The organism is Pseudomonas sp. NPDC087029 (genome assembly GCF_044745345.1).
Classification (GTDB): Bacteria; Pseudomonadota; Gammaproteobacteria; order Pseudomonadales; family Pseudomonadaceae; genus Aquipseudomonas; species Aquipseudomonas faucium.
Genome location: NZ_JBIVAB010000005.1, coordinates 1 through 53,560 on the forward strand (window position 1 = coordinate 1; position 53,560 = coordinate 53,560).

Genomic DNA, 53,560 nt, shown 5'->3' on the forward strand with positions numbered 1-53,560 from the left:
TGGTAGTGTGGGGTTTCCCCATGTGAGAGTAGGTCATCGTCAAGATTCATTTCGCAAAACCCCTATCTGCGCGAGCAGGTAGGGGTTTTGTCTTTCTACTTCGAAAACTCGGGCCTTCGTCGCCTCCCACATTTCGAGCGGGGCCACTAGAATAGTCCGACGTACCTATTCAGAATCCCCAGATGCCCGAAACCGAAGCCCTAGAGCAGTTGCCGCTGGATGAGCTGGTCGCCTGTCACGAGTGCGACCTGCTGATGCGCAAGCCGGTGCTGCAGCATGACGAAAAAGCCCAATGCCCGCGCTGTGGCTACGAGCTGTATGCCCACCGGCACAATGTGGTCAACCGCAGCCTTGCCCTGGTGCTGACCGCGCTGTTGCTATTCGTGCCCGCCAACTTCCTGCCGATCATGCAGTTGCATCTGCTTGGCCAGACTTCGGACGATACGGTCTGGACCGGTGTAGTGGGCTTGTACAACTCCGAGATGCGCGGCGTTGCCATCGTGGTCTTCCTGTGCAGCATGGCCATACCCTTGCTCAAGCTGCTGTGCCAGCTGGCGGTGCTGTTGAGCATCCGCCTGGACATCGGCCGCAGCTATGGCCTGCTCTGCTACCGCATCTATCACCATCTACGTGACTGGGGCATGCTCGAGGTCTACTTCATGGGCGTGCTGGTTGCCATCGTCAAACTCGTGGACCTGGCCGAGCTGAGCATAGGCCTGGGTCTGTTCTGTTTCATCAGCCTGCTGCTGATCCAGGTCTGGCTCGAAGTGGTGATGTCGCCACACCAGATCTGGAGTGCATTGTCGGGGGAGGATCTGCATGCGGGCGATTGATGCAGGCATTGTGGTTTGCAACGAATGCCATGAACTGAACCGCCAGGACAGCGAGCAAGGCACGCAGACCTGCACGCGCTGCGGCGCCATCGTGCACGCACGCCGGCCCAACAGCATCGTGCGGACCTGGGCGCTGCTCATCGCGGCATCGATTCTGTACATTCCCGCCAACGTGCTGCCGATCATGACCGTCAGCGCGCTGGGGCAGGGCAGCCCGGACACCATCATGTCCGGCGTCATCGCCCTGCTCAAGCACGGCATGCTGCCGATTGCCGCGGTGGTGTTCATCGCCAGTATCCTGGTGCCGACCTTCAAGCTGATCGGCATCGGCCTGCTGCTGTACTCCGTGCAGCGCCGCCAACCCTTGTCGGCGCGGCAACGAATCCTGATGTACCGCTTCATCGAGTTCATAGGGCGCTGGTCCATGCTGGACATCTTCGTCATTGCCATTCTGGTGGCAGTGGTGAATTTCGGCCGCATCGCCAGTGTCGAAGCCAACCTGGGCGCTGTCGCCTTCGCAACTGTGGTGATTCTCACGATGCTTGCCGCTTTAACTTTCGATCCCCGACTGATTTGGGATAACACGGAGTCGGATGACGACCATGAGTGACTTGCCAACCGCCAAAACCCGCCCCGCCTCCAATTGGTCGGCAATCTGGATTCTGCCGCTGATCGCGCTGATGATCGGCGGTTGGCTGGCCTGGCAGGCGTACCGCGATGCCGGCGTGGAAATCGAGGTGCGTTTCGAAAGCGGTGAGGGGATCGTCGCCAACAAGACCGAAGTCATCTACAAGGGCATGCCGGTCGGCAAGGTGAAGAGCCTGGTGCTCGACGCCAAGGGCGAGAAGCAGGGCGTCATCGCCACCATCGAGATGAACAAGGCCGCAGAGCCTCACCTGAACAAGGGCACGCGCTTCTGGCTGGTCAAGCCCAGTGTCAGCCTGGCGGGTATCTCCGGGCTCGAGACGCTGGTGTCAGGCAACTACATTGCCGTCAGTCCAGGTGAAGGTGAGCGAACCAAGCGCTTCACCGCGTTGAAAGTGGCGCCGCCGCTGTCGGACAACGAGCCAGGCCTGCACCTGACGCTCAAGGCTGACCGCCTGGGCTCGCTCAACCGCGACAGCCCGGTGTTCTACAAGCAGATCCAGGTCGGCCGGGTGAAGAGCTACCGCCTCTCCGACGACCAGAGCACGGTCGAGGTCAAGGTATTCATCGAGCCGGCCTACGCCAGCCTGGTGCGCAAGCACACGCGCTTCTGGAATGCCAGCGGCATCAGCATCGACGCCGACCTGTCCGGGGTGAAGGTGCGCAGCGAATCGTTGTCCAGCATCGTCGCCGGCGGTATCGCCTTCGCTACCCCCGAGTACCGCAAGGACAGCCCGCCCACCGACCCGAGCCTGCCGTTCCGCCTGTATGAAGACTTCGACGCTGCCCAGGCGGGCATTCGCGTCAAGGTCAAGCTGAACGACTACGAAGGCCTGCAGGCCGGGCGCACGCCGGTGATGTACAAAGGCATTCAGGTCGGTTCGCTGAAAGCGCTGAAAATGGAAGACAACCTGGCCAGCGCCATGGCCGAGCTGACCCTGGACCCGCTGACCGAAGACTATCTGGTCGACGGCACGCAGTTCTGGGTGGTCAAGCCGTCCATCTCGCTGGCGGGCATCACCGGCCTGGAGGCCCTGGTCAAGGGTAACTACATCGCCATCCGCCCGGGTGAGAAGGGCGCCACGCCGCAGCGCGAGTTCGAGGCCAGGCCCAAGGCGCCGCCACTCGACCTCAAGGCACCCGGCCTGCACATGGTGCTGTTCGCCGACACCCTGGGCTCGCTGGAGGTCGGCAGCCCGGTGATGTATCGCCAGGTGAAGGTCGGCAGCGTGCAGAGCTACCAGTTCGCCCGCAACAGCAATCGCATCCTGATCGGTGTGCACATCGAGAAGGAATACGAAAACCTGGTCAACGGATCGTCGCGCTTCTGGAACGTCAGTGGCATCACCCTCACGGGCGGCCTATCGGGCATCAAGATCAAGAGTGAATCGCTGCAGACCCTGATGGCTGGTGGTATCGCCTTCGATACGCCGACCCCGAATGTTGCGCTCAAGCGCCGTATCCCGCGTTTCCGCCTGCTGGAGAGCCAGGAGGCGGTGAACCGCAGCGGCACGCTGGTCACCATCCGCGTCGATCGCGCCGACGGCCTCAAGCCGGGCACGCCAATCCGCTTCCGCGGCCTGGACGTGGGCAGCGTGGAAAGCGTCGACCTGACCCAGGACCTGCAGGCGGTGGTGCTGCGAGCGCGCATCACTGAGGCGGCTGACCGCATCGCCCGGGTGGGCACCCAGTTCTGGGTGGTCAAGCCGGCGCTTGGCTTGGTGCGTACCGAAAACCTCGACACCTTGATTGGTGGCCAATACCTGGAAGTGCAGCCATCAGCCAAGGACCGGGGTGCGCAGCGCGACTTCATCGCGTTGGCCCAGGCGCCGGAGGTGGTTGGCCAGGAGGTAGGCCTGCCGCTGACCTTGAGCGCGCCTCGACGAGGTTCGATCAAGCCTGGCGTGCCGGTGACCTATCGCGAGGTGGCCGTGGGCAAGGTTACCGGCTTCGAGCTGGGCCAGAGTGCCGACCGGGTGCTGATCCATATCCTGATCGAGCCGCGCTATGCCGCGTTGGTGCGCAGTGGTAGCCGATTCTGGAACAGCAGCGGGTTCGGCTTCGACTGGGGCTTGTTCAAGGGCGCGACGGTGCGTACCGAGTCGCTGGAAACGCTGATAGATGGCGGTATTGCCTTTGCCACGCCCGATGGCGAGCAGATGGGCAACCCGGCTCGACCGCAGCAGACCTTTGCCTTGTTCGAGAAACCTGAGGATCAATGGCTGCAGTGGGCCCCGAAGATTCAGATCGCCAAGTAATGGAGTGGGGCCGCTATGCGGCCCCAATCGCCGGCAAGCCGGTTCCCACAGTGTAGGAGCTGGCTTGCCGGCGATGAGGGCGGTACAGGCAAGCTCATCAAATCGCAGGCAATAAAAAACCGACCCTAGGGTCGGTTTTTCGACAAGAACGTCGCTTAGGCAGCTGCAGCTTCTTTCAGCGCCTTGATGTGGCCATTCAGACGGCCTTTGTGGCGAGCAGCTTTGTTCTTGTGGATGATACCTTTGTCGGCCATGCGGTCGATTACTGGTACAGCCAGAACGTAAGCGGCTTGCGCTTTTTCGGCGTCTTTTGCGTCGATGGCTTTAACTACATTCTTGATGTAGGTGCGGACCATGGAACGCAGGCTGGCGTTGTGGCTGCGACGCTTCTCAGCCTGTTTTGCACGTTTCTTGGCGGAAGGTGTGTTGGCCACCGTCGAGCTCCTCGAAAGACTTTAGGTAAATAGCAAACAAAATAGGCCGCGAATCATGCCGATCAGTCGAGCGGATGTCAAGGCCACCTGCAGGGTTCCGCCGAGCGGTGCACCAACAGGAGGGAAAGAATTCCTTTCTGCTGCACGACCTGTAAACTCGGGAATTTTTGGCTCCCCTGCGAAGGCGCGGGAGTATCGCACATTCGGACGCCACATGCAGCGTCCTCTGTCATTGGCGTGAATCTTTTCGATGAATCTGCTCAAATCCCTGGCTGCAGTCAGCTCCATCACCATGATTTCCAGGGTGTTGGGCTTCGTGCGCGATACGATTCTGGCCCGCGTGTTCGGTGCCGGCGTTGCCACCGACGCCTTTTTCATCGCCTTCAAGTTGCCCAACCTGTTGCGGCGGATATTCGCCGAAGGGGCCTTCTCCCAGGCTTTCGTGCCCATTCTTGCCGAATACAAGACCCAGCAGGGCGAAGAGGCCACGCGCACGTTCATTGCCTATGTCAGCGGCCTGCTGACGCTGGTACTGGCGCTGGTCACCGCCGTCGGCATCCTGGCTGCGCCCTGGGTGGTATGGGCCACGGCGCCCGGTTTCGTCGACAGCGCCGAAAAATACGAGCTGACCACCGCCCTGCTGCGGGTGACGTTTCCTTATATATTGCTGATCTCGCTGTCGTCCCTGGCCGGGGCAATCCTCAATACCTGGAACCGCTTCTCGGTGCCGGCCTTCACCCCGACCCTGCTGAACGTGGCGATGATTGCCTTCGCCGTGCTGCTCACGCCGTACTTCGACCCGCCGATCATGGCCCTGGCCTGGGGTGTGCTGGCCGGTGGCCTGGCGCAGCTGCTGTACCAGCTGCCGGCGCTGAAGAAGATCGGCATGCTCGTGCTGCCGCGCCTGAACCTGCGCGACACCGGCGTATGGCGGGTGCTCAAGCAGATGCTGCCGGCGATTCTCGGGGTCTCGGTCAGCCAGATCTCGCTGATCATCAACACCATCTTTGCCTCCTTCCTGGTGGCAGGCTCGGTGTCGTGGATGTACTACGCCGACCGCCTGATGGAGCTGCCCTCGGGCGTGCTCGGCGTGGCCCTGGGCACCATCTTGCTGCCGACCCTGGCCAAGACCTACGCCAACAAGGACCGTGAGGAGTACTCGCGGATCATGGACTGGGGCCTGCGCCTGTGCTTCCTGCTGGTTTTGCCCTGCACCCTGGCCCTGGCGATCCTCGCCGAGCCGCTGACCGTGGCCTTGTTCCAGTACGGCAAGTTCAGCGCCTTCGATGCGGCCATGACCCAGCGTGCATTGATCGCCTACTCGGTGGGCCTGCTGGCAATCATTCTGGTCAAGGTACTGGCACCGGGCTTCTATGCGCAGCAGAATATCCGCACGCCGGTGAAGATCGCGATCTTCACCCTGGTCTGCACCCAGCTGTTCAACCTGGCGCTGATCGGCCCGCTCAAGCACGCCGGCCTGGCCCTGGCGATCAGCCTCGGTGCCTGCCTCAATGCCGGCCTGCTGTTCTGGAAGCTGCGCAGCCAGCGGTTGTTCGAGCCGCAGCCGGGCTGGATGCTGTACCTGCTCAAGCTGGTACTGGCGGTGACGCTGATGTCGGCGGTGCTGTTGCTGGGCATGCACTACCTGCCGGCCTGGGACCAAGGCAACATGCTGGCGCGCTTCATGCGCCTGGGCGGGTTGATCGCGGCAGGCGTGGTGACCTATTTCGGCTGCCTCTACCTGTGCGGCTTCAGGCCCCGGCATTTCGCCCGCAAGGCCCTGCACTGAGGCACAAGGCGGGTCAGGCGTCGGTTTTTCGCATTCCACGCCACACCCGGGCGCTGCTGCCTGTCACCAGCGCCCGGGTGTGGTTATAATCGGCCACTTTATGAGCAAGAAGCGCGTTATGCAGCTGGTTCGAGGTCTTCACAACCTGCGCCCCGAGCACCGGGGCTGTGTCGCCACCATTGGCAACTTCGACGGGGTTCACCGTGGCCACCAGGCAATCCTGGCGCGCCTGCGCGAGCGCGGCCAGGCGTTGGGCCTGCCGACCTGCGTGGTGATCTTCGAGCCACAGCCGCGCGAGTACTTTGCGCCCGACACCGCACCGGCCCGCCTGGCGCGCCTGCGCGACAAGGTCGAGCTGCTGGCCGCAGAAGGCATCGACCGGGTGCTGTGCCTGGCCTTCAACCAGCGCCTGAGCAAGCTCAGCGCCGATGAATTCGTCAAGGCGATCCTGGTCGACGGCCTGGGCGTGCGCCACCTCGAGGTGGGCGATGACTTTCGCTTCGGCTGCGACCGGGCCGGCGACTTCGCCTTCCTGGTCGGCGCCGGCCAGCAGTACGGGTTCACCGTCGAGGCTGCCAACACGGTGATCCAGGATGGCCTGCGGGTCAGCAGCACCGAGGTGCGCAAGGCGCTGTGCGAAGGCAACTTCGAGCTCGCCGAGCACCTGCTGGGCCGCCCTTATCGCATCACCGGGCGCGTGTTGCACGGCCAGAAGCTGGCCCGCCAGCTCGGCACACCCACCGCCAACATCCAGCTCAAGCGGCGCCGCGTGCCGCTGTCCGGGGTGTACCTGGCCAGCATCGAGATCGACGGCAAGGCCTGGCCGGGTGTCGGCAACATCGGGGTGCGCCCTACCGTGGCCGGTGACGGCCGCCCGCACCTCGAGATACATCTACTGGATTATGCCGGCGATCTGTATGGCCGGCGCCTGACGGTGGAATTCCACCACAAGCTGCGTGAAGAGCAGCGATTCGCCTCCCTGGAGGCGCTGAAGTCGGCGATCGATGCGGATATCGCCGCCGCACGTGCACATTGGCACGCTCAACCGCTAACGAAGAGCCTGAAATGACCGACTACAAAGCCACGCTTAACCTTCCGGACACCGCCTTCCCCATGAAGGCCGGCCTGCCTCAGCGCGAACCGCAGATTCTGCAGCGCTGGGACAGCATTGGCCTGTACCGGAAGCTGCGCGAGATTGGCAAGGATCGTCCCAAGTTCGTCCTGCACGACGGCCCGCCCTATGCCAACGGCAAGATTCACATCGGTCATGCGCTGAACAAGATTCTCAAGGACATGATCGTCCGCTCCAAGACCCTGTCGGGCTTCGACGCGCCCTACGTACCGGGCTGGGACTGCCACGGCCTGCCGATCGAGCACAAGGTCGAGGTCACCCACGGCAAGCACCTGACCGCCGACCGCACCCGCGAGCTGTGCCGCGAGTATGCCGCCGAGCAGATCGAAGGGCAGAAGACCGAGTTCATCCGCCTGGGTGTGCTGGGCGACTGGGACAACCCCTACAAGACCATGAACTTCGCCAACGAGGCCGGTGAAATCCGCGCCCTGGCCGAGATGGTCAAGCAAGGTTTCGTGTTCAAGGGCCTCAAGCCTGTGAATTGGTGCTTCGATTGCGGTTCGGCCCTGGCCGAGGCTGAAGTCGAATACGCCGACAAGAAGTCCCAGACCATCGACGTGGCCTTCCCGGTCGCCGACGCCGACAAGCTGGCTGCCGCCTTCGGCCTGCCAGCGCTGGCCAAGCCCGCCGCCATCGTGATCTGGACCACCACCCCGTGGACCATCCCCGCCAACCAGGCGCTGAACATCCACCCGGAGTTCAAGTACGCCCTGGTCGACACCGGCGAGCGCCTGCTGGTGCTGGCCGAAGAGCTGGTCGAGTCGTGCCTCAAGCGCTACAACCTGGAAGGTACGGTGCTCGCCACCGCCCAGGGTTCGGCCCTGGAGCTGGTCAACTTCCGCCACCCGTTCTACGACCGCCTGTCGCCGATCTACCTGGCCGACTACGTCGAGCTGGGCGCTGGCACTGGCGTGGTCCACTCCGCGCCGGCCTATGGTGAGGACGACTTCGTCACCTGCAAGCGCTACGGCATGGTCAACGACGACATCCTCACCCCGGTGCAGAGCAACGGCGTGTACGTGGAGTCGCTGGCGTTCTTCGGCGGCCAGTTCATCTGGAAGGCCAACCCGGCCATCGTCGAGAAGCTGAGCGAAGTCGGTGCGCTGATGCACACCGAAACCATCAGCCACAGCTACATGCACTGCTGGCGCCACAAGACCCCGCTGATCTACCGCGCCACCGCGCAGTGGTTCGTCGGCATGGACAAGCAGCCGAGCACCGGCGAGCCGCTGCGCGAGCGTGCGCTCAAGGCCATCGAAGACACCAAGTTCGTCCCGGCCTGGGGCCAGGCGCGCCTGCACTCGATGATCGCCAACCGCCCAGACTGGTGCATCTCGCGTCAGCGCAACTGGGGCGTGCCGATCCCGTTCTTCCTGCACAAGCAGAGCGGCGAGCTGCACCCGCGCACCGTCGAGCTGATGGAGGCGGTGGCCAAGCGTGTCGAGCAAGAGGGCATCGAGGCCTGGTTCAAGCTGGACGCCGCCGAACTGCTGGGTGAAGAAGCCGGCCAGTACGACAAGATCAGCGACACCCTGGACGTGTGGTTCGACTCCGGCACCACCCACTGGCACGTGCTGCGCGGCTCGCACGACATCGGCCACGCCACCGGCCCGGTCGCCGACCTCTACCTGGAAGGCTCCGACCAGCACCGTGGCTGGTTCCACTCCTCCTTGCTGACCGGTTGCGCCATCGACAACCACGCGCCGTACCGCGAGCTGCTGACCCACGGCTTCACCGTGGACGAAAGCGGCCGCAAGATGTCCAAGTCGCTGGGCAACACCATCGAGCCGGAGAAGGTCAACAACACCCTGGGTGCCGACATCCTGCGCCTGTGGGTTTCGGCCACCGACTATTCCGGCGAGATGGCTGTTTCCGAGCAGATCCTGCAGCGCAGCGCCGACGCCTACCGGCGTATCCGCAACACCGCGCGCTTCCTGCTCTCCAACCTGTCCGGCTTCGACCCGGCCCGCGACCTGCTGGCCCCAGAGGACATGTTGGCGCTGGACCGCTGGGCGGTTGATCGCACCCTGCTGCTGCAGCGCGAGCTGGAAGAGCACTATGGCGAATACCGCTTCTGGAACGTCTACTCGAAGATCCACAACTTCTGCGTGCAGGAGCTGGGTGGCTTCTACCTCGACATCATCAAGGACCGCCAGTACACCACCGGCGCCAACAGTGTCGCCCGCCGTTCCTGCCAGACCGCGCTGTACCACATCAGCGAAGCGCTGGTGCGCTGGATCGCGCCGATCCTGGCCTTCACCGCCGACGAAATCTGGCAGTACCTGCCAGGCGAGCGCAACGAGTCGGTGATGCTCAACGGCTGGTACCAGGGCCTGAGCGAGCTGCCCGCAGGCACCGAGCTGGACCGTGCGTACTGGGACCGTGTGATGGCCGTCAAGGCGGCGGTCAACAAGGAGCTGGAAAACCAGCGTACCGCCAAGGTCATTGGCGGCAACCTGCAGGCCGAAGTCACCCTGTTCGCCGAAGAAGGCCTGAGCGCCGACCTGGGCAAGCTGGGCGATGAGCTGCGCTTCGTGCTGATCACCTCCGCCGCCAGCGTGGTGCCGTTCGCCCAGGCCCCGGCCGATGCCGTGGCCACCGAAGTCGAAGGCCTGAAGCTCAAAGTGGTCAAGTCCGGCCACGCCAAGTGCGGCCGTTGCTGGCACTTCCGCGCCGACGTCGGCAGCCACCCGGAGCATCCGGAAATCTGCAGCCGTTGCGTCGACAACCTGAGCGGCTCGGGCGAGGTGCGCCACTATGCCTAACCCTGCAGCGGGGCGCTTCGGGCGCCTTGCCTGGCTCTGGCTCAGCCTGCTGGTCCTGGTCCTCGACCAGGCCAGCAAGCTGTACTTCAACAACGCCCTGAGCATGTACCAGCAGATCGTGGTCATCCCCGACTACTTCAGCTGGACCTTGGCCTACAACACTGGCGCGGCATTCAGCTTCCTGGCCGACGGCGCCGGCTGGCAGCGCTGGCTGTTCGCCCTGATCGCCGTGGTGGTCAGTGGCGTGCTGGTGGTCTGGCTCAAGCGCCTGGGGCGCGGCGAGACCTGGCTGGCGGTGGCCCTGGCATTGGTGCTGGGCGGTGCACTGGGCAACCTGTACGACCGCATCGTGCTTGGCCACGTGGTCGACTTCATCCTGGTGCACTGGAAGAACACCCATTACTTCCCGGCCTTCAACCTGGCCGACAGCGCCATCACCGTTGGTGCGGTGATGCTGGCGCTGGATATGTTCAAGAGCAAGAAGTCCGAGGATCCGGTCCATGACTGACACCCGTATCGGCCAGAACACCGAAGTCACCCTGCACTTCGCGCTGCACCTGGAAAACGGCGACACCGTCGACAGCACGTTCGACAAGGCCCCGGCCACCTTCAAGGTCGGTGACGGCAACCTGCTGCCTGGCTTCGAGAGCGCGCTGTTCGGCTTCAAGGCCGGCGACAAGCGCACCGTGGTGGTGGCGCCGGAGAATGCCTTCGGCCAGCCCAACCCGCAGAACGTGCAGGTCATGCCACGGTCCAACTTCGAGGGCATGGAGTTGTCCGAAGGGTTGCTGATCATCTTCAACGACGCCGCCAACACCGAGCTGCCGGGTGTGGTCAAAGCGTTCGATGACGACCAGGTGACCATCGACTTCAATCACCCACTGGCTGGCAAGACCCTGACCTTCGAGGTGGAGATCCTCGAGGTGAAGGCCCTGTAAGCCTGGAGCCGAGCATGCAAATCAAACTCGCCAACCCACGCGGCTTCTGCGCGGGGGTCGACCGGGCGATCGAGATCGTCAACCGCGCGCTGGAAGTCTTCGGCCCGCCGATCTATGTGCGCCATGAAGTGGTGCACAACAAGTTCGTGGTGGAAGACCTGCGCAACCGCGGCGCCATCTTCGTCGAAGAGCTGGACCAGGTGCCGGACGATGTCATCGTCATCTTCAGTGCCCATGGCGTTTCCCAGGCCGTGCGCCAGGAAGCCGCCGGCCGTGGCCTGAAAGTGTTCGACGCGACCTGCCCGCTGGTCACCAAGGTGCATATCGAAGTGGCCAAGTACAGCCGCGATGGCCGCGAAACCATCCTGATCGGCCACGAAGGGCACCCGGAAGTCGAAGGCACCATGGGCCAGTACGACGCCAGCAACGGCGGCGCCATCTACCTCGTCGAAGACGAAGAGGATGTCGCCAGGCTGCAGGTGAACGACCCGGACCACCTGGCCTTCGTCACCCAGACCACGTTGTCGATGGACGACACCAGCCGCGTCATCGATGCCCTGCGTGCGCGCTTCCCGAACATCGGTGGCCCGCGCAAGGACGACATCTGTTACGCCACCCAGAACCGCCAGGATGCGGTCAAGCAACTGGCTGACGAGTGCGATGTGGTGCTGGTGGTGGGCAGCCCGAACAGCTCCAACTCCAACCGCCTGCGCGAGCTGGCCGAGCGCATGGGCACCCCGGCCTACCTGATCGATGGTGCCGAGGACATGCAGCGCAGCTGGTTCGACGAGGCCGCGCGGATCGGCATCACCGCCGGTGCTTCGGCGCCCGAAGTGCTGGTGCGTGGGGTGATCGACCAGCTCAAGGCCTGGGGCGCCACTGGCGCCGAAGAGCTCGATGGGCGCCCGGAGAACATCACGTTCTCCATGCCCAAAGAGCTGCGGGTTCGCTCGCTGATCTGATCAGCGGCCTGCGCACAGGGAGTTCTCGAGCTCATCGGTGCGCAGGCTGACCCGGCCGCTGGTAGCCAGCACCACCCGATATTGGCTCGGCGCGAAAGGCTTTTCGCAAAGCTCCAGTCTGCCGCCCAGCAGCCCGTTGTTTCTTCCTAGCGGCACACCCAGCGCACTGAACCTCACCTGCTCATCGATATTCACGGCGATGTTCATCGGCCGTGGCAGGCGATGCTCGCGCAGTAATTGCTGGTTATGTTCCAGCAGCACTCGCCAACCTTTGCCCCAATCGTTTTCCAAAGATTGCACCATCACTGGCTGGCTTTGCAGCAGTGCGTGGCTGCGTGCGCTACGCAGTGCCTGTGCCAAATCCCGCGCGGCGGCTGCTCTGTGCAGGTCATCGCTAAATCGGGTGTAGGCCGGCATGCCCAGTTGTGTCAGCAATGTGGCCAGCCCCAGCGCCAACATCATTTGAAGCAGTGTTACGCCCTGTTGCTTCACCGTGCAGTCCTCCCCAGCAAGTGCTTCGCTGAAGCTTCATGCTGGTAGGGAAGTCGGTCCAGTCGGCAGCGTTGAAGGTAAATGCAGGAAAAATCGCAGGAGGTGCAAGGATGCACAACGATCAACACGGCATGACATTGTTGGAAGTGCTGTTGGCCATGCTGGTGGTGGCAGTGGCAGTACTCGCTGCAGCAGCTTTGCAGGTGAAGGCTTTGCAGGCCACCGGTGCTGCAACGCTCGAGGCGCAGGTGGCGCTTGCGGCGCACAGCGAGCATGAGCGGCGCCAGCCATGAGGCGCCTGCAGAGCGGTTTCGGTTTATTTGAAGCCCTATTGGCGCTGGCCATCGGGCTGATGGTGCTGGCGGCGGGCAGCCAGTTGTTCGCCTCTGTCTATCACGCCTGGCGCCTGCAAGACGCAGCGCTGCGCCTGCAGGATGATGCCCGCCTGGCCTTGCTGCGCATGGCTCAGGATCTGCGCATGGCCGGCATGTTCGGGTGTCTGCGTCTGGCGCCCGATGATTTCGATGACCCGGCCGCACGGCAGGCTTACGCCCGGCCGCTGCACATTGGCCCGTCCAGCCTGGACCTGGTGGTTGCCGAGTTACCCGGTTTTGCCGGTGCACCGGACTGGACCTTGCTGACCGACTGCAGCAGTGAGGCGCAGGTCTACAGCGGGCGCCGTCAGCATACGAACTCGCTGATGGCGATCCCTATCAGCCGCCATCGCTATGCGCTCGACGGCACCACGCTGAGGCTCACCCGACGCAACAATCCTCAGCCCTTGGTCGACCATGTGCGAGAGATGCGGGTGACCCTTGTGCGCACGCCACTTGGCGAGCGGGTCGATCTGCTACTGACGTTGTATGAGCCAACTCTGAAGCTTGAACAGCAGCATGCTTTGAGCGTGGCGCTGCGTAATACGTTGGTCTTCCCATGAGCCGCCAGCGAGGTGTGGCCCTGCTGCTGGCCCTGGTGTTGAGCCTGCTGCTCGGTTTGCTGGCGGTTTCATCCTTGCGCGCCGCGTTGCAGGAAACCCGAATGAGCAGTTCTCTGCGTGACAGCCTGCAGGCGCTAGAAGCGGCTGAAGCGGTGCTGTTGGTGGGTGTGGATCACGTCCGACGTGCGCCGCCCGCGATATGCCAGGCATGCCCGCCGCCGTCGCATCCGCACGAACTGCGAGGCACGTGGCTAAGCACGTCGAGCGGCTATTACCAACTACAGAACCTGGGAGTCACGGATAAGGCCGCGCATACGCCGGCAGGTGAACACGTCACCCTGTACCGGGTAACGGCAGTCAGCCGGCAACTGCCAGCCAGGCAGGTGCTGGAAGCCGTCTATGCCGTGCCAACCGCGCAAGCCCAGGCCCCCCGGCGCATCCTCTGGCGCCAGCGACTGAGGGAAGACTGACATGCAGCAAGGCCTGAGCCTGATCGAGTTGTTGATTGTCATGGCCGTCATCGGCATTCTGGCAGCCATTGCCTACCCCAGTTACAGCGAACAGCTGCGGCGAGCCGGACGCAACGAAGCGGTCGGCCTGCTGCATGACGCCGCCCTGCGCCTTGAGCAGCATCGCGTGCGCACCGGCCAGTACGCCGAGGGCGACCCGGCATTGCCGGTCGCCAACCGCCATTACCGCCTGCAGGCCATTCGCGGCAGCGACACCTTCACGCTGCTCGCCCAACGCTTGCCGCATGGCCTGATGGCCGATGACCGCTGTGGCGACTACCAGCTCGACCAGGCGCTGGTGCGCAGCAATCCGGGCGGCGTCGAGGCTGCTGAACGCTGCTGGGGAAGCTGAAGGCTCAATGATGCCCGTGCATCGCGGTTTTACTTCAGGTGTTGGATCGACAGATGAGCAAGCAAGTAGTGGTGGTCGGTGGCGGGGTGATCGGCCTGCTGACGGCGTTCAACCTGGCGGCGAAAGTCGGGCAGGTGGTGGTGTGCGACCAGGGCGAGGTCGGCCGCGAGTCGTCCTGGGCCGGTGGCGGTATCGTCTCGCCGCTATACCCTTGGCGCTACAGCCCGGCGGTGACCGCCCTGGCGCACTGGTCGCAGGACTTTTATCCACAGCTGGGCGAGCGCCTGTTCGCCAGCACCGGCCTCGACCCCGAGGTGCACACCACCGGCCTCTACTGGCTCGACTTGGACGACGAAGCCGAGGCCCTGGCCTGGGCCGAGCGCGAGGGGCGGCCGCTGAGCGCCGTGGATATCTCGGCAGCCTACGATGCCGTGCCGGTGCTGGGCCCGGGCTTCAAGCGGGCGATTTTCATGGCGGGTGTGGCCAACGTGCGCAACCCGCGGTTGGTCAAGTCGCTCAAGGCCGCGCTGCAGGCGTTGCCCAACGTGACCTTGCGCGAGCACTGCCAGATCACCGGTTTTGTTCAGGAGAGTGGGCGTGTCACCGGCGTGCAGACAGAAGAGGGTGTGCTGCTGGCCGATGACGTGGTGCTCAGTGCTGGCGCCTGGAGTGGCGACCTGCTGCGCACGCTTGGCCTTGAGTTGCCGGTGGAGCCGGTGAAGGGCCAGATGATTCTGTTCAAGTGCGCCGAGGACTTCCTGCCGAGCATGGTGCTGGCCAAGGGGCGTTATGCGATCCCGCGGCGGGATGGGCATGTTCTGGTCGGCAGTACCCTGGAGCACGCCGGCTACGACAAGACCCCGACCGAGGAGGCGTTGGCCAGCCTGAAGGCGTCGGCGATCGAATTGCTGCCGGAGCTCGAGGGCGCCGAAGTGGTGGGGCACTGGGCCGGGTTGCGGCCTGGGTCGCCTGAAGGTGTGCCTTATATCGGGCGGGTGCCGGGGCATGAGGGGCTGTGGTTGAACTGCGGGCATTACCGTAATGGGTTGGTGCTGGCGCCGGCTTCGTGCCAGTTGTTCGCTGATTTGCTGACGGGGGCTGAGCCGATTATCGATCCGGCGCCTTATGCACCTGAAGGGCGCTTGGGCTGAAACAGCCGGGCCCGCTGTGCGGGCCATTCGCCGGCAAGCCGGCTCCCACAGGGATAGCACCGCTCTCAAAGCCTGCGTTGCACCTGTGGGAGCCGGCTTGCCGGCGATGGGGCCAACGTGGCCTCAGGCCGTAATCGGCACCTGCAGATGCCGGCTCGGATAATGCTGCTCATACACCTTGCACACCCGCAGCACCTGCTCATCGGCAAAGCGCCCGGCCACCACCTGCAAGCCCACCGGCAACCCCTCGCGGGTAAACCCGCACGGCACCGACGCCGCCGGCTGCTGGGTCAGGTTGAACGGGTAGCTGAACGGCGTCCACTCCATCCACTGCGCCATCCCCGACCCCGGCGGCACGTTGTGCCCCGCCTCGAACGCCACCAACGGCATCATCGGTGAAACCAGCACGTCATACCGCTGGTGAAACGCATTCATCTTGGCAATCAGCTCGGCCCGTGCCTCCAGCGCCAATGTGTATTCGCTCAGGCTGATGCATGCGCCCTGTTCGGCAATCCAGAGCAGCCCAGGGTCGAGCTGCGCTCGCTGTTGTTCGCTGAAACTGCTGGCCAACCGCGCCGCGCCAGCGAACCACAGGGTATTGAACACTTCCAGCGGGTCGTTGAAGCCCGGGTCCACTTCCTCCACCTGCGCGCCCAGGCGCGCCAGGCGTTGTACCGCTTGCGCCACCAAAGCCTGGATCTGCGGGTCGACCTGGATGTAGCCAAAGTCGGCGCTGTAGGCGATGCGCACGCCGCTGAGGTCCTGTTCCTGGCCCAGCCAGGGCGCCTGCCGGGCGGCGCCGGCCAGCCCGTCGCGGGCATCGGGGCGGGCCACGCAGTCGAGCATCAGCACTGCATCGTCGACCGTGCGCGTCATCGGCCCCAGGTGCGAGAGCACGGTCATGGCGCTGGCTGGCCACTGCGGCACGTAGCCAAAGGTGGGCTTGATGCCGAAGGTGCCGGTGAACGCGCAGGGGATGCGGATCGACCCCCCGGCATCACTGCCCTGGTGCAGCACGCCGAGGTTCAGCGCGGCGGCAGCGGCCGCGCCACCGGACGAGCCGCCGGCGGTCAGGCGGGTGTCCCAGGGGTTGCGGGTAATGCCGTACAGCGGGTTGTCGGTCACGCCCTTCCAGCCGAACTCGGGGGTGGTGGTCTTGCCCACCAGCACCGCGCCCGCGCCCCGCATGAACGCGCTGAACGGGGCATCCACGTCCCACGGGCCGGCCGCCGAGGTGGTGCGCGAGCCCTTGCGCGTGGGCATGCCGCAGGTCAGCGTCAGGTCCTTGATCGAGGCCGGTACGCCGTCCAGCCGGCCGCAGGGCTCGCCGCGCTGCCAGCGCTGCTCGCTGGCGCGGGCAGCGGTGCGGGCGCCTTCGGCGTCGACATGGCAGTAGGCGTTGACCGCCGGGTTGTGCTGGTCGATGCGCGTCAGCACGTCGTCGACCACCTCGACCGGCGACAGTTGCCGGCGCTGGTACAGGTCGAGCAGCTCGGTGGCGGTGAATGCTCCGATTGCGGTCTTGCTGGTCATCTCAACGGGCTCCCTGGTTGGCGGCCTGGAACATGGCGCGCAGCAGTACATCACAGCCGTCGGCCAGGTCCTGTGGCGCGGCGTTCTCGATTTCGTTGTGGCTGATGCCGCCTTCGCACGGCACGAAGATCATCCCGGCCGGGCCGAGTTCGGCGAGGAAGATCGCGTCGTGGCCGGCGCCGCTGACGATGTCCATGTGGCTTAGGCCCAGCTCGCGCGCGCCCTGGCGCACGGCATCGACGCACTGCTCGGCAAAGTACAGCGGCGGGAAGTCGGCGGTGGGGGTCAGATCGAAGCGCAGGCCGTGCCTGGCCGCGCTGCTTTCGATGGCCGCGCGCACCTCATCGACCATCGCCTGCAGGTGGCCGGGGTCGAGGTGGCGCAGGTCGAGGGTCATGTTCACCTGGCCGGGGATGACGTTGCGCGAGCCCGGGTGCAGGCTCAGGCAGCCGACCGTGCCACAGGCATGCGGCTGGTGGGCATGGGCCACGCGGTTGACCGCCGCCACCACTTCGGCGGCGCCGACCAGCGCATCCTTGCGCAGGTGCATCGGCGTGGGGCCGGCGTGGGCCTCGACGCCGGTGAGCACCAGGTCGAACCACTTCTGCCCCAGGCAGCCCTGGACTACGCCGATGGTGGTGCGCTGGTCTTCCAGCACCGGGCCCTGCTCGATATGCGCCTCGAAGTACGCTCCCACCGGGTGCCCGGTCGGCACGCGCGGGCCGGCATAGCCGATACGCGCCAGCTCGGCGCCCACCGAGAGGCCCTGGTCATCGACCTTGTCGAGGGTTTCCTGCAGGCCGAACTTACCGGCGAACACCCCCGAGCCCATCATGCACGGCGGGAAGCGCGAGCCTTCCTCGTTGGTCCACACCACCACCTCCAGCGGCGCTTCGGTGGTCAGGTTCAGGTCGTTGAGGGTGCGCATCACCTCCAGCCCGGCCATCACCCCGTAGCAGCCATCGAACTTGCCGCCGGTGGGCTGGGTGTCGATATGGCTGCCGGTCATCACCGGTGGCAAGGCCGGGTTGCGCCCCGGGCGGCGGGCGAAGATGTTGCCGATGGCGTCGACGCTGACCGTGCAGCCGGCTTCGCTGCACCAGCGCACGAACAGGTCGCGGGCCTGGCGGTCGAGGTCGGTCAGGGCCAGGCGGCACACGCCGCCCTTGGCGGTGGCGCCGAGCTGGGCCAGGTCCATCAGCGATTGCCAGAGGCGTTCGCGGTTGGCCAGCGCGCCCTGGCCGAGCAGGTGCTGCGAGGGATCGATGCGGGTGTTCATGGGCATTCTCCTTTCAGGCACTCAGGGCCAGGTAGCGGTTCTTGATGCTCGGGTCTTCGCGGAACTGGGCGGCGCTGCCCTGGTAGGCGACGCGGCCTTGTTCGAGCACGTAATGGCGGTCGGCGAGGGCGTCGCAGACCATCAGGTTCTGCTCCACCAGCAAGATCGACAGGCCTTCGCCCTTGATCCGCCGCAAAATCTTCACCAGCTCGTCGACGATCACCGGCGCCAGGCCTTCGGTGGGCTCGTCGAGAATCAGCAGCTTGGGGTCGTTGAGCAGGGCGCGGGCGATGGCCAGCATCTGCTGCTCGCCGCCAGAGAGGGCGAAGCCGCCGTTGCGCCGGCGTTCCTTGAGCCGCGGGAACATGCCGTACACATCCTCCAGCTGCCAGCGGCTGTCCTTGCGCACGGCAATCTTCAGGTTTTCCTCGACACTGAGCTGGCGAAAGATGCCGCGATGCTCGGGCACCAGGGCGATGCCTTGGCGGGCGATATCGAAGATCTCGCGGCCGACCAGCTGCTGGCCGTTGAAGCTGATCTGCCCCTGGCGCGGCCGGACGATGCCGAGGATGCTGCGCAGGGTGGTGGTCTTGCCGGCGCCGTTGCGCCCCAGCAGGGTCACCAGCTCGCCATCGCCCACCTGCAGCGAAACCCCTTCGAGCACATGGCTCTTGTCGTAGTAGGAATGGATCGATTCGACGTTGAGCATCAGGCGGCCTCTCCAAGGTAGGCGGTGCGCACGCGCTCGTCGTTGCGCACCTGTTCCGGGGTGCCCTCGACCAGGATCTGGCCGTGGCTCATGACGGTGATGCGCTGGCTGATCGACATGACGATGCTCATGTTGTGCTCGATCAGCAGCACCGTGTGGTCGCGGCCCAGGTCGCTGATCAGCGCGGTCATCACCGGGATGTCGTCGATGCCCATGCCCGAGGTGGGCTCGTCGAGCATCAGCAAGGTGGGCTTGGCGCAGATCGACATGCCCACCTCCAGCACCCGTTGCTGGCCGTGCGACAGCTCGCCGGCCAGGGTGTCGGCGCGGGCAGTCAGTTTCAGGCGCTCGAGCACCTGGTCGGCGGTGTCCCAGTGGCTGCGCTTGTGCTCCACGCTGCGCCAGAAGTTCAGCGCGCCCAGGCCGTCGCGGCCCTGGGCGGCCAGGCGCAGGTTCTCGCGCACCGAGAGGTTCTGGAACAGGCTGGTGAGCTGGAACGAGCGGGCCATGCCCAGCGCCACCCGGCCGTGGGACGGCTTGCGGATGATGTCCTGGCCGTTGAGCAGGATCTTGCCGGCGGTGGCTTGGCGTTCACCGGTCAGGCAGTGGAACAGGCTGGTCTTGCCGGCGCCATTGGGGCCAATGACCGTGTGGATGGTGCCGGCGCGCACGTTCAGGTCGACGCCGGCCACGGCCTTGAATGGCCCGTAGGCCAGCTCGAGGTTGCGGGTTTGCAGGAGGTAGTCGCTCATCACAGGGTCTCCTTGCTCTTGGCGGGCGCCTTGGCGGCGGCCCGGCGCGAGGGTTGCAGGCGTTTGCCCAGGTCGGCCAGGCCGCCCCACAGGCCACCGCGCATGAACACCACCACCAGGATCAGGATCGCCCCCAGCAGCATCAGCCAGCGTGGCCACAGCTCCGACAGCACATCGCCCAGCACCACGATGGCGCCGGCACCGAGCAACGAGCCGAACAGCGAGCCGGTGCCGCCGACGATGGTCATGATCAGAATGTTCTCGCTCATCATCAGGTCGATGTTCGACAGCGGCGCGAAGTGCAACAGCATCGCGTAGAGCGCCCCGGCGATACCGGTGATGGCGCCGGACAGCATGAACACCAGGATCTTGAAGTGGCGGGTGTCGTAGCCGATGGCGGCGGCGCGGGTTTCGTTCTCGCGAATGGCCAGCAGGGTGCTGCCGAAGGGCGAGCGGATCACCCGCAGGGCGCCGGCGAAGATCAGCAGGAACAGCACCGCGACGAACACGTAGAAGTGCCGAGGGTCGCCCAGGTCGACCAGCACGTGGCCGGCGATCTCGATGTTCGGCCGCGGCACGTCGAGCAGGCCGTTGTCACCTCCGGTCCAGCCGCTCAGGGTGTAGGCCAGGAAGTAGGCCATCTGGCTGAAGGCCAGGGTCAGCATGACGAAGTAGATGCCCTTGCGGCGGATCGCCAAGGCCCCCACCAGCAAGGCGAGGAAGGCGCCGAACAGTGCTGCGCCCAGCAACGCGCCGAACATCCCCCATTTGAGGTGGATCATCAGCAGCGCCGCGCCATAGGCGCCCACGCCGAAGAAGATGCCCTGGCCGAACGACAGCAGGCCGGTGTAGCCCAGCAGCAGGTTGCAGGCCAGCGCCGCCAGGGCAAAGATCAGGATCTCGGTGGCCAGGGTGGCCGACGGCAGCACCAGCGGCAGCGCCACTAGGCTTGCGACCACCAGCAACAGCAGGGCTGGCGCGCGGCCCTTGGCCACGGGCAATGGATTTTTCTCGCTCATTGTCATGCTCTCCCGAACAGGCCGTAGGGACGTACCAGGATCACCGCCGCCATGGCGCCGTAGATCATCAGGCTGGCGCCTTGCGGCCAGAGGCTGGTCATCATGCTTTGCACCACGCCCACCAGCAGGCCACCCACCAGGGCGCCACCGAACGAGCCCTTGCCGCCGATCACCACCACCACGAAGGCGATGCCGAGGATTTCCGGGCCGACGAACGGCTGGGCGCCGCGCAGCGGGGCGAACAGCACCCCGGCGACTCCGGCCAGGCCAACGCCCAGGGCGAAGGTCAGGGAGAACAGGCGGAAGATGTTGGTGCCCAGCAGCGACACGGTTTCGGTGCTTTCACTGCCGGCACGCACCAGGGCCCCGAAGCGGGTGCGCTCGAGCAGCAACCACAGGCCCACGCCGATCAGCGCGGCGAAGCCGATCAGGAACAGCCGGTAGTAGGGGTAGATGAAGTCGCCGATGATCAGCACCCCGCGCAGCTCGGGCGGCACGGCGATGTTCTTGCCCACCGGGCCCCAGATCAGCACCGAGGCCTCCTGGATGATCAGCGCTATGCCCAGGGTGACGAGGATCTGGAAGGTGTGCGGCAGGTGGTAGATGCGCTTGATCAACAGGCGCTCCACCGCCCAGGCCAGTGCCGCCACGGCCAGCGGCGCGATCAGCAGCGCCAGCCAGAAGTTGCCGGTGATGGCCACGGCGGTGTAGCACAGGTAGGCGCCGAGCAAAAAGAACGCGCCATGGGCGAAGTTGACGAAGTTGAGCAGGCCGAAAATGATCGTCAGGCCCACGGCGATGAGGAAGTAGATCATCCCCAGCCCCAGGCCGTTGAGCAGTTGGAACAGGTACAAATCGAGCATGAGCGTGCCCTCGACAGCGCGCGGTGCGGCTGCCTGTACGGGGGTGTTTGACTAACGCCGCGGCTTCAGGCCAGGGCGCAACCGGTGTGGTCGACCTCGACGAACGAGCGGCCGGCGCTGATCACTTCGGCCAGGTCGTCCTCGTCGCGCATCTGCCCCTGGGGCTTGCCGCGCAGCAGGTAGTAATCCTTCATCACCTGGTGGTCGCCGGGGCGGATCAGCTCATCGCCGGTCGGGCCCTGGAAGTGCATGCCCTGCAAGGCGGCGGAAACGGCGGCGCCCTCGAAGCTGCCAGCCTTGCCGATCGCCTCGAGCATGACCTTGGTGCCGATGTAGTCGGCCGCCAGCGGGTAGTTGGGGTTGATGCCGTAGGCCTTGCGGGTGGCCGCCACCAGCTGCTTGTTCAGCGGCGTGTCGACCTGGTGCCAGTACTGCGCGCCCAGGTACACGCCTTCGAGCACGTCGCTGCCCAGCTCCTGGAACTGGTCGAGCCCGGCCGACCACACCAGCAGCACTTTCATGCGCTCCTTGATGCCGAAGTTCACCGCCTGGCGCAGGGCGTTGGACGACTGGCTGCCGAAGTTGAGCAGCACCAGCACGTCGGGCTTGGCGGCGATGGCGTTGGTCAGGTAGCCGGAGAACTCCTGCTCCTGCAGCGAGTGGTAGCTGTTGCCGATGTGCTCCACGCCGAACTCGGCGAATACCTTGCGCGCGTTGTCCAGCAGCGCGTCGCCGAACACGTATTGCGGGGTGATGGTGTACCAGCGCTTGGCTTGGGGCAGTTGGCGAATCATCGGCACCAGGGTCTCGCGGATGGCGCCGTAGGTGGGCACCGACCAGCGGAAGGTCGAGGCGTTGCAGTCCTTGCCGGTGATTTCGTCGGCGCCGACCGGGGTCATGAACACGCCGCCGGCCTTGTGGATTTCCTTCGACACCGCCAGCGCCGAGGACGACAGGGTGCAGCCCTGGAAGAAACGCGCGCCATCCTGGCCGATGGCTTCCTGTACCTTGCGCACCGCCTTGCCGGCGTTGCCTTCGGTGTCGATGACTTTGTACTTGAGCGGGCGGCCGAGCAGCTGTGGGTATTCGGCGATGGCCAGGCGCGAGCCCATGTCGGCGTACTTGCCATAGCTGGCGAAGGCACCGGACATGGACTTGAGCCCGTAGAAGGTCAGCGGTTCGTTGGCGAATGCCCGGTGCGCTCCGAAGGGGAGGCTACCTAAGGCACCCAGGGCAAGGCCTGCCTTGAGCAGGGTACGTCTTTGCATGGGTAACTCCTTGGTTGTGGTTATTAGGCAGGAGTGGCAATGACAAAGCGGGTACGGCCGGGCCTGTGTGCAGGCCTCTGTACAGGCGGATCAGTGGTTGTGTTCGAACTCCAGCAGGAAGTGGCGGGCGACCTCGCCTTCAAGGGCGGTCATGTGGTGCTCGGCGTCGCACATGTGCTCGTGCATCAGCCGGCGTACAGCGGGCTCGTCGCTGGCGCGCAGGGCCTGCATCAGTTGTTTGTGGTAGTCGATGTTGGCGGCGGCGAACTGCTGGCGCTTGGGCAGGTAGGCCTTTTTCAGCACCACCAGGTCGCGCAGCAGGTCGTTGAGGAACACCGCCATGAAGCGCAGCAGCGGGTTGGGGCAGCGGTGCGCCAGCAGGGTATGGAACTCCAGCTCCGCCAGGCGCTGTTCGCGCTGGCCTTGCTCGCTGTCTTCCGGGGTGCTGCAGAAGTCGATGTTGGCCTGCAGCGCGGCGTAGTCCGCCTCGCTGAGCTGGCCCATCACCGATACCGCCAGCTCCACTTCGATGACCTTGCGCAGCTGGTACACCTGCTCGCCGTCCAGGTGCTGGAAGTGCAGGTAGTTGCGCAGTGCGCGGCTGGCCGGTTCCGTGCCGACTTCGGCGAGGTAGGCGCCGCCGCTGGGGCCGGTACGGGTACTGACCAGGCCTTCGACTTCCAGGGCCTTGAGCGCCTCGCGGGCGGTGCCCTTGGAGCATTCGAAGTGCTCCATCAGCTCGCGCTCGGTGGGCAGGCGGTCGCCGGGGTGCAAGGCTTCGGTGACGATCGAGCGCTTGACCGATTCGACGATCATGTCTGAAAGCTTCTGGCGCTTGCGTTTGGGTTTGAGCATTTCGCTATTTTTCATATTTATGCGGATAAATAGGATTTAGCGAATTTTGCCGGGGTGGGTCAATGCTGGCGCGGGGGAGGGGTCGTAAATGGAACGATTAGGTCGCAAACGTGTAGGAGCGGCCTTGTGTCGCGAAAGGGCTGCGTAGCAGCCCCAGGATTTTGCGGTGGTGCATAGATTCTGGGGCTGCTGCGCAGCCCTTTCGCGACACGAGGCCGCTCCTACAGCGAGTGAGGGGAGGCTTAGTGACGCCCAGGCCCTTGCTCAAGGTGCGCGGGGCTGCAGTACCACTCGTTACCGCGGTGCAGCGCCCGGTCATTGGGCAGGTGCACGCCGCAATGGGCGCAGCGCACCATCTGCAAGGGCGCGTCGAGTTTGGGCTCGGCGTGCGACTGCTGGCTGATCTTGAACTTGCGCCACAGCCAGAACGCGGCGGCGATCAGGGCGATCCAGAAAAGTAGGCGAACCATGGTGTCCAGCTTGTCGAGTGATGAAGGCGTCAGTCTAGGACGCCGCCAATAAAAAAGGGAGGCCTGGGGCCTCCCTTTCTAGCGACGCATGGCTCAGTCGAACAGGCCAAAGGTCATGTAGCTGAACCACGAACGGTCCTTCTCGGCCTCTTTCGGGCCTTCCGGCAGGATCGGGTCGCCATTCTCGTCCTTGGGCAGCAGCGCTTCAGGCATTTCCGAGCGGGCGTCCTGGAACTGCTTGACCACGTCCTGGTTGGCGCGGGTTTCGCCCGGCGGCAGCGGTGCGTCGGTCTCGATCAGGCCCAGGGTGGCCTTGGACAGCCAGCTGCGGCCATCGGACTCGGTCTGCTTGGGCTGGAACTGGCCATCGACCAGGCTCGGGTGGTCGGGGTAGTTGAGCTTGAGGGTTTCCAGGCTGGTGTTGGCCAGCTCGTCCAGGTGCATCTTCTGGTAGGCCTCGACCATCACTGCCAGGCCGTCGCCGACCGATGGGGTTTCCTGGAAGTTCTCGACCACGTAGCGGCCACGGTTGGCGGCGGCAACGTAGGCCTGGCGGCCCAGGTAGTAGTCGGCCACGTGGATTTCGTAGGCGGCCAGCAGGTTGCGCAGGTAGATCATGCGCTGCTTGGCATCGGGCGCGTAGCGGCTGTTGGGGAAGCGGCTGGTGAGCTGGGCGAACTCGTTGTACGAGTCGCGGGCGGCACCTGGGTCACGCTTGGTCATGTCCAGCGGCAGGAAGCGCGCCAGCAGGCCACGGTCCTGGTCGAACGAGGTCAGGCCCTTGAGGTAGTAGGCGTAGTCGACATTCGGGTGCTGCGGGTGCAGGCGGATGAAGCGCTCGGCAGCCGACTTGGCAGCCTCGGGCTCGGAGTTCTTGTAGTTGGCGTAGATCAGCTCGAGCTGCGCCTGGTCGGCGTAGCGGCCGAACGGGTAGCGCGACTCCAGGGCCTTCAGCTTGTTCACCGCACTGGTGTAGCTGGAGTTGTCCAGGTCAGCCTGGGCCTGCTGGTACAGCTCGGCCTCGCTGAGGTTCTCGTCGATGACTTCCTTATTGGAGGAACAGGCCGCGGTGAGCCCGAGGATGGCGATCAGCAGCAGGTGTTTCACTTGCATGGCGGCTTGCGTCCCTTTGACGGCCGCTGTCTTGGGCGGTGCCGTCCTGTTATGATGAGCGCCCCGGCCAACCCCGGGACAAAAGAAGCCGTATTTAACCACAAGCGTGCAGCCGAAACCAAAGGCTGTACGCCCGCCGAATCGAGCATGTCCGAGATCATTCAACTTAGCGCAGAGGTACCGTCCGAACTGGGCGGTCAACGCCTCGACCAGGTCGCCGCCCAATTGTTCGCCGAGTACTCGCGTTCGCGGCTTACTTCGTGGATCAAAGAGGGCCGCCTGACGGTCGATGGCGCGGTCGTGCGCCCTCGAGATACCGTCCATGGCGGCTCGCTGCTCGTTCTGCAGGCCGAACAAGAGGCCCAGGGCGAGTGGGTGGCCGAAGACATCGAGCTGGACATCGTCTACGAAGACGACCAGATCATGGTGATCAACAAGCCGGCCGGCCTGGTCGTGCACCCGGCTGCCGGGCATGCCAGCGGCACCCTGCTCAACGCGCTGCTGCACCATGTGCCGGATATCATCAACGTGCCGCGCGCGGGCATTGTCCACCGCCTGGACAAGGACACCACCGGCCTGATGGTGGTGGCCAAGACCCTGCAGGCGCAGACCAAGCTGGTCGAGCAGCTGCAAAGCCGCACGGTCAGCCGGATCTACGAGTGCATCGTGGTGGGCGTGGTGATCGCCGGGGGCAAGATCGATGCCCCGATCGGCCGTCACGGTGGCGTGCGCCAGCGCATGGCGGTGACTGAAGGCGGCAAGCCTGCGGTCAGCCACTACCGCGTGCTCAAGCGCTTCCGTTCGCACACCCATGTGCGGGTGAAGCTGGAAACCGGGCGTACCCACCAGATTCGTGTGCACATGGCGCATGTGGGGTATCCGCTGGTCGGCGACCAGACATACGGCGTGCGCTTCCGCATTCCGCCGGCGGCCAGCGTGGCCATGGTCGAGGCGGTGAAGAACTTCCCGCGCCAGGCTCTGCACGCGCGTTTCCTGGCACTGGACCATCCGACCACCGGTGAACGCATGGAATGGGCCTCGCCCCTGCCGGACGACTTCACCTGGCTGTTGTCGCTGCTGAACCAGGACCGCGAGGCGTTTATCGGATGAGTGGCCTGACGCAGTCGCTGCTGTTCCCCGACTGGCCGGCCCCGGCCTCGGTACGCGCCTGTGTCACCACCCGCCAGGGCGGCATCAGCCTGCCGCCCTACGAAACCTTCAACCTCGGCGACCACGTGGGCGATGACCCGGCCGCGGTCGCCGAGAACCGCCAGCGCCTGAGTGGCGAGTTCGCCATCCAGCCCGCCTGGCTCAAGCAGGTGCATGGGCTGGTGGTGGCGGACGCCAACCCTGCCGTTGTGGCCGAAGCCGATGCCAGCTGGACCGACCAGCCTGGCATTGCCTGCACCGTGATGACTGCCGATTGCCTACCTGCGCTGTTCTGCGACCGCGCCGGTACCCGCGTGGCAGCCGCCCATGCCGGCTGGCGCGGGTTGGCCGGTGGCGTGCTGGAAGCCACCTTCGATCGCCTGGGCGTGGCGCCTGAAGAGGTGCTGGTCTGGCTGGGCCCGGCCATCGGCCCGCAGGCGTTCGAGGTGGGGCTGGAAGTGCGCGATGCCTTCACAGCGGTGCACCCCGAGGCGGCCAGGGCGTTTGTCGACGGCGAGCGGCCGGGCAAGCTGATGGCCGACATCTATGAGCTGGCGCGCGTTCGCCTGGCGGCGTGTGGAGTGACTGCCGTTTATGGTGGTGGTTATTGCACGGTTTCGGATGAACGGTTCTTTTCCTATCGCCGTACTCCGCAGGGCGGGCGTTTTGCTTCGCTCGTCTGGCTGGATCCTCGCTAGCCTGTACCGGCCTTATCGCGGATAAATCCGCTCCTACAAACACCACGGTACTGTAGGAGCGGATTTATCCGCGATGAAGCCCCCGCTAATCCATCAAGCTGACCCCAGTCAACCCCGCTACGCTTGAATCTTCCAGAATCAACCTTATCTATAAGGTCATCTCAGGCAGGTTTCTTCATTAAAGGTGCTGTCCATCGCTCCGACCTGCCCTTACAGGAAGGTATCCCCATGCGAATAGACCGTTTGACCAGCAAGCTGCAACTTGCAATATCCGATGCCCAATCCCTGGCCGTTGGCATGGACCACCCAGCCATCGAACCGGTGCACCTGCTGCAGGCGCTGATCGAGCAGCAGGGTGGCTCCATCAAGCCCCTGTTGATGCAAGTCGGTTTCGACATCAACGGCCTGCGCCAGGCATTGGTCAAAGAACTCGACCAACTACCGAAAATCCAGAACCCCACCGGCGATGTGAACATGTCGCAGGACCTGGCGCGCCTGCTCAACCAGGCCGACCGCCTGGCCCAGCAGAAGGGCGACCAGTTCATCTCCAGCGAACTGGTGGTGCTGGCTGCCATGGACGAAAACAGCAAGCTCGGCAAACTGCTGCTGAGCCAGGGCGTGACCAAGAAGGCCCTGGAAAACGCCATCAACAACCTGCGCGGCGGCGCGGCGGTGAATGACGCCAACGCCGAAGAATCGCGCCAGGCGCTGGACAAGTACACCGTCGACCTGACCAAGCGCGCCGAAGAAGGCAAGCTGGACCCGGTGATCGGCCGTGACGACGAAATCCGCCGCACCGTGCAGGTGCTGCAGCGCCGTACCAAGAACAACCCGGTGTTGATCGGTGAGCCCGGCGTGGGCAAGACCGCCATCGCCGAGGGCCTGGCCCAGCGCATCATCAACGGCGAAGTACCCGACGGCCTCAAGGGCAAGCGCCTGCTGGCGCTGGACATGGGTGCGCTGATCGCCGGTGCCAAGTACCGCGGCGAGTTCGAAGAGCGCCTCAAAGGCTTGCTCAACGAGCTGTCCAAGCAGGAAGGCCAGATCATCCTGTTCATCGACGAACTGCACACCATGGTCGGCGCCGGTAAAGGCGAAGGCGCCATGGACGCCGGCAACATGCTCAAGCCGGCCCTGGCCCGTGGCGAGCTGCACTGCGTCGGTGCCACCACGCTCAACGAGTACCGCCAGTTCATCGAGAAGGACGCAGCGCTGGAGCGCCGCTTCCAGAAGGTGCTGGTGGAAGAGCCGAGCGAGGAAGACACCATCGCCATCCTGCGCGGCCTTAAAGAGCGCTATGAAGTGCACCACAAGGTGGCCATCACCGACGGCGCGATCATTGCTGCGGCCAAGCTCAGCCATCGCTACATCACCGACCGCCAGCTGCCGGACAAGGCCATCGACCTGATCGACGAAGCGGCCAGCCGCATCCGCATGGAGATCGACTCCAAGCCGGAAGTGCTCGACCGCCTCGACCGTCGCCTGATTCAGCTGAAGGTGGAATCCCAGGCGCTGAAGAAGGAAGAAGACGAGGCCGCGAAAAAACGCCTGGAGAAGCTCACCGAGGAAATCGAGCGGCTCGAGCGTGAATACTCCGACCTGGAAGAAATCTGGGCCTCGGAGAAAGCCGAAGTGCAGGGCTCGGCGCAGATCCAGCAAAAGATCGAGCAGGCCCGCCAGGAGCTGGACGCCGCCCGCCGCAAAGGCGACCTGAACCGCATGGCCGAGCTGCAGTACGGGGTGATCCCGGACCTGGAGCGCAGCCTGCAGATGGTCGACCAGCACGGCAAGACGGAAAACCAGCTGCTGCGCAACAAGGTGACCGAGGAAGAAATCGCCGAAGTGGTTTCCAAGTGGACCGGCATCCCGGTGGCCAAGATGCTCGAAGGCGAGCGCGAGAAGCTGCTGAAGATGGAAGACCTGCTGCACCAGCGCGTGATCGGCCAGAACGAAGCCGTGACTGCCGTGGCCAACGCCGTGCGCCGTTCGCGTGCCGGCCTGTCCGACCCGAACCGGCCCAGTGGCTCGTTCCTGTTCCTCGGCCCGACCGGGGTGGGCAAGACCGAGCTGTGCAAGGCGCTGGCCGAGTTCCTGTTCGACACCGAAGAGGCCATGGTGCGCATCGACATGTCCGAGTTCATGGAGAAACACTCCGTGGCTCGCCTGATCGGCGCCCCACCAGGGTATGTAGGTTATGAAGAGGGCGGTTACCTGACCGAAGCGGTACGGCGCAAGCCTTACTCGGTGGTGCTGCTGGACGAGGTGGAAAAAGCCCACCCGGATGTGTTCAACGTGCTGCTGCAGGTGCTGGAAGACGGCCGCCTGACCGACAGCCACGGGCGCACGGTGGATTTCCGCAACACGGTGATCGTGATGACCTCCAACCTGGGCTCGGCGCAGATCCAGGAACTGGCAGGCGACCGCGAGGCGCAGCGTGCGGCGGTGATGGATGCGGTGGGTGCGCACTTCCGTCCGGAGTTCATCAACCGTATCGACGAAGTGGTGGTGTTCGAGCCACTGGGCCGCGAGCAGATCGCCGGTATCACCGAGATCCAGCTGGGCCGCCTGCGCAGCCGTTTGCTGGAGCGCGAACTGTCGCTGAGCCTGAGCCCGGAGGCGTTGGACAAGCTGATTGCCGTGGGTTACGACCCGGTGTACGGCGCGCGGCCGCTGAAGCGGGCAATCCAGCGCTGGATCGAGAACCCGCTGGCGCAACTGATCCTGTCTGGCAAGTTCCTGCCCGGTTCGGCGATCACTGCCACGGTGCAAGGCGAGGACATCGTGTTTGCCTGATCTCGCTGCTTGAAAAAACTAGCCCCGCTTCTGCGGGGCTTTTTTTTGCCTTAATAGGTGGTGTCCCCATCGCTGGCAAGCCAGCTCCCACATGCTTTCGAAGCCGGGCTGCGGTCGGTGTGGGAGCCGGCTTGCCGGCGATGGCGCCCGCCCAAACCCCGCAAAACCTGGGCCTCCCAACCTTTTTTGATAACTTGCTGAAAATTTTGAAATTTTTGCTTGCATCTAAAATCGAGTGCCCCTAATATACGCCGCGTTGTCAGCCACTAAGCGAATCACCAGCAACAACGGTGATCGCAAAACAACTTACAAATCAGTAAGTTGAATGAAAAAAAGGGGTTGACAAGCAAAACGAAGAATGTAGAATAGCCGGCCTCAGCAGCGACAAAGCGAAAGCGAAGAAGCTAAAGAGTTCGAAGCTAACACAGCCTTCGAAGTTGTACCGAAGTTCAGTTCCGCGATAGCTCAGTCGGTAGAGCAAATGACTGTTAATCATTGGGTCCCTGGTTCGAGTCCAGGTCGCGGAGCCAATCTCGGGGTGTAGCGCAGTCCGGTAGCGCGCCTGCTTTGGGAGCAGGATGTCAGGAGTTCGAATCCCCTCACCCCGACCATTTTCAGGGTCGTTAGCTCAGTTGGTAGAGCAGTTGGCTTTTAACCAATTGGTCGTAGGTTCGAATCCTACACGACCCACCATGTAAAGAGGGCATCTCGAAAGAGATGCCCTTTTTCTTTTGCCTCGCATTTATCCCAAGCAAAAAAAATGCACCTTTCGGTGCAGTTCGCATGCCCCCTGTGGGAGCCGGCTTGCCGGCGATGAGGCCAGTGCAGACAACCTGGCCTCATGCTGCTCGCTAAATCAGTGCAGCTTCAACCGCGGCTCGGTGCCGCGCCCAATCTTGCTGCCCAGCATCATCAGCGCTGTGCGGAAGAACCCAAACAGCGCCATCTGGTGCATGCGGTACAGCGACACATAGAACATCCGCGCCAGCCAGCCTTCCAGTTTCACGCTGCCCATCAGGTTACCCATCAGGTTGCCCACCGCCGAGAAGCGCGACAGCGACACCAGCGAGCCGTAATCCTTGTACTCATAAGTCGGCAGGGCTTTGTTCTCCAGCCGCGCCTTCAGGCTCTGCGCCAGCATCGAAGCCTGCTGGTGCGCCGCCTGCGCCCGAGGCGGTACGTTGCGGTCGCTACCCGGCTGCGGGCAGGCGGCGCAGTCACCGAAGGCGAAGATGTTGTCGTCGCGGGTGGTCTGCAGGGTTGGCTTGACCACCAACTGGTTGATGCGGTTGGTTTCCAGGCCATCGATGTCCTTGAGGAAGCCCGGCGCCCGGATACCCGCCGCCCACACCTTCAGGCTGGCCTGGATCACTTCGCCATCCTTGGTTTTCAGCCCGTCCTCGGTCACTTCGCTGACCGCGGCATTGGTCAGCACTTTCACGCCGAGTTTTTCCAGCGTCTTGTGCACCGGCACGCTGATGCGCTCGGGCAGGGCAGGCAGCACCCGCGGGCCGGCTTCGATCAGGGTGATGTGCATGTCCTTGGGCTGGATGCGGTCCAGGCCATAGGCTGCCAGCTCGTGGGCCGCGTGGTGCAGCTCGGCCGCCAGCTCGACACCGGTGGCACCGGCGCCGACGATTGCCACGCTGATCTGCTCGCTGGCCACGTCGCCTGCGTGGGCACGCAGGTAGTGGTTGAGCAGTTGCTGGTGGAAGCGCTCGGCCTGCTTGCGGGTGTCCAGGAACAGGCAGTGCTGCGCTGCGCCCAGGGTGCCGAAGTCGTTGGTGTTGCTGCCCACGGCGATCACCAGGGTGTCGTAGGCCAGGGTGCGCGCAGGCAGCAGCTCGCGGCCCTCTTCGTCGAGGGTGGCGGCCAGTTGAATCTGCTTGCCTTCACGGTCCAGGCCGCTCATGCGCCCCAGCTGGAAGTTGAAGTGGTTCCACTTGGCCTGGGCCACGTAGTTCAGTTCGTCTTCCGAGGAGTTGAGCGAGCCGGCAGCCACTTCGTGCAGCAGCGGCTTCCAGATGTGCGTGAGGTTGGCGTCGACCAGGGTGATCTCGGCCTGCTTGCGCTTGCCCAGGCTTTTACCCAGGCGGGTCGCCAGTTCCAGGCCGCCGGCGCCGCCGCCGACAATCACGATGCGATGAGTCATGGGAATATCTCATAAGGTTTACGGAATCCGTGGCCGTGCCGGCCGGCCGCAAACTGCACGAGGGGAGGGCGAGCGCAAGGCAGCTCATAGCACCAGTCCACTCAGCAGGCGGCTGATGAGGCCCAACCCGATGGTAACCGCCAGCACCAGCGCAAGGAGCAACCAAGGCCGGAAGGGCCTGCGCTCGACTTGATGCTGGGGGGCTCGCAGATACTCATCGACACGACGCTGATCTTCAGGATTCAGGCGGCTGGTCATGGTGGGCCTCGTCAGGTAGACGTTTGTGACTGCATGCACGCTACAGCGTTCATGCAAGCGCTTGAAACAAATGATAATGCTTTCTATCCCTGGCGCCGAGTGTACGCCATCGCAAAGACTCTCGGCACTGGATCAAAGACTGATGCCCACGTCGAACACGATGCTGCGCCCCAGGTTGCCGCGCAAGAAATCCGGCGCATCGGGGTGGGCGAACAGCACCCGGGCGAAGGTCGGCCCCACCAGCGACAGCGACCGCCAGCCCTGGCGCAGGTATTCGGTGGGCGGCGGGAAGTGGGTGTTGAGGTCGAGCACCTCGCGCTTGAGGCTGGCGAAGGCGATGATGTCCAGCTCGTTGAGCTCCAGCCCGCGTTCGCGGTAGTTGTGCGCCTTCTTGCGCAAGGTCGGGGCCAGGCGCGCCAGCAGCTCGCTGGCGGCGATGCGCCGGGGCCGCGCTTCGCGGCGCACCAGCTGGGCCAGGGAGAAGGCGCTGCGCCTGCGCTGCAATTCTTCGCGCCATTCGTCATTGAGCCGGCGCCCTTCATCGAGCACGAAAAACACCTCGAAGGCCGCATCGCGGAACAGCACGTCCGGCGGCTCCTGGCCAGCCGGGGTGAAATCCTCGCTGCGATAGGGGATGTTCAGCCCCTGCAGCAGGCGCTGGCATACCCAACGCTCCCGCTCCCACTTGCGTGCATTGGAGAGGAAGGCATTGGCTTGTTCGGCCTGGATGGTGAGCAGGCGCAGGTAGTCTGAGTCATCCATGCCACAAGCTTAGTCGCTAATCCATGACGATAAGATGCTGTTTTCAATGGGTGTAGACTCAAGCTTATCCACAGGCCGGCAAGGGGTATGGCTCAGGTGATCAGCGCGCAGGTGTTGTCCGATACCAGCCTAAGCCTTGGCTGGCTGGGTTATGTGCCTTTGTTGGTGTGGGCGGCCAGCCGTACCCGCTGGGTGGAGCTGTTCACCGACCGGCGCCGGCAGCACCTGCTGTTTGGCACGGTGTTCTGCCTGTTTGCCCTGTGGCTGGTGCGGCGCGACTTCGATACCGGGGTGTCGTACCACTTCATCGGCATGACGGCCGTGACCCTGCTGCTGGATTGGCCGCTGGCGATTCTGGGGGGCTTCTTCGCCCAGCTCGGGTTGCTGGCGCTGGGGCGGCAGGACTTGGCAGCGCTAGGGGTGAACGGGTTGTTGCTGGTGGGCTTGCCGGTGCTGATTACCGAGGTGTGCGCCCTGCTGGTCGAGCGAGCGCAGCCGCGCAACCTGTTCGTGTACATCTTCTGCTCGGGGTTTTTCCCGGCTGCGCTCACGGTACTGGTCTGCGTGTTGGCGGCGCTGGGTTTGCTGTGGCTGGATGGGCGTTTCGCCATGCCGGAGTGGTTGAGCGACTTTGTGGGCTACCTGTGGCTGATGATGTTCCCGGAGGCGTTCATCAACGGCATGGTGATCAGTGCGCTGGTGGTGTTTTGCCCGGAATGGCTGGAGACGTTCAACCGCACCCGGTATCTGCAGGCGCCGTGGAAGGAGGATGAGCGGTAATCTACGCGGTATGAAGCCGCGTGTAGGAGCGGCCTTGTGTCGCGAAAGGGCCGCAAAGCGGCCCCCGGATCTTTGACATTGCGGGGAAATCTTGGGGGCCGCTGCGCGGCCCTTTCGCGACACAAGGCCGCTCCTACAGGCTTAGTGCCGAGGCTCCAGATCCCCTGAATACAGCTCATCCTCGGACTCTTCAGCCCCCGGAATCTTGTGCTCCTCGGCCGCCCAGGCCCCCAGGTCGATCAATTTGCAGCGATCGGAACAGAACGGCCGGAACGCGCTCTTCTCGTTCCATTCCACAGGTGCGCCACAGGTCGGGCAATCGACGGTCAATGGCTTGCTCATGGCTGGCCTCCTCGTAAAGTCAGGTAAAAGTGGTGCAAATGGTCGATCTGCTGGTGCAACGCCGCCAGGTCGCCGTCATTCACCACCACATCATCGGCATGGCGCAGGCGCTCCTCGCGGGCCAGTTGGGCGTCGAGAATCGCCTGCACCTGCTCGGCGCTGGTGTTGTCGCGCTGCAAGGTGCGCGCCACCTGCAATGCCTGGGGCGCATCGATCACCAGCACACGCTGGGTCTTCAAGTGCTGGCCAGACTCGATCAGCAGCGGCGACACATACACCGCATAAGGCGACTGGGCCTTGGCCAGGTAACTGAAAATCTCCTGCCCGATCAGCGGGTGCAGCAGCTGCTCCAGCCATTTGCGCTGCGCCGGGTCGGCGAAGATCAACTGGCGCAGGGCCGCGCGATCGAGCTGGCCATCTTCCAGCAACACGCCGGGGCCGAAGCGCTCGACGATGCTGGCCAGGGCCGGGCGGCCGGGTTCGACGACCCAACGCGCCGCCTGGTCGGCATCGACCAGGTGCACGCCAAGTTCGACGAAGCGTTCGGCGGCTGCGCTCTTGCCGCTGCCGATGCCGCCGGTAAGGCCGAGAATCCAAGGTGTGAAGGCCGCAGAGGTCATCAGAATCCAAGCAGTTGCAGGTAGGAAGCGTATATTTCATCACCCCAGAGCACAGCAATCCACCCCGCAATGGCCAGATAAGGGCCAAAGGGTATCGCCATGCTCACCGGGCGCTGGCGCAGGCGCAGCAAACTCAGGCCGATTACCGCCCCCAGCACCGACGACAGCAGCAGGGTCAGGGGCAGTACCTGCCAGCCCGCCCAGGCGCCGATCAGGGCCAGCAGCTTGAAGTCGCCATAGCCCATGCCTTCCTTGCCGGTCACCAGCTTGAACAGCCAGTACACCGTCCACAGGCTCAGATACCCGGCCACCGCGCCCCACAAGGCATGGTTCAACGGCACGAAGGTGCCGCAGGCGTTGACGATCAGCCCCAGCCACAGCACCGGCAGCACCAGCACGTCCGGCAGCAGGCCGTGGTCGGCATCGATCAGGCTCAGGGCCAGCAGGCTCCAGGTCAAAAGCAGTGCGAACAACGCCGCGAGCGAGGGGCCGAAGTGCCAGGCCACCACCAGCGATAGCGCCGCACAAACGGCTTCCACCAGCGGATACCTGGCACTGATGGTGCCTTTGCAGGCCGAGCAGCGCCCGCGCAGCATCAGGTAACTCAGCAGGGGGATGTTCTCCCACGCCCGGATGCGGTGCCCGCAGTGCGGGCAGTGGGATGCAGGCAGGCACAAGTCGAAGCGCTCGTGCCGATGAGGTTCAAGCCCCAGCACCTCCTGGGCCTCCCGCTGCCATTGGCGCTCCAGCATGATCGGCAGGCGATACACCAGCACGTTGATGAAGCTGCCCACCAACAGGCCGAGCAAGGCCGCCAAGGTGATGAAGTACGCCGGCTGTTCAGCCAGCAAAGTCCATAAAGTCATGTTCAGATCAAGCTACCCAACTGGAAGATCGGCAGGTACATCGCCACCACCAGGCCGCCCACCAGCACGCCCAGGACCGCCACGATGGCCGGCTCGAGCAGGCTGGTCAACTGCTCCAGCGCCTGGCTGACCTGTTCTTCGTAGTGGCTGGCGGCTTTATCCAGCATCTGCTCCAGCGTGCCGCTGGATTCGCCGATGGCGGTGAGTTGTATCAGCAGGGGCGGAAACATCGGCTCCGCCGTCATCGCCTGGTGTAGCCCCTGCCCATTGGCCATGCCCTGGCGCAGGCGCAGCACGGCCCGTTGCTGCAAGTCGCCCCCGCAGGCCCCGGCTACCGTGCCCAGCGCATCCAGCAACGGCACCCCGGCGGTATACGCCGTGCCCAGGCTGCGGGCGAAGCGCGCCAGGGCGGCTTGCCCGAGCAGCGTGCCGAATACCGGCACACTCAGCGCTTGGCGAGATATCCACAGGCGGGCCGGCACGTGCTTGCGATACAGCGCGCGCCCACCCAGGCAAAGCACAACGGCAGTTATCAACAGCAGCGGCGCCACACGCCCCAGCCCTGTGGACAAGTCGATGACCCACTGCGTGAAGGCAGGCAGTGCCGCATCAAAGCCCGCGAACAGCGCCTGGAAACGCGGAATCACTTCCAGCAACAAGATCGCCGACACCCCCAGGCCTGTCAGCAACAGCAGCAGCGGATAGAGCATCGCCTTGCGCAGTTTCTTGTGCAGCGCCTGACGCTGCTCCAGCATCGCCGCTAATTGTTCGAGTTGCCGGTCCAGCGTGCCGGACTGCTCGCCCACGCGCACCAGGTTGCAGTACAACGCATCGAACCAGCCTGGGTGGCGCTGCAAGGCATCCGCCAGCCCAAGCCCCGCGCCCACATCCTGTTGCAAGCGCTGCAGCAACGCCGCCTGCCCGGCATCGCAGCCGCTGCGGCCCATCACCTCGAACGCCTGCAGCAGCGGCACACCCGCTTTCAGCAATGCCGCCAACTGCCGGCTGAAGCCCGCCGGGTCGCATTTGCCCCGCCCCTTCGGCCAGCGCCAGGCCCACTCGCCAACGGCGCGTAAATGCGCAACGTGAATCCCCTGATGCAACAGCCCGGCGCGCACATACGCCGGGCTGCGCCCACGCGTTTGGCCACTGACGGCTGCGCCACTGGCATCGGTGCCGTGCCAGGCGTATCGCTGAGTCGAATGCTTCATGCAAAGGTCCTTTTTGCCGTTGCGACAAGCCTGGAAACAGCTTGCCGCGTCCTTGGAGGGGCGCGCTTCCCTGAGGCTCACTAGAGTAGTTCAGCGAGCATGACGCCCAGACGGGCAGGGGTGACAAAAGGTGTCCGTTCAGGCCTACTGCGCCGCTGCGAGTCTGGGGTCGAGCCTGACCCCACCGAGTATGCGAATCAAAAAGGAAAACGTTCATGAAAGGGCAACGCGGTATCACCCTGATCGAACTGATGATCGTCGTGGCGATCATCGGCATTCTGGCGACCATCGCCATCCCGATGTACACCAACCACCAGGCCCGCGCCAAAGCGTCCGCCGGCCTGCTGGAAATCTCCGCGCTGAAGACCGCGATGGACCTGCGCCTGAACGAAGGAAAGGACGTGGCCGATGTGGCCGCCTTGGGCGGCCAGGCGGCCACGTCCCATTGCGCCATCACCGCCCAGGGCAGCGCCGCCAATGGCAGCGCCACCATCGGCTGCACCCTGGCCGATGCACCGGCCATCGTGCTCGGCAAGACCCTCACCCTGACCCGCTCGGCCAGCGGCTGGAGCTGCGCGACCAACATCGAGGAAGACCTTGCGCCGACGGGCTGCAAGGGAGCTTGAGGGCAGGGGAATTAGCGAGGGGAAACAGGGGTTTGCGTAACGGCTGCGGCAGTGGTACGTTGCGCTACACGCCGGTGTAGCTCAGTCGGTAGAGCAGCGCACTCGTAACGCGAAGGTCGCAGGTTCGATTCCTGTCTCCGGCACCATCCAGCTGTTCCGATACGTCTCTCCTTGTACACGGAACCCCCTGAAAAGCCCGCCAAGTGCGGGCTTTCTTGTTTCTAGCTGTCTCGCTCTGTCTCTAGGTATATACCGATTTTAGGTATACGCTAGGGTATACGCCGGTTCGACGAGAAAACGTATACCTATGGCACGCACCGTTACGCCCCTGTCAGACCCCAAATGCGAGGCCGCCAAGCCGCGGGACAAGGACTACACCCTGTTCGACGGCCAGGGCCTGTTCCTGCTGGTCAAGAAGAACGGCAGCAAGATCTGGCGCATGAAGTTCAAGCGGCCTGATGGCAGGGAGGGGCTGGCCACTTTCGGCAACTACCCGGCGCTGACGCTAAAAGCTGCCCGTGAGCGCCGAGCCGAAGCGCTGGAGTTGTTGGCGCATGGCAAAGACCCTATCGAGAGCGCCAGGCAGGGGAAGGTCGAAGCGGCGAACGCGAGGGCCAACACCTTCGGCGTGCTGGCCAAGGATTGGCACGACGCCTGTTCTAAAAAATGGTCACCAGGCCATGCCGCGACTGTGTGGCGGCGGATCGAAACTTATCTGCTCCCGGCCCTGGGCCAGCGCCCGGTGGCTGGCCTCAAGACCCGCGACCTGCTGGCGCCGCTCAAGGCGGTGGAGAAGCGCGAAGTTCTGGATACCGCTGGCCGGCTACGGCAGTACATGACCGGAATCATGCGTATGGCCGTACAGCACGGGCACATCGACACCAACCCAGCGGTGGACCTCCAGGGCGCAACCGCCACACGCAAGACTGTCCACCGGCCTGCGCTGGCGCTTGAACACCTGCCTGAGCTGATGCAAAGGATCGAGCGCGACACGGGTAGGCCCCTGACTCGGCTGGCTACCCAGCTAACGCTGCTGGTATTCATCCGGTCTAGTGAGCTGCGGTTTGCTCGTTGGCCAGAGATCGACACCAGCCGCTCCATGTGGGAGATCCCGGGCGAGCGACAGCAGATCGAAGGCGTGAAGAACTCGCATCGCGGCTCCAAGATGAGCACACCCCACCTGGTGCCGCTGAGCCGCCAGACCCTGCTTACGCTTGAGCAGGTACGCCAGCTCACCGGGCGCTTCGACCTGGTGTTCGCGGGTGACAGCAACCACTGGAAGCCGATGAGCGAGAACACGGTGAACAAGGCTCTTCGGCGCATGGGTTACGACACCAAAACCGAGGTGTGCGGGCATGGTTTCAGGGCTATGGCCTGTTCCGCTCTGGTCGAGTCAGGGCTGTGGAGCAAGGACGCGGTCGAGCGACAGATGAGCCACCAAGAGCGCAACAGCGTGCGAGCGGCGTACATCCATAAGGCCGAGTACATCGAGGAACGCCGGCTGATGGTTCAGTGGTGGGCCGACTACCTTGACGCGAACCGGGAGGCGCACATCACGCCCTACGACTTTGCACATCGGGAGGGACTGGCAACAAGTACAGTGCGGGGAATCTTTGGCAAGCCAGGTCAGTAGTTTTAGGGTCACGGGTAGACAGATATAGACTACTGTTCGGATATCCAGTTTCTTGGGAAGGAAGGGAAATCGGTGACCAATTCACCTAGCACTGAACAATTTACGCGGTTGGCAAAGGCAGGGCCTTTGTTGAGGGAAAAGTTTGGCCGTATTCTTCACGAGAGGTTCAAGACCCTCGAAAGCTCGCTTTCTGATGAGCAGGACATTATGGCTCTCGTCGATTTTTGCGTTGAAAGCTTGAGCGAGGAGGGGGAGGCTGCCCTTGGGGATGACGGACGGGCTTGCCTAGACTGGCTTATTGCCGAGCCTGCATTTGAGCTCTCCATTAAGACGCTTGGCTATCGCCCTTCGAGCCATGACCGTTGGGGAGAATATTTCTCGAACGAGATCCGAAGAGGTCTCAGGAACGGGAATTTCACCAGTTCAAAGGCGTTCAGCTACGCCTCGCACGCTAGCAGATACCTGCGGAACGTATCGAGCATCGCCGGAGCCATCGGTGGTTACGTCTCTGGAGCCCAGCATAGAGCTGTGCTGGATGGGCCTGTCACTATTCGGCGGATGAAAGATTTGCTGTTGGAGTTTGATCAATTGGTGGATGTGGACTGGCTGCCAGAGGTGCTCAGAGAACAGCTTCGGTACGCGGTTAATACTCGTAGCGCCATGAGGTATTTGAGTGGGCCTGATATCTTGGAGAGACCCTCTAGCCGGCGAAACGATGCAGATCTTCCTGTGCGCCTGCTCGCCTCTGAGCTCTTGCGCATCAATTACGAGTTCCATCGTTCATTTCACAAAAGGGCTGTGTTCCACCTGATGGGGTTGTCGATTATTCAGAAGCCGCTGGAGATGAGGACTATAGAGCGACTCGCCAAGATTGAAATGGACGCGATACGAGAGGATGTTGCCCGGAGAATTGCCGACAGAAGAGGGCTCGATTTTGGTCAAGTTCTGACGACACTCAAGGCAAATAAAACCCTTACTTTCCAGCCCTAGAAGATCGACTAAATACGCTTGGCTTTGTCGTCGCCTCCAAGTTGGGCTCTTGTCATTCTTGCCCCGTCGTCATCAACAACGGGATACAGACATGAGCAAGATCAGCCACATTCCAAGGGCTACCACTCCTCAGTTCGACCCTGCCAATACCATCATCCGCTTCCCCGAGGTCGAGGCCATCACTGGCCTGGCTCGCGCCACCGTATACAAGCGCCTCAAGGATGATCCGACCTTCCCCCGCCCTGTATCGCTGAGCAACAGCAAGTCGCGCGGATCGCCTGTGGGATTCGTTCTCGCTGAGATTCAGGCTTGGGTGCGCCAGCGCATCGCATTGCGCGAGGTGGCATAAATGAAAAAGAGCCAGCCCGAAAGTAAGCAGGCCAGCCCGTCGCAAGGCAATGTTACCACCAGCAAGCCGCCGAGCAAGATCGCCCGGGTGTTAGCGTACATGGTGAATGACGGCAGCTTGCAACGCTTCGAGGCCGAACGCCTGGGCGACCACTGCTTGCACTCGACCATCAGCAGCTTGGCCAATGGCTATGGCCTGAGGTTCCAGCGCCAACTCGAGCGTGTACCTAATCACTGGGGCGAACCTTGCACCGTGACCCGGTACACCCTTCCCGCCAGCGAGCGCCGCCGCGCCAGCGCGGTGCTGGAAATGCTGTGCTCGCCGCTGAAGCAGCGCCAGCGGGTGGCGGCATGATTAGTTTGGCGCTCAAGAATCGCGATGAACGGTCGATATTTCTGGTTGCAGGCAATCGTGATGCTCGGTATGGTTCGCCCGTCGCTGCTAATTCAGCGACCGGGTTTGGCGACCCGTCACACGTTAGGCGCATAGGCGCCCCCTTCACGATTGCAGGCGCTTTTTTTGTGCCCGCAGTCCCGTGTTATGGCGGCTGTGCGCGGGAGACCTTCGGGTCTGCCGGGTTCCTAACGTCCCGGTTCGCCAACCTGCGTACAGCTGCCACCCCAAATCGTTTGGCGACGGTTCGTGGCAGCTCCTCAACGTTAGGAGCTCGACCCATGCACGCCCTCAATCCGTCCGAAATATCCCGCGAGCATCAGCGCGCCTACTGCTCAAAGCTGCTGAAGACGCTAACGCGCTACTCCACTCCATCTGAGCTTTCCCGCATCACTGCCGCCCTTGAAGGGGAGGTGGCGAAGACCTTGGCGACTCGCTTCGTCCCTGGCCTCAATGATGCGACCTATGAGGTCTACCGCAGCTTCTGGCTGAAGGGTGGTGCCCAGTGATGAAGAACATCAGCCTTCGCGCATACGCCCACCGCCGCCTGGCTTTGGCCGCACTTCGCGCAAACTCTTCCCTTTCTGTCCGTCTCGCCCGCTACAACCATCACGCCAAGATCGCCCGCGCCCTGGAAGCGCAAGGCGGTGCCCTGTGACTTGCGTCCAGCAGGCCGTCGAGGCTGTACAGGGCTTCATTCAGTCTCAGGTTGTGGTCACCATGCCTGGCCAAGCGATGTTCCGCATTCCTCCGGTGATCGGCTGCGGCATTGCTACGGATATCGCGGCCATCGTGGGCGCTGATTTCCCGTCCGCATCAATCAGCATTCAAGGTCGCTGCCGCGGTTCATTGGCCGGCCTGGATCATGCCTTGCGCGTATCGGAAGAAGTTTCCGCCGCGCTGGAGAAATGCCAGCGCCAGCCGCGCCCAGGCGCTGCGCTGGTTGAGCATTTCAAGGCCGCAGCCCAAGTCGGGGGTGCCCAATGACTAACTTCCCGGCAGTAGCGGCTCTTGATGGTGAGGTTCTGTCTGCGGCGGTGCTGGATGCTCGCGAGATGTGCTACATGAATTTCGCCCGCGAAGAGCACAAAAAGCTGGAGAAGATCCTGCTGACGTTGGTGATCCCGGCGATGGGCGGGTATGACAATGAGCTGGCCTGCGACATTGCCCGTCACCTCGAGCAGATCCAGTCGTTCAGTGGCAATTATTGCTGGCGCCACCGCCATCTTGGTGCCTCGCATGGTGTTGTTGGCCAGCCTTCTGCTAACGGATGTCTTGTATGACTCCCGTTATCCAGTTCCCGAGCGATATCCAAGACGATCTGCGTGACGTGCAAGGTGTGCTGGTGCTGCTGAGTATGGCGCTAGCCGTTATTGCATCGCCCACCACGCCGATCATCGCCGCCCGCGTCACCGCCGTGATGGCGCAGCACACCGCTATGGCCTGGGCCGAACTGCTTGACGACATGGTTGCTGAGCAAGTGGGTGATCTGTGAAGACCGTTAGCACCGCCGCGCTCATCGCCGCGACTCCAGACTGAGGGGTTAAACATGACCAGTTTTCAACAGCGCCTCGCTGCGCTGACGGGATCGGCTTGCCCGAAGAAAGCCACCGAACTGTTTTACGTGAGCCATCCGAAGGCCGAACGGGCCTTGCTGGGGCCGTTCTTGAGCCAGGCCGACGCCGAGTGTGGGCGCGTAGTTTTGCGTAGCGCTGACGCCGTGGTGACGGCCTGCCTCGTCGAGTCGCTGGACGAGCTGACCTACTGGCACGCGGTGAACAATGGCCAGGTCTGCCGGGCCTTCGCTGGCGCCGAGGGGGTGAGCCATGAGTAAGGTCACGCCGATTCGCCGCAAGGGTATCGGTGGTCCACCGACTGCTGGCGCCCATATCGACAGCGCCAGCTATGCCCTGCTGGTGGAAACCCTGGTGGGCTTCCTGGAGTTGCGCATTGCCGAGGGTGACGCGGGCCGTCACTGCCCTGAGCTGGAGCACCTGACCAATCAACTGGAGCGGCTGGCCAAGCGCTTCACGCCACCGCAGGGGGCAGCATGACCGACGCGACGATCCTTTTCCGTAATGTGCTCCAGTCGGCCTATGGTCCGCTCGACTGGCTGCCCCTGGACGATGGCGACATTCACCGCTTCCACGTCCCCGGCGACAAGCCTGGCACGCTCAATGGCTGGTACTGCCTGTTTGCCGACGGCATCGCCTCGGGCGCGTTCGGGAGCTGGAAGACGGGCGACACCAGCACCTGGTGTAGCCGTGAGCCGTTGGACGGCCGCGAAGCCGAGCAGGTGCGCCAGCGCATCGAGCAGGCCCGGCGACAGCGGGAGGCCGAACGGCAGCGGCGCCAGCTCAGAGCGGCCGGCCTGGCGCAGCGCTGGTGGCGTGATGCCCGTCGTGCTGATCCGGCCCACCCCTACCTGGTCGCCAAGGACATTCGAGCCCATGGTTTGCGCCAGCGTGGTGACGACCTGCTGGTCCCCCTGTATGCCGGTGGTGTGCTGGTGAACCTGCAACGGATCGCCCCGGACGGCGACAAGCGCTTCCTGTATGGCGGGCGGATCAAAGGCGCCTATTCGCCACTGGGGCGCATCACGCCGGGCAAGCCACTGTGTATCTGTGAAGGCTGGGCCACGGGCGCAACTCTTCACGCAAGCGGCTACACGGTCGCCTGCGCGATGAATGCCGGGAACCTGAAAGCGGTGGCGCTGGCGCTACGGGCCGACCACCCCGGCACTGAAATCATCATCGCCGGCGACGACGACCGCGAAACCGAGGCCGAGGGCAAGGGTAATCCGGGGCGTACCGCCGCCCATGCCGCCGCAGCCGCATGCGGTGGCCTGGTGACCTTCCCCGAGTGGCCAGCCGACGCACCGCTGACCCTTTCCGACTTCAACGACCTCGCCGCCTGGAGGTGCCGCCATGCGCCCGCCTGATACCAACGTCATCAACCTGCGCCCCGAAGCGCCCAAGGTCGAGCCTGATCGCCCGTGCTGGGGCGTGTACGAGCACTGGGTGACCAATGAGAAGGGCCGCAGGCTCAAGCCCGGCGTGTACTGGCACGGCTTCAAGCGCAGCGCCGGCGAAGACGACAGCGACGACGATAAGGGCGACCGCCCGATCACTGATGAGTGGATCGCCACGCCCGTGACCGTCGCCGCTCGCACCACCAACAGCGACGACGGCAGCGAAGGCCGATATCTGCGGCTGCTCACCGATAGCGGCCCCAAGGACTGGATCATTCCCATGGAGGTGTTCGGCGGGAGTGGCGAGGACGCCAGGCGGACGCTGTTCGGCATGGGCGTCATCATCGCCCTGAAGAAGCGCGGCCAGTTCATGGAGTATCTGCTGGAGCAGCGGCCTGCTGAGGTGTTCGCCACCACCTGCCGCCCCGGCTGGCATGAGTCAGGCGCCTTTGTGCTGCCTGGGCGCACCATCGGCAGCGACAAGGTGCGCTATCAGGCCAGCGCCAAAGGGCAGAACCTGTTCAGCGTGCGGGGCAGTCTGGAGGGCTGGAAGGCCGAGGTGGCGGCCAAGTGCGAGGGCAACCCGGTTCTGACTCTGGCGATCGGCTGCGCCCTCGCCGGCCCGCTGCTGAGCCTGGTGGGTGTGCTGGGTGGTGGTGTTCACCTGGTGGGTGACAGCTCCAGCGGCAAGTCGCTGGCGCAGTTGATCGGCTCGTCTGTGTGGGGCGACCCGGGCATCTTCGCCGCATCGTGGGACATGACCAAGGGCGGCTTGGAGATCGAGGCGTCCAGCCGTAACGACACCATGCTGCCTTTGGACGAGATCAAGCGGGCCGACCCCAAGCGCGTACAGGAAATGGCCTACTCGCTGGCCAACGGCCAGGGCAAGGGCACGATGACCCGCGACCGGGAAGCCCGCGGCAAACTGAGCTGGCGCCTCCTGGCGCTTTCCAGTGGTGAGCGATCGCTGTCCGAGCACGCGGCCATCAGCGGCAACGCCGCCCACGCTGGTGCCGAGTTGCGCATGGTCGATGTGAACGCCGGCACCCGCACCCATCGCGCCTTCGATGAATTGCACGGCCTGGAGGGCGCCGATTTCCACCGCCAGCTCACAGTGGCCGTAGGAGCGAACCACGGGCACATCGGGCCGGCATTCGTGGAGAGGCTGTTGGCCAGCGATGACCGCCCCGGCCTGCTCGAGGACTTCGCCGGCATCCGCGCCCAGTTCGTGGAAGACAACGCCCAAGCCGGGCGGGTGGCCGATCGCTTCGCGGTGATCGCGCTAGCGGGCGAAATGGCCATTGCCTACGGCCTGCTGCCGTGGACGCCGGGCACGGCTCTGGCCGACTGCCAGTTGCTGTACGGCGAGTGGCTGAGCCGGGTGGGAGGCGGTAATGCCGAGGATCGCCAGATCCTGGCCGGCATCCTCGACTTCATCGACAAGCACGGCAGCAGCCGGTTCTCGGACGTAGAAGAACAAACGCCGGACACCAAGGTGTTCAACCGCGCCGGGTACTGGGAGGTGGTCGGCGCCAAGCGGCTGTACCTGTTCAACAAGTCTGCACTGACCGAGGCCGCCCATGGGCACGGGCTAGCGCGTGTAGTGAAGGCACTGGAAGGTGCTGGCGCGCTCGCCAAGCACGATACCGACCGGGATAGCCGCAAGACGAAGAAGTACCGCCTGCCTGCTGGTGGGTCTGCCCGCCTGTATGTGATCGACCCCGACGCCATGGACAGTGAAGGCAGTGGCCTATGAGCACCACCACCACCAAACGCCAATGCCCGAATTCACAGGAACCTAAAAACGTGGGGAACAGGGGGAACGGGGGAACATCCAGTAACTACGCGGCCTGTAGCCGTTCCCCCTTATTGAAGTGTTGGGGAACAGGGGGAACACAAACATGTTTTTAAATATAAGCGCATATGAAGTTCCTTCTGTTTGGTTATCACTGTTCCCCCGTTTTTCGGGTGGGGAACACGTACCCCCGCTGGAGGCCCCGGAAACACTGGGTGTTCCCCGCGTTCCCCCGTTCCCCCTATTTTTTTTCACAGACACATTTGGGCATTACGGAAATCCGGTGGAGGTGAGGCCATGAGCCTCCTCTCCGACCTGCTCAACCACATGCCGCCGAACGTTGCTGGCGCTGGCAAACCGCCCATGGCGAAACGCGCCCCGGATCGTCCGCGCCTGGTGCTGGTTGAGCCTGTGCAATTGCCATCTGGTCCCTACGCCAACGCCGCCAATGCCACGCCTGAATGGCGCCAGGCCCGTGACCAGTACATCAGCCATGTGATGACCTGCCGGGGCTGCTATGCGCCTGCTGGCCGCCATTGCCTGATCGGTGCCGAGTTGCGCGCCACCTACGAAAACACGCCCATGGAGGCCCACCCATGACGCTCACACCGACCATGCGCCTGTGCGATATCGCCTTGAAACCAGGGATCAGCGCCAGCACGCAACTCATCACCACCCGGCGCATCTGCCGCAACATCAGCCGCAACCTCGATTCGATCCACGCCGAGCGACGTGCCATGCGCCGGCAGGTGGGCAAACTGAAAGCGTTCCTGCCGTTCACCCGACAGGCCATTGCCGATCTGGAGGAGCAAGCGCAGACGCACCGATCTGTTGAGCGAGCCAAGGCGCTGGTGGCGCTGGCCGGGTTTGGCCGGTCGCTGCTGTTCGACCATGACGGGCTGGCCCAGGCCTTGGGATTCGAGCGCCTGTGCGACCTGCTGAGCGTGAATACGGTGGAGCGCGAACGGGCTAGGCAGGAGGGCGTAACCAATCTGGAAGGCCTGGTGTTCACCCATGCGCTGGAGGACAGCGCAGAGCGCCGGGCGCAGGAGTGGAATGACCCGCCGCTGTTCAACGCCTGTCACGCGGCCATGGCGGACTTCATCAGGGATTGCCCGGATGGCGTATTGCCTGACCCGTTCGCACCTGGCGCGCCACTCGGGCCGAAACTGCCACCCAAGCTAAGCGTGGTGTAAGCCATGGCCGCACCAGCAATGAAACAGGCGGATTCAGCCGTCAAGAAGAAACAACGGGTTTCAGACGATCAGCGCCGGCAGGTGCTGGACCTGCGCCGCCGTCACTCGCTGCGTGAGGTGGCCGAGATCACCGGCCTGCCGCTGGGAACGGTGAAGACCCTGGTTTCACGCTCCGGGGCGTTCCGCGACAACGAGCAGCATCGCACCATGTTCACCCTGCCGCCGATCAGCGCCAGCACCGAGACCCTGCCGAGCGTGCCCGAGCTGCCGCCGCAGGAGGTGGTCACCGGTGATAAGGAGGTGGATGCGGTGCTGTGGCTGCGCTCGATCATCAGCACCGGTCAGGCCGCGTTGATCGACCGGGCCATGGAGGGCGCCAAGAAGATCAAGACGCCGCTCGATGTGCTGGAGAGGCGGTACCGGGACTATCTGGTGGCCACCAACCCCGGCCACCTATTCGCCGCCATGTCGTCCTTCGGCTTCGCTGACCTTGATGCGCTGGCCACTCGGGCCATTGAGCAACACCGGCTGAGACTGGAGGGCACCGCCCGCTTTGGTGATGCCCTGCTTGCCGACACCGAGGCGGAATCGTTCTGCATCGAAGCGCTGCGCGGACTTGAGCCTGCCGGCCAATTCGGTGACTTCGACAAGGGCCAGGTAGCTGCCCGATTCAACGCCCACCGTGAGCTGCTACCCCACACCCTGGCTGATTGCCTGTACGAACTGGACTACTGGGATCACCTGTACCGGCTGCGCAACGCCGTAGACCGAGATGCCAGCGATGGGCCGCCCGACGCAACGGCGCGTGACTGGTTCGTGTTCGGCCTGCTGGCGCAGATCAGACCCCGCGACAAGGCCGAGGCGCTGTCGGTGTTCCGCTACCTGGTCGCCAGCCAACGCGATGACATGGCGGAGTCAGAGGCGATTCTTTGCAACCTGATCGGGTGACCGACCCGATCAACCACACCACCGGGCATCTGCCCACAACAAGCGCCAGCGGCGCCAGAGGTACCCATGACAGAACCAAGCAACAGCAGCACCTCACAGCCAACACACCGTGAGCGCTTTGCGGAGGCCTGCAAGAGCACGGACTTTGAAGAGCACCCAACAATGGTGGCCGGTTACAAGGTCTGGAACGTGTCCGACATTGTGAAGGGCGGGCGTAAGGACTTCGATGGCCCGTACTTCACCGAGGAAGAGGCGAAGATCGCAGAGGAGCTTTGGCAAGCAACACCAGAGCGCAAATGCGCTCGTGCCGAGGTGACCTTTCACTGCGCGGCCTGGAACCCAGATCCACGACGAGAAAAGGCCATCCGAGAGGATGCGATGGCCGCTCGCATGATCCTTGCCGAGTTGATCGGCGCCGCTGTTCCCAGATCAAGCGCAACTGGCGCAGAGGAAAAATAACGATGGCCGCTATCGTTCGTAGTACCCCAGAGATGACCACTGTGTACCTGTCAGGCCCGCTGATTCGGAAGTTCTTCCGCAAGAAGGACTACCTGCTGGACAGCCAAAACACCTGGGAGGTCTTTCGGGCCCTGAAGGCAACGCTGGAAGGCTTTGAACAAGAGATTAAGCGACTTGAAGCGCTGGGCATGAAATTCGCCATCTTCAGGAATCGGAAGAACGTTGGGACGGATGAGTTCGATCGGGGAGGAGCCAGGGAGGTGCGCATCGTCCCTGTCATCGCCGGCAGTAAACGCGGCGGTGTTCTGCAAACTGTGTTGGCAGCTGTCCTGATTGTTGTTGGTGTGGTTGCCCAGCAGCCATACCTGGTTCAAGCAGGTGTGGCCGTAGGTGTTGGAGGAGTAATGCAAATGCTTAGCTCCCAGGCCAAGGGTCTCTCTCAAAGTGGAGCCCCTGAAAATCTTCCGAGCTATGCATTCGGCTCAGCGCGGAATACCACTGCCAGCGGCAACCCTGTCCCTATTTGCATTGGAGAGCGTCGCTGGGGCGGGGCGATCATCTCTGCCTCAATTGTTGCGGAGGACAAGGCGTAAAGGGAATTTGTGTAGTCACTGGGGCGTGTTACTTTCAGCGCCCCTGTGCGCAACCAATGGATGATCGTATGCGTATCGCCTATATCGCCTTTGCCGGAATGGCTTTGCTGTCTGGCTGTGCAACATCCCCTGTTCCTTCTTCCCAAGCAGATCCTGTTCCAGCGAGCCGCTTGATGGCGTTTCAGAAAGTACCTGCCAGCCCCTATGGAACGCTTGTCGTGACCCGCGACTCAGGCTTCACCGGTAGTGCCTGCAATACCATCCTTTACATTGACGGTAATCGGTCAGCTGAAATAGCTTCGGGGGAAAGCGCCAGATTCTACCTTGAGCCGGGCGAACGAATCGTCGGGGTCAACTCTACTACCCTATGCGGTGGTGGCCTGAAGGAGCGTTCATTCGTGTTGGATGCTGGCGGCATCAAGAAATACCGCATCTCGATCGATACCAGCATGAGCATGGATCTCTCGCCTACCGCGTTTTAGCCAGCTTGTGTCTTGCACTACACGCGCCACGAAATGCTACCTCACCGTTTTGTGGCGCGAGACAGACCAAAACGTCTCACTCGGACCATATCGTCTGTCTCGCCGACCTGGCGCGCGCCCGGCAGCTGCCTGTTATATTGCCTGCTGGCAATAGGCCGCACATCCTACGCTGAACAAGGAACGTCAAATTGAAAGCTCCTGCCATTTTGCTGCTCGCGCTTGCGCTGAGTGGTTGCGCAACTGGTCAACGGCCATCAGTCGAGTGGATTACAGTCCGTGACACCGACCAGTTCACTGACAAGTCTACCTGTGGCGTTACCGTGGGCAGCTTCTACACCGGCAGAGGCGTGTACACCGTTTCCAACCACTACTACCCATACATCGAATCAGCGAATGGAGAGGTGCGAGTAGGAATTCGGAGCGGTGGCCGCTTCAAGATTCCAGTAGGGGATGTGCAAATCAGGATCGACCAAAATCCAGCTTGGACCATCGCAACAGGTGAAACACCAGTCGACTATGTTCCCGAGGGGCAATTAAAAGCCATGCAGGCCTATGGTGGGGACGCTAAGCAGCAGGAAATGCTGGAGAAGACCTACAAGACTGCCTTGCAGGCGTCGGCGCAAGCTATGTCACCCTTCACTGCCGCCACCGGGGAAAAGGCCCAGCAGATCCTGTCGCAGATGAAGAACGGGAAAGTGCTGATCTATCGGACACTAGGCCTGAACCAGGCTGCCAGCACCACCGGTGAATATGCCCTCGACCAGTCACTCCACAAGGCTCTAGCTGAATGCGGTATCAACTGAAGGATTGATCGTTAGCCAGTCGCATCGAGGACTGATCAGCCCCGGCCAGGCACTAACATTTGCTAACAGGGCAAGTGCCTGGAGGGCGGTGCGGGGACGTTCTCATGTCAACGTCTGACCGGGTAGCTGGCGCGTACCAGGTCTGCCGGTATCCACCCTGGTATCCACCATTTGGGCTGTCTCTGCAGGCAGGGCCATTGGTACGCAGCCAGGTACGCGCTGCTGGTACGCATTCAGGCGCCGGTACCGGGCCAGTTCGCACCGGTGGTTCGCACTCTCGTTCGCAACCACCCACGCGCGAACCAGGGCGGCCCACCCTTCAAAAGTTATGGTTTCTAGGGCTGGGTTTCCAGCGGGGTTTCCACGGTATTGCGGCCTTGCCAGGTGGAAACAGCACCGCCGCGCCCACCATGAGCGACCACATCAAAACCACGAATCCCACACCCAGCGCCAGCCTGTCCAATCTCAGGTTTTCTCAGGTTCGTGCCGATGGGTGAGTGGATGCGCTGAGGCCATGTTCGCCCCATAGTCAGCAACTGTGCTATGCACGGGCCTGAACGCGCCATGGCAATTTGACATCTTGCCTTGGCAGGTAACAGTATTGGCGCCAAAGGGGCGAGGGATAGCTCTATGCTGTATGTATATCCAGTAAAAGGCTTTACTATGCTAGCTCTATCCAACAGAGTCGCTGGCGCGCTTGCGCACGGCGGTGGAAGGGCTGATCATGCTTAGCATCCTCATGAAATTCGCGCTCGTAGTGACAACGATAGCGCCAATCGGTTTAACGCTCTCCTTCTTGCTTTATCAAAGCCATGACCAGAAGCTATGGTCATTGTTTGTACTGTTTTGTTCGTTATCGCTCTGTGCTATTTGTCATCAGATAATTATATCTTCAGCCGCAAAACTTAATAAAACTACTGTCACCGCTGTTTCGATAAAGCCTGCCGACAAAGAAATTTCGGGATACTTTGTCGCGTACATGTTGCCGGTGCTAGGAGGGGGGAAGTACTTTCTTGAGCCCTTTACTTTCGCTTTTTTTGCGCTGATGTTTTTTGTTTTCATTTGGGTGTCTAAGTCCTTCTACGCGAATCCGGTGCTTGCAATTTGCGGATATAAATTTTATGAGGTCCAGCTAAATAATGGCGGGAACCTTTTGCTTGTTACGAAGAACGTCATCAGTAAGCCGGCAGATATTGGGAAAGTAAGTTACATAACGTCGCACACAGTGCTTGAGTCATCTTAGGAGACAATGGATGGATCTTTTTGTTTTGCTAGGTACAACGCCGCGTATCCTCAGAGTTGTTACGAGTGGCGAGCTTCAAACCGATATCGAGGCGGAGCTTCGCCGACAGGCTCAAGCATTCATTAGCAACAAAACTGACGTTGCCTTTGATGCGCGCTACCGACCGGATGACGATGAGGTACTTCTGATAGATGGCTTCGATGACCTGGACGGTCTGATCGCCGCTGTGCGGGAGCCAGAAAACGCCGATACATGGCAGCCCTCAGAGCAGGGGCTGGGGGTAATCAAAGGCTTGTTTGGAGGCTTCACTGAAAATGGAATTACGACAGTAGTCGTCCAAGCTTTCGATAAGCGACAAGCAATAGCCACAGGAAGGTTCTCAATTTTCTATGACAAGAATACCTTCCGCCGACTAGATGGGATAGGCATCGCCTTGGACAACAAGCCTACCGCAATACTCACTCAAGGGGTTGCTGAGAACTCGCCTACCGAACTTCGATTTGTTAGCCTTCACAATGCTCGTCGGCTTTTCGATATGGATGCCTATTACCATGAAAGCACTAAGGAAGAGGTAGAAAACTTCTTCAATATTGATAAATTCCATGGCTTTAATTCCAGTTGGCTTGATGCCAATATTGATAACTGGATACGCAAAAAGGTCACCTTCATTAATCAGGAAGGCATTCTCGATGCTTGCACGCCACAGGAACTGCGTGTTGCAGCTGCCGGGTTTGACATTGATATAGGTGTCTATGATGAGGCCGGGCAAATGAAGCTCGTCTTCCCGGGGGACAAGAAGAGCCTCAAGGCGTTGCTAAGATTCCTGGATGAGGATATTTATCAGTCCCCAATTTCAGGCAACCGTTTCCAGACGAACTCCAAGCGAAAGATCGCCGCGCAAGCTTAAATCATCAAGCTTTACTGGGCCTTTACCAAATGTGAGACAGGCATGAGACGAAACCAGCATGGCCTGGGCGTTTAAGGCCACGCGCCAGGCCGTGGCGGTGAAGCTGATGGCCGGCGCCGTCTCACATTTCTGGTGGTGTTGGGCGCTACTTTGACCACGCTTTGACGGATCACGGGCCAGGCAGATAGCAGTGGCCCCTGTGGCCGGGCGTCTGAGGTCTTCCCAGTGCTGGAGGCCGTCAAATTAGCGGCTCTAGTCGCCTCTCGCCCCCGACAGACCCCTGACGGATTTTGGATAGCTCTGGACGGATCAGCGCCAGCACCAGCAGGTGGAATGCCAGGAGCGGTGAATGTCCTGATGAGCGGGAGGCTGGCTACCATCGACCGGCGTCTACTCGTCCAGAATGGCCAGGGGCGGCGAAATTCCTGACAGGCCTTGACGGATTCAGCCGCTGGCGCCTGAGCAGAATTGGCTGTGAGCCCTGCTGTGCAAGCCATAGCGCTGGATTCGATTAGGCTGTGGGAGCGGAGACCGTCAAGAATTTCCAAGTGTGCTCGTCAAGAGAAATCGGGCGGTTCAGAACCTGACAAAACCTGACATGCCGGGCCTACGAAGGGGGCGGCCAAAGTGCCCCAGCCTTGGTCTGTTGGCACCATGGGAGCTGGAACCAGGCCACCACCACGGGTAAGGAATGGTGGAGATCGCCATGCCCTGGCGACAAAGATGTCTCCGAGATGGGTATGCCCAGTGCATTTGCCAGCCGTCGCCGATCAACTATGGTTCCTCGATAACCCAGCGGAGAGCCATGGATGAAAGAACTACGCACCGTAGCCGAGGTGCTCGAGCGCCTCAGTCACAACCAGGACGCGCTGAGGGCCTCGGTTGAGGAGCTGGCCAAGTGGGTTGGTGAGCGGGGATCTGATGCCGTGGTGGGAAACGTCAACGGCGCGCTGGCGACTATGGATGACAACATAGACGCCGTGCGACAGGGTATCGCCGAACTGGTGGCGGCAAGTGTTCGATAGCCTTTTAAGAGCCTCGGCCTACCTCGATGGTAGAATCATGGATTGATTTTCGCTTACCAAACTCGCGGCCAAGCGCGCGGATCAGCGGTGGTTGTCAATGGGTTCAGAATGCTTGAGGATACTTAAATTCGATCGGATTAACCCGCTGCTAGACGGCCTGCATCCTTCAGTTCCGAGAATGGGGATTGACAAAATGTCAAAAGTCCCTTATATTTTGACTCAAGAATAACCCCCACGCCTCGGACGGGACCTAGTCCCGAACTGCGCACCAGGGGGTTAGTTTTTTCTAAATCATAGCCAGCAGGAAGCTCAGGCATGCCACATGCCCCTATGGCATTCGTCAAGCCTGCCAAAACCCCCGCCGCACTCCTTCGACATCTTCGCGCCAAAGGGCTCAGCACCCGCGGTCAACGCGACAAGGCGACGCGTGCCTTAGAGTTCATCGGCTATTTTCGTCT

61 protein-coding genes, 4 tRNA genes and 1 pseudogene (1 of these 66 cut by a window edge) are annotated in these 53,560 nt (G+C 63.0%); 46 read left to right on the forward strand and 20 right to left on the reverse strand.

Annotated features, from left to right (window positions below):
• The first annotated feature begins 182 nt into the window (after positions 1–182).
• From ACIPG5_RS10550 to ACIPG5_RS10560, 3 genes are read left to right on the forward strand one after another with little or no spacing between them, the layout of a single operon-like run.
• On the forward strand, positions 183–833 hold the full coding sequence (locus tag ACIPG5_RS10550) for a paraquat-inducible protein A (protein ID WP_176513803.1): 651 nt from the start codon (positions 183–185) through the stop codon (positions 831–833).
• Positions 820–1,443, forward strand: a complete 624-nt coding sequence (locus ACIPG5_RS10555; protein WP_176513805.1) for a paraquat-inducible protein A — start codon at positions 820–822, stop codon at positions 1,441–1,443. The genes ACIPG5_RS10550 and ACIPG5_RS10555 overlap by 14 nt, the downstream gene beginning before the upstream one ends.
• On the forward strand, positions 1,436–3,736 hold the full coding sequence (locus ACIPG5_RS10560) for a PqiB family protein (protein ID WP_176513807.1): 2,301 nt from the start codon (positions 1,436–1,438) through the stop codon (positions 3,734–3,736). The genes ACIPG5_RS10555 and ACIPG5_RS10560 overlap by 8 nt, the downstream gene beginning before the upstream one ends.
• Positions 3,737–3,891: 155 nt before the next feature.
• Here ACIPG5_RS10560 and rpsT read toward each other — a convergent pair whose 3' ends face one another.
• A complete protein-coding gene (gene rpsT / locus ACIPG5_RS10565; protein ID WP_003247625.1) occupies positions 3,892–4,170 on the reverse strand; it encodes a 30S ribosomal protein S20 in 279 nt (92 codons plus the stop codon).
• A 250-nt stretch (positions 4,171–4,420) separates the two neighbouring features.
• On the opposite strand from rpsT, the gene murJ reads away from it, so the two are divergent.
• From murJ to ispH, 6 genes are all read left to right on the forward strand, one after another.
• Positions 4,421–5,959, forward strand: a complete 1,539-nt coding sequence (gene murJ, locus ACIPG5_RS10570; RefSeq protein ID WP_236236406.1) for a murein biosynthesis integral membrane protein MurJ — start codon at positions 4,421–4,423, stop codon at positions 5,957–5,959.
• Positions 5,960–6,077: 118 nt separating this feature from the next.
• Positions 6,078–7,028, forward strand: a complete 951-nt coding sequence (ribF, locus tag ACIPG5_RS10575; protein WP_176513811.1) for a bifunctional riboflavin kinase/FAD synthetase — start codon at positions 6,078–6,080, stop codon at positions 7,026–7,028.
• On the forward strand, positions 7,025–9,856 hold the full coding sequence (gene ileS / locus ACIPG5_RS10580) for an isoleucine--tRNA ligase (RefSeq protein ID WP_176513812.1): 2,832 nt from the start codon (positions 7,025–7,027) through the stop codon (positions 9,854–9,856). The genes ribF and ileS overlap by 4 nt, the downstream gene beginning before the upstream one ends.
• Positions 9,849–10,364 (forward strand): signal peptidase II, encoded by a 516-nt coding sequence (gene lspA, locus ACIPG5_RS10585; RefSeq protein ID WP_176513814.1) that lies wholly within the window; start codon positions 9,849–9,851, stop codon positions 10,362–10,364. The genes ileS and lspA overlap by 8 nt, the downstream gene beginning before the upstream one ends.
• Positions 10,357–10,794, forward strand: coding sequence for an FKBP-type peptidyl-prolyl cis-trans isomerase (fkpB, locus tag ACIPG5_RS10590; protein ID WP_012270371.1), 438 nt, complete (start codon positions 10,357–10,359; stop codon positions 10,792–10,794). The genes lspA and fkpB overlap by 8 nt, the downstream gene beginning before the upstream one ends.
• 14 nt (positions 10,795–10,808) lie before the next feature.
• A complete protein-coding gene (gene ispH, locus ACIPG5_RS10595; protein ID WP_176513817.1) occupies positions 10,809–11,756 on the forward strand; it encodes a 4-hydroxy-3-methylbut-2-enyl diphosphate reductase in 948 nt (315 codons plus the stop codon).
• Here the strand turns inward: ispH and ACIPG5_RS10600 are convergent, their stop codons facing one another.
• Positions 11,757–12,248 (reverse strand): GspH/FimT family protein, encoded by a 492-nt coding sequence (locus ACIPG5_RS10600; protein ID WP_401374790.1) that lies wholly within the window; start codon positions 12,246–12,248, stop codon positions 11,757–11,759.
• 110 nt (positions 12,249–12,358) lie between these two features.
• Here ACIPG5_RS10600 and ACIPG5_RS10605 point away from each other — a divergent pair, with 110 nt between their 5' ends.
• Genes ACIPG5_RS10605 through thiO form a run of 5 tightly spaced genes read left to right on the forward strand, consistent with a single transcriptional unit; the run spans position 12,359 to position 15,197 of the window.
• Complete coding sequence (locus tag ACIPG5_RS10605) at positions 12,359–12,541, forward strand: prepilin-type N-terminal cleavage/methylation domain-containing protein (protein ID WP_176513832.1); 183 nt, start codon at positions 12,359–12,361, stop codon at positions 12,539–12,541.
• The gene (locus ACIPG5_RS10610; protein WP_401374792.1) at positions 12,538–13,185 is read left to right on the forward strand and encodes a PilW family protein; all 648 of its coding nucleotides are present in this window, start codon (positions 12,538–12,540) and stop codon (positions 13,183–13,185) included. Before ACIPG5_RS10605 ends, ACIPG5_RS10610 begins: the two co-directional genes overlap by 4 nt.
• A complete protein-coding gene (locus ACIPG5_RS10615; RefSeq protein ID WP_176513834.1) occupies positions 13,182–13,655 on the forward strand; it encodes a PilX N-terminal domain-containing pilus assembly protein in 474 nt (157 codons plus the stop codon). Before ACIPG5_RS10610 ends, ACIPG5_RS10615 begins: the two co-directional genes overlap by 4 nt.
• A gap of 1 nt (position 13,656) precedes the next feature.
• Positions 13,657–14,046 carry a type IV pilin protein gene (locus tag ACIPG5_RS10620; protein WP_176513836.1) on the forward strand — a complete coding sequence of 130 codons (390 nt, stop codon included), beginning with the start codon at positions 13,657–13,659 and terminating at the stop codon, positions 14,044–14,046.
• Positions 14,047–14,099: 53 nt separating this feature from the next.
• Positions 14,100–15,197, forward strand: a complete 1,098-nt coding sequence (gene thiO, locus ACIPG5_RS10625) for a glycine oxidase ThiO (RefSeq protein ID WP_401374796.1) — start codon at positions 14,100–14,102, stop codon at positions 15,195–15,197.
• A gap of 123 nt (positions 15,198–15,320) precedes the next feature.
• On the opposite strand, the gene ACIPG5_RS10630 is transcribed toward thiO, so the two are convergent.
• The 10 genes from ACIPG5_RS10630 to ACIPG5_RS10675 form a co-directional block, all read right to left on the reverse strand.
• The gene (locus tag ACIPG5_RS10630) at positions 15,321–16,730 is read right to left on the reverse strand and encodes an amidase (RefSeq protein WP_401374798.1); all 1,410 of its coding nucleotides are present in this window, start codon (positions 16,728–16,730) and stop codon (positions 15,321–15,323) included.
• Between the two features lies 1 nt (position 16,731).
• Positions 16,732–18,009 carry a Zn-dependent hydrolase gene (locus ACIPG5_RS10635; protein WP_401374801.1) on the reverse strand — a complete coding sequence of 426 codons (1,278 nt, stop codon included), beginning with the start codon at positions 18,007–18,009 and terminating at the stop codon, positions 16,732–16,734.
• 13 nt (positions 18,010–18,022) lie between these two features.
• Positions 18,023–18,718 (reverse strand): ABC transporter ATP-binding protein, encoded by a 696-nt coding sequence (locus ACIPG5_RS10640; RefSeq protein WP_176513842.1) that lies wholly within the window; start codon positions 18,716–18,718, stop codon positions 18,023–18,025.
• Complete coding sequence (locus ACIPG5_RS10645) at positions 18,718–19,470, reverse strand: ABC transporter ATP-binding protein (protein ID WP_176513844.1); 753 nt, start codon at positions 19,468–19,470, stop codon at positions 18,718–18,720. The genes ACIPG5_RS10640 and ACIPG5_RS10645 overlap by 1 nt, the downstream gene beginning before the upstream one ends.
• Entirely contained in the window at positions 19,470–20,489 is a 1,020-nt protein-coding gene (locus tag ACIPG5_RS10650) for a branched-chain amino acid ABC transporter permease (RefSeq protein WP_401374805.1), read from the reverse strand. Before ACIPG5_RS10650 ends, ACIPG5_RS10645 begins: the two co-directional genes overlap by 1 nt.
• Positions 20,490–20,491: 2 nt before the next feature.
• A complete protein-coding gene (locus ACIPG5_RS10655) occupies positions 20,492–21,352 on the reverse strand; it encodes a branched-chain amino acid ABC transporter permease (protein ID WP_401374808.1) in 861 nt (286 codons plus the stop codon).
• 65 nt (positions 21,353–21,417) lie between these two features.
• Positions 21,418–22,620, reverse strand: coding sequence for an ABC transporter substrate-binding protein (locus tag ACIPG5_RS10660; RefSeq protein ID WP_176513850.1), 1,203 nt, complete (start codon positions 22,618–22,620; stop codon positions 21,418–21,420).
• Between the two features lie 90 nt (positions 22,621–22,710).
• Positions 22,711–23,475 (reverse strand): FadR/GntR family transcriptional regulator, encoded by a 765-nt coding sequence (locus ACIPG5_RS10665; RefSeq protein WP_236236420.1) that lies wholly within the window; start codon positions 23,473–23,475, stop codon positions 22,711–22,713.
• Positions 23,476–23,717: 242 nt separating this feature from the next.
• A complete protein-coding gene (locus tag ACIPG5_RS10670) occupies positions 23,718–23,945 on the reverse strand; it encodes a PP0621 family protein (protein ID WP_176513854.1) in 228 nt (75 codons plus the stop codon).
• A gap of 93 nt (positions 23,946–24,038) precedes the next feature.
• On the reverse strand, positions 24,039–25,058 hold the full coding sequence (locus tag ACIPG5_RS10675) for an outer membrane protein assembly factor BamD (RefSeq protein WP_401374813.1): 1,020 nt from the start codon (positions 25,056–25,058) through the stop codon (positions 24,039–24,041).
• A 147-nt stretch (positions 25,059–25,205) separates the two neighbouring features.
• Between ACIPG5_RS10675 and rluD the strand changes: the two genes are divergently transcribed.
• From rluD to ACIPG5_RS10705, 6 genes are all read left to right on the forward strand, one after another.
• On the forward strand, positions 25,206–26,168 hold the full coding sequence (gene rluD, locus ACIPG5_RS10680; RefSeq protein WP_176513858.1) for a 23S rRNA pseudouridine(1911/1915/1917) synthase RluD: 963 nt from the start codon (positions 25,206–25,208) through the stop codon (positions 26,166–26,168).
• On the forward strand, positions 26,165–26,905 hold the full coding sequence (gene pgeF / locus ACIPG5_RS10685; protein WP_401374816.1) for a peptidoglycan editing factor PgeF: 741 nt from the start codon (positions 26,165–26,167) through the stop codon (positions 26,903–26,905). Before rluD ends, pgeF begins: the two co-directional genes overlap by 4 nt.
• Before the next feature lie 228 nt (positions 26,906–27,133).
• On the forward strand, positions 27,134–29,698 hold the full coding sequence (gene clpB, locus ACIPG5_RS10690) for an ATP-dependent chaperone ClpB (RefSeq protein ID WP_176513862.1): 2,565 nt from the start codon (positions 27,134–27,136) through the stop codon (positions 29,696–29,698).
• 454 nt (positions 29,699–30,152) lie between these two features.
• A tRNA-Asn gene (locus ACIPG5_RS10695) sits at positions 30,153–30,228 on the forward strand.
• 4 nt (positions 30,229–30,232) lie between these two features.
• Positions 30,233–30,309 (forward strand) — tRNA-Pro (locus ACIPG5_RS10700).
• A 6-nt stretch (positions 30,310–30,315) separates the two neighbouring features.
• Positions 30,316–30,391, forward strand: a tRNA-Lys gene (locus ACIPG5_RS10705).
• A gap of 163 nt (positions 30,392–30,554) precedes the next feature.
• Here the strand turns inward: ACIPG5_RS10705 and ACIPG5_RS10710 are convergent.
• The 3 genes from ACIPG5_RS10710 to ACIPG5_RS10720 all read right to left on the reverse strand — a co-directional run bounded on the left by ACIPG5_RS10710 (position 30,555) and on the right by ACIPG5_RS10720 (position 32,870).
• A complete protein-coding gene (locus tag ACIPG5_RS10710; protein WP_176513864.1) occupies positions 30,555–31,850 on the reverse strand; it encodes an NAD(P)/FAD-dependent oxidoreductase in 1,296 nt (431 codons plus the stop codon).
• 84 nt (positions 31,851–31,934) lie between these two features.
• A complete protein-coding gene (locus tag ACIPG5_RS10715) occupies positions 31,935–32,108 on the reverse strand; it encodes a DUF3094 family protein (RefSeq protein WP_003247547.1) in 174 nt (57 codons plus the stop codon).
• A 132-nt stretch (positions 32,109–32,240) separates the two neighbouring features.
• Positions 32,241–32,870: a DUF1780 domain-containing protein gene (locus ACIPG5_RS10720; protein ID WP_176513865.1), complete on the reverse strand. Its 630-nt coding sequence runs from the start codon at positions 32,868–32,870 to the stop codon at positions 32,241–32,243.
• An 87-nt stretch (positions 32,871–32,957) separates the two neighbouring features.
• On the opposite strand from ACIPG5_RS10720, the gene ACIPG5_RS10725 reads away from it, so the two are divergent.
• Complete coding sequence (locus ACIPG5_RS10725) at positions 32,958–33,650, forward strand: energy-coupling factor ABC transporter permease (RefSeq protein ID WP_401374821.1); 693 nt, start codon at positions 32,958–32,960, stop codon at positions 33,648–33,650.
• 141 nt (positions 33,651–33,791) lie between these two features.
• On the opposite strand, the gene yacG is transcribed toward ACIPG5_RS10725, so the two are convergent.
• Genes yacG through ACIPG5_RS10745 form a run of 4 tightly spaced genes read right to left on the reverse strand, consistent with a single transcriptional unit; the run spans position 33,792 to position 36,689 of the window.
• Entirely contained in the window at positions 33,792–33,992 is a 201-nt protein-coding gene (gene yacG, locus ACIPG5_RS10730) for a DNA gyrase inhibitor YacG (protein WP_176513869.1), read from the reverse strand.
• Positions 33,989–34,612: a dephospho-CoA kinase gene (gene coaE / locus ACIPG5_RS10735; RefSeq protein ID WP_401374824.1), complete on the reverse strand. Its 624-nt coding sequence runs from the start codon at positions 34,610–34,612 to the stop codon at positions 33,989–33,991. Before coaE ends, yacG begins: the two co-directional genes overlap by 4 nt.
• Positions 34,612–35,478, reverse strand: coding sequence for a prepilin peptidase (locus ACIPG5_RS10740; RefSeq protein ID WP_401374827.1), 867 nt, complete (start codon positions 35,476–35,478; stop codon positions 34,612–34,614). The genes coaE and ACIPG5_RS10740 overlap by 1 nt, the downstream gene beginning before the upstream one ends.
• Positions 35,479–35,480: 2 nt before the next feature.
• On the reverse strand, positions 35,481–36,689 hold the full coding sequence (locus ACIPG5_RS10745; RefSeq protein WP_401374830.1) for a type II secretion system F family protein: 1,209 nt from the start codon (positions 36,687–36,689) through the stop codon (positions 35,481–35,483).
• 215 nt (positions 36,690–36,904) lie between these two features.
• On the opposite strand from ACIPG5_RS10745, the gene ACIPG5_RS10750 reads away from it, so the two are divergent.
• From ACIPG5_RS10750 to ACIPG5_RS10855, 22 genes are all read left to right on the forward strand, one after another.
• Complete coding sequence (locus ACIPG5_RS10750) at positions 36,905–37,315, forward strand: pilin (protein WP_401374833.1); 411 nt, start codon at positions 36,905–36,907, stop codon at positions 37,313–37,315.
• Between the two features lie 70 nt (positions 37,316–37,385).
• A tRNA-Thr gene (locus tag ACIPG5_RS10755) sits at positions 37,386–37,461 on the forward strand.
• 161 nt (positions 37,462–37,622) lie between these two features.
• A complete protein-coding gene (locus tag ACIPG5_RS10760; RefSeq protein ID WP_401374835.1) occupies positions 37,623–38,948 on the forward strand; it encodes a tyrosine-type recombinase/integrase in 1,326 nt (441 codons plus the stop codon).
• 72 nt (positions 38,949–39,020) lie between these two features.
• Positions 39,021–39,938: a hypothetical protein gene (locus tag ACIPG5_RS10765; RefSeq protein ID WP_401374838.1), complete on the forward strand. Its 918-nt coding sequence runs from the start codon at positions 39,021–39,023 to the stop codon at positions 39,936–39,938.
• A 91-nt stretch (positions 39,939–40,029) separates the two neighbouring features.
• Complete coding sequence (locus tag ACIPG5_RS10770; protein ID WP_401374841.1) at positions 40,030–40,287, forward strand: helix-turn-helix transcriptional regulator; 258 nt, start codon at positions 40,030–40,032, stop codon at positions 40,285–40,287.
• Positions 40,288–40,641 (forward strand): hypothetical protein, encoded by a 354-nt coding sequence (locus ACIPG5_RS10775; protein ID WP_401374843.1) that lies wholly within the window; start codon positions 40,288–40,290, stop codon positions 40,639–40,641.
• Positions 40,642–40,961: 320 nt separating this feature from the next.
• Positions 40,962–41,189 (forward strand): hypothetical protein, encoded by a 228-nt coding sequence (locus ACIPG5_RS10780; protein WP_401374846.1) that lies wholly within the window; start codon positions 40,962–40,964, stop codon positions 41,187–41,189.
• Entirely contained in the window at positions 41,189–41,338 is a 150-nt protein-coding gene (locus tag ACIPG5_RS10785; RefSeq protein ID WP_401374849.1) for a hypothetical protein, read from the forward strand. Before ACIPG5_RS10780 ends, ACIPG5_RS10785 begins: the two co-directional genes overlap by 1 nt.
• Positions 41,335–41,667 (forward strand): hypothetical protein, encoded by a 333-nt coding sequence (locus ACIPG5_RS10790; protein ID WP_401374852.1) that lies wholly within the window; start codon positions 41,335–41,337, stop codon positions 41,665–41,667. Before ACIPG5_RS10785 ends, ACIPG5_RS10790 begins: the two co-directional genes overlap by 4 nt.
• Positions 41,664–41,963, forward strand: coding sequence for a hypothetical protein (locus ACIPG5_RS10795; protein ID WP_401374854.1), 300 nt, complete (start codon positions 41,664–41,666; stop codon positions 41,961–41,963). The genes ACIPG5_RS10790 and ACIPG5_RS10795 overlap by 4 nt, the downstream gene beginning before the upstream one ends.
• Positions 41,960–42,175 carry a hypothetical protein gene (locus tag ACIPG5_RS10800; RefSeq protein WP_401374856.1) on the forward strand — a complete coding sequence of 72 codons (216 nt, stop codon included), beginning with the start codon at positions 41,960–41,962 and terminating at the stop codon, positions 42,173–42,175. The genes ACIPG5_RS10795 and ACIPG5_RS10800 overlap by 4 nt, the downstream gene beginning before the upstream one ends.
• A 54-nt stretch (positions 42,176–42,229) precedes the next feature.
• Positions 42,230–42,514, forward strand: coding sequence for a hypothetical protein (locus ACIPG5_RS10805; RefSeq protein ID WP_401374859.1), 285 nt, complete (start codon positions 42,230–42,232; stop codon positions 42,512–42,514).
• Positions 42,507–42,734 (forward strand): hypothetical protein, encoded by a 228-nt coding sequence (locus tag ACIPG5_RS10810; protein WP_401374861.1) that lies wholly within the window; start codon positions 42,507–42,509, stop codon positions 42,732–42,734. The genes ACIPG5_RS10805 and ACIPG5_RS10810 overlap by 8 nt, the downstream gene beginning before the upstream one ends.
• Positions 42,731–43,621: a toprim domain-containing protein gene (locus tag ACIPG5_RS10815; RefSeq protein WP_401374863.1), complete on the forward strand. Its 891-nt coding sequence runs from the start codon at positions 42,731–42,733 to the stop codon at positions 43,619–43,621. Before ACIPG5_RS10810 ends, ACIPG5_RS10815 begins: the two co-directional genes overlap by 4 nt.
• Positions 43,608–45,407, forward strand: coding sequence for a DUF927 domain-containing protein (locus ACIPG5_RS10820; protein ID WP_401374865.1), 1,800 nt, complete (start codon positions 43,608–43,610; stop codon positions 45,405–45,407). Before ACIPG5_RS10815 ends, ACIPG5_RS10820 begins: the two co-directional genes overlap by 14 nt.
• Before the next feature lie 336 nt (positions 45,408–45,743).
• Positions 45,744–46,046 (forward strand): hypothetical protein, encoded by a 303-nt coding sequence (locus ACIPG5_RS10825; RefSeq protein WP_401374868.1) that lies wholly within the window; start codon positions 45,744–45,746, stop codon positions 46,044–46,046.
• Positions 46,043–46,642 (forward strand): hypothetical protein, encoded by a 600-nt coding sequence (locus ACIPG5_RS10830; protein WP_401374870.1) that lies wholly within the window; start codon positions 46,043–46,045, stop codon positions 46,640–46,642. Before ACIPG5_RS10825 ends, ACIPG5_RS10830 begins: the two co-directional genes overlap by 4 nt.
• A gap of 3 nt (positions 46,643–46,645) precedes the next feature.
• On the forward strand, positions 46,646–47,590 hold the full coding sequence (locus ACIPG5_RS10835; protein ID WP_401374872.1) for a hypothetical protein: 945 nt from the start codon (positions 46,646–46,648) through the stop codon (positions 47,588–47,590).
• 66 nt (positions 47,591–47,656) lie between these two features.
• Positions 47,657–48,049, forward strand: a complete 393-nt coding sequence (locus tag ACIPG5_RS10840; protein WP_401374875.1) for a hypothetical protein — start codon at positions 47,657–47,659, stop codon at positions 48,047–48,049.
• Between the two features lie 2 nt (positions 48,050–48,051).
• Positions 48,052–48,642, forward strand: a complete 591-nt coding sequence (locus ACIPG5_RS10845; protein ID WP_401374878.1) for a tail assembly protein — start codon at positions 48,052–48,054, stop codon at positions 48,640–48,642.
• Positions 48,643–48,710: 68 nt separating this feature from the next.
• Entirely contained in the window at positions 48,711–49,124 is a 414-nt protein-coding gene (locus ACIPG5_RS10850; RefSeq protein ID WP_193754387.1) for a hypothetical protein, read from the forward strand.
• A 188-nt stretch (positions 49,125–49,312) separates the two neighbouring features.
• Positions 49,313–49,927 carry a hypothetical protein gene (locus tag ACIPG5_RS10855; protein ID WP_401374881.1) on the forward strand — a complete coding sequence of 205 codons (615 nt, stop codon included), beginning with the start codon at positions 49,313–49,315 and terminating at the stop codon, positions 49,925–49,927.
• An 876-nt stretch (positions 49,928–50,803) separates the two neighbouring features.
• Here ACIPG5_RS10855 and ACIPG5_RS10860 read toward each other — a convergent pair.
• On the reverse strand, positions 50,804–50,989 hold the full coding sequence (locus tag ACIPG5_RS10860) for a hypothetical protein (protein WP_186723217.1): 186 nt from the start codon (positions 50,987–50,989) through the stop codon (positions 50,804–50,806).
• Between the two features lie 191 nt (positions 50,990–51,180).
• Here ACIPG5_RS10860 and ACIPG5_RS10865 point away from each other — a divergent pair, with 191 nt between their 5' ends.
• The 3 genes and pseudogenes from ACIPG5_RS10865 to ACIPG5_RS10875 form a co-directional block, all read left to right on the forward strand.
• Positions 51,181–52,077, forward strand: coding sequence for a hypothetical protein (locus tag ACIPG5_RS10865; RefSeq protein ID WP_401374884.1), 897 nt, complete (start codon positions 51,181–51,183; stop codon positions 52,075–52,077).
• An 809-nt stretch (positions 52,078–52,886) separates the two neighbouring features.
• Positions 52,887–53,102 carry a hypothetical protein gene (locus ACIPG5_RS10870; RefSeq protein ID WP_095115901.1) on the forward strand — a complete coding sequence of 72 codons (216 nt, stop codon included), beginning with the start codon at positions 52,887–52,889 and terminating at the stop codon, positions 53,100–53,102.
• Between the two features lie 330 nt (positions 53,103–53,432).
• Positions 53,433–53,560 (forward strand): annotated as a pseudogene (locus ACIPG5_RS10875) (Abi family protein) (its annotated part continues 502 nt past the right edge of the window); the annotation flags it as partial.

What these genes read in the sequence shown, in the direction of transcription:
- ACIPG5_RS10665 (WP_236236420.1), bottom strand. Translation starts at nt 23,475, where the DNA reads ATGCTCAAACCCAAACGCAAGCGCCAGAAGCTTTCAGACATGATCGTC.
- ACIPG5_RS10815 (WP_401374863.1), top strand. Translation starts at nt 42,731, where the DNA reads ATGACCGACGCGACGATCCTTTTCCGTAATGTGCTCCAGTCGGCCTAT.
- ACIPG5_RS10550 (WP_176513803.1), top strand. Translation starts at nt 183, where the DNA reads ATGCCCGAAACCGAAGCCCTAGAGCAGTTGCCGCTGGATGAGCTGGTC.
- ACIPG5_RS10555 (WP_176513805.1), top strand. Translation starts at nt 820, where the DNA reads ATGCGGGCGATTGATGCAGGCATTGTGGTTTGCAACGAATGCCATGAA.
- ACIPG5_RS10610 (WP_401374792.1), top strand. Translation starts at nt 12,538, where the DNA reads ATGAGGCGCCTGCAGAGCGGTTTCGGTTTATTTGAAGCCCTATTGGCG.
- ACIPG5_RS10775 (WP_401374843.1), top strand. Translation starts at nt 40,288, where the DNA reads ATGAAAAAGAGCCAGCCCGAAAGTAAGCAGGCCAGCCCGTCGCAAGGC.
- ileS (WP_176513812.1), top strand. Translation starts at nt 7,025, where the DNA reads ATGACCGACTACAAAGCCACGCTTAACCTTCCGGACACCGCCTTCCCC.
- ACIPG5_RS10620 (WP_176513836.1), top strand. Translation starts at nt 13,657, where the DNA reads ATGCAGCAAGGCCTGAGCCTGATCGAGTTGTTGATTGTCATGGCCGTC.
- murJ (WP_236236406.1), top strand. Translation starts at nt 4,421, where the DNA reads ATGAATCTGCTCAAATCCCTGGCTGCAGTCAGCTCCATCACCATGATT.
- ACIPG5_RS10635 (WP_401374801.1), bottom strand. Translation starts at nt 18,009, where the DNA reads ATGAACACCCGCATCGATCCCTCGCAGCACCTGCTCGGCCAGGGCGCG.
- ACIPG5_RS10740 (WP_401374827.1), bottom strand. Translation starts at nt 35,478, where the DNA reads ATGACTTTATGGACTTTGCTGGCTGAACAGCCGGCGTACTTCATCACC.
- ACIPG5_RS10795 (WP_401374854.1), top strand. Translation starts at nt 41,664, where the DNA reads ATGACTAACTTCCCGGCAGTAGCGGCTCTTGATGGTGAGGTTCTGTCT.
- ACIPG5_RS10830 (WP_401374870.1), top strand. Translation starts at nt 46,043, where the DNA reads ATGACGCTCACACCGACCATGCGCCTGTGCGATATCGCCTTGAAACCA.
- ACIPG5_RS10560 (WP_176513807.1), top strand. Translation starts at nt 1,436, where the DNA reads ATGAGTGACTTGCCAACCGCCAAAACCCGCCCCGCCTCCAATTGGTCG.
- ACIPG5_RS10605 (WP_176513832.1), top strand. Translation starts at nt 12,359, where the DNA reads ATGCACAACGATCAACACGGCATGACATTGTTGGAAGTGCTGTTGGCC.
- ACIPG5_RS10650 (WP_401374805.1), bottom strand. Translation starts at nt 20,489, where the DNA reads ATGAGCGAGAAAAATCCATTGCCCGTGGCCAAGGGCCGCGCGCCAGCC.
- ribF (WP_176513811.1), top strand. Translation starts at nt 6,078, where the DNA reads ATGCAGCTGGTTCGAGGTCTTCACAACCTGCGCCCCGAGCACCGGGGC.
- fkpB (WP_012270371.1), top strand. Translation starts at nt 10,357, where the DNA reads ATGACTGACACCCGTATCGGCCAGAACACCGAAGTCACCCTGCACTTC.
- ACIPG5_RS10720 (WP_176513865.1), bottom strand. Translation starts at nt 32,870, where the DNA reads ATGGATGACTCAGACTACCTGCGCCTGCTCACCATCCAGGCCGAACAA.
- ACIPG5_RS10800 (WP_401374856.1), top strand. Translation starts at nt 41,960, where the DNA reads ATGACTCCCGTTATCCAGTTCCCGAGCGATATCCAAGACGATCTGCGT.
- ACIPG5_RS10715 (WP_003247547.1), bottom strand. Translation starts at nt 32,108, where the DNA reads ATGACCAGCCGCCTGAATCCTGAAGATCAGCGTCGTGTCGATGAGTAT.
- ACIPG5_RS10770 (WP_401374841.1), top strand. Translation starts at nt 40,030, where the DNA reads ATGAGCAAGATCAGCCACATTCCAAGGGCTACCACTCCTCAGTTCGAC.
- clpB (WP_176513862.1), top strand. Translation starts at nt 27,134, where the DNA reads ATGCGAATAGACCGTTTGACCAGCAAGCTGCAACTTGCAATATCCGAT.
- ACIPG5_RS10850 (WP_193754387.1), top strand. Translation starts at nt 48,711, where the DNA reads ATGCGTATCGCCTATATCGCCTTTGCCGGAATGGCTTTGCTGTCTGGC.
- ACIPG5_RS10745 (WP_401374830.1), bottom strand. Translation starts at nt 36,689, where the DNA reads ATGAAGCATTCGACTCAGCGATACGCCTGGCACGGCACCGATGCCAGT.
- ACIPG5_RS10660 (WP_176513850.1), bottom strand. Translation starts at nt 22,620, where the DNA reads ATGCAAAGACGTACCCTGCTCAAGGCAGGCCTTGCCCTGGGTGCCTTA.
- ACIPG5_RS10710 (WP_176513864.1), bottom strand. Translation starts at nt 31,850, where the DNA reads ATGACTCATCGCATCGTGATTGTCGGCGGCGGCGCCGGCGGCCTGGAA.
- lspA (WP_176513814.1), top strand. Translation starts at nt 9,849, where the DNA reads ATGCCTAACCCTGCAGCGGGGCGCTTCGGGCGCCTTGCCTGGCTCTGG.
- rluD (WP_176513858.1), top strand. Translation starts at nt 25,206, where the DNA reads ATGTCCGAGATCATTCAACTTAGCGCAGAGGTACCGTCCGAACTGGGC.
- yacG (WP_176513869.1), bottom strand. Translation starts at nt 33,992, where the DNA reads ATGAGCAAGCCATTGACCGTCGATTGCCCGACCTGTGGCGCACCTGTG.
- thiO (WP_401374796.1), top strand. Translation starts at nt 14,100, where the DNA reads ATGAGCAAGCAAGTAGTGGTGGTCGGTGGCGGGGTGATCGGCCTGCTG.
- ACIPG5_RS10845 (WP_401374878.1), top strand. Translation starts at nt 48,052, where the DNA reads ATGGCCGCTATCGTTCGTAGTACCCCAGAGATGACCACTGTGTACCTG.
- ACIPG5_RS10760 (WP_401374835.1), top strand. Translation starts at nt 37,623, where the DNA reads ATGGCACGCACCGTTACGCCCCTGTCAGACCCCAAATGCGAGGCCGCC.
- ACIPG5_RS10785 (WP_401374849.1), top strand. Translation starts at nt 41,189, where the DNA reads ATGAAGAACATCAGCCTTCGCGCATACGCCCACCGCCGCCTGGCTTTG.
- ACIPG5_RS10645 (WP_176513844.1), bottom strand. Translation starts at nt 19,470, where the DNA reads ATGAGCGACTACCTCCTGCAAACCCGCAACCTCGAGCTGGCCTACGGG.
- pgeF (WP_401374816.1), top strand. Translation starts at nt 26,165, where the DNA reads ATGAGTGGCCTGACGCAGTCGCTGCTGTTCCCCGACTGGCCGGCCCCG.
- ACIPG5_RS10640 (WP_176513842.1), bottom strand. Translation starts at nt 18,718, where the DNA reads ATGCTCAACGTCGAATCGATCCATTCCTACTACGACAAGAGCCATGTG.
- ACIPG5_RS10615 (WP_176513834.1), top strand. Translation starts at nt 13,182, where the DNA reads ATGAGCCGCCAGCGAGGTGTGGCCCTGCTGCTGGCCCTGGTGTTGAGC.
- ACIPG5_RS10820 (WP_401374865.1), top strand. Translation starts at nt 43,608, where the DNA reads ATGCGCCCGCCTGATACCAACGTCATCAACCTGCGCCCCGAAGCGCCC.
- ACIPG5_RS10810 (WP_401374861.1), top strand. Translation starts at nt 42,507, where the DNA reads ATGAGTAAGGTCACGCCGATTCGCCGCAAGGGTATCGGTGGTCCACCG.
- ACIPG5_RS10860 (WP_186723217.1), bottom strand. Translation starts at nt 50,989, where the DNA reads ATGAAAACAAAAAACATCAGCGCAAAAAAAGCGAAAGTAAAGGGCTCA.
- ACIPG5_RS10655 (WP_401374808.1), bottom strand. Translation starts at nt 21,352, where the DNA reads ATGCTCGATTTGTACCTGTTCCAACTGCTCAACGGCCTGGGGCTGGGG.
- ACIPG5_RS10870 (WP_095115901.1), top strand. Translation starts at nt 52,887, where the DNA reads ATGAAAGAACTACGCACCGTAGCCGAGGTGCTCGAGCGCCTCAGTCAC.
- ACIPG5_RS10675 (WP_401374813.1), bottom strand. Translation starts at nt 25,058, where the DNA reads ATGCAAGTGAAACACCTGCTGCTGATCGCCATCCTCGGGCTCACCGCG.
- ACIPG5_RS10670 (WP_176513854.1), bottom strand. Translation starts at nt 23,945, where the DNA reads ATGGTTCGCCTACTTTTCTGGATCGCCCTGATCGCCGCCGCGTTCTGG.
- ispH (WP_176513817.1), top strand. Translation starts at nt 10,809, where the DNA reads ATGCAAATCAAACTCGCCAACCCACGCGGCTTCTGCGCGGGGGTCGAC.
- ACIPG5_RS10835 (WP_401374872.1), top strand. Translation starts at nt 46,646, where the DNA reads ATGGCCGCACCAGCAATGAAACAGGCGGATTCAGCCGTCAAGAAGAAA.
- ACIPG5_RS10750 (WP_401374833.1), top strand. Translation starts at nt 36,905, where the DNA reads ATGAAAGGGCAACGCGGTATCACCCTGATCGAACTGATGATCGTCGTG.
- ACIPG5_RS10630 (WP_401374798.1), bottom strand. Translation starts at nt 16,730, where the DNA reads ATGACCAGCAAGACCGCAATCGGAGCATTCACCGCCACCGAGCTGCTC.
- ACIPG5_RS10840 (WP_401374875.1), top strand. Translation starts at nt 47,657, where the DNA reads ATGACAGAACCAAGCAACAGCAGCACCTCACAGCCAACACACCGTGAG.
- ACIPG5_RS10865 (WP_401374884.1), top strand. Translation starts at nt 51,181, where the DNA reads ATGGATCTTTTTGTTTTGCTAGGTACAACGCCGCGTATCCTCAGAGTT.
- ACIPG5_RS10825 (WP_401374868.1), top strand. Translation starts at nt 45,744, where the DNA reads ATGAGCCTCCTCTCCGACCTGCTCAACCACATGCCGCCGAACGTTGCT.
- ACIPG5_RS10805 (WP_401374859.1), top strand. Translation starts at nt 42,230, where the DNA reads ATGACCAGTTTTCAACAGCGCCTCGCTGCGCTGACGGGATCGGCTTGC.
- ACIPG5_RS10725 (WP_401374821.1), top strand. Translation starts at nt 32,958, where the DNA reads ATGGCTCAGGTGATCAGCGCGCAGGTGTTGTCCGATACCAGCCTAAGC.
- coaE (WP_401374824.1), bottom strand. Translation starts at nt 34,612, where the DNA reads ATGACCTCTGCGGCCTTCACACCTTGGATTCTCGGCCTTACCGGCGGC.
- ACIPG5_RS10780 (WP_401374846.1), top strand. Translation starts at nt 40,962, where the DNA reads ATGCACGCCCTCAATCCGTCCGAAATATCCCGCGAGCATCAGCGCGCC.